This window comes from Aquamicrobium ahrensii (genome assembly GCF_040545755.1).
In the GTDB taxonomy this organism is placed as follows: domain Bacteria; phylum Pseudomonadota; class Alphaproteobacteria; order Rhizobiales; family Rhizobiaceae; genus Mesorhizobium; species Mesorhizobium ahrensii.
Genome location: NZ_JBEPMN010000008.1, coordinates 57,672 through 111,827, shown reverse-complemented (window position 1 = coordinate 111,827; position 54,156 = coordinate 57,672). Strand labels below are relative to the sequence as shown.

Annotated in this window: 61 protein-coding genes, 2 tRNA genes and 1 other annotated feature (1 of these 64 cut by a window edge); of the genes, 46 read left to right on the top strand and 17 right to left on the bottom strand. The window is 64.7% G+C overall.

All coding sequences use genetic code 11. The features are described from left to right. Positions 1–142: 142 nt before the first annotated feature. The 3 genes from ABID44_RS12000 to ABID44_RS11990 form a co-directional block, all read right to left on the bottom strand. Positions 143–1,627 carry a SulP family inorganic anion transporter gene (locus ABID44_RS12000; protein WP_354151998.1) on the bottom strand — a complete coding sequence of 495 codons (1,485 nt, stop codon included), beginning with the start codon at positions 1,625–1,627 and terminating at the stop codon, positions 143–145. Positions 1,628–1,695: 68 nt separating this feature from the next. Continuing rightward, positions 1,696–1,751, bottom strand: a sequence feature (sul1 is cis-regulatory element that is thought to sense ions involved in sulfur or methionine metabolism; They are found in Alphaproteobacteria). A 110-nt stretch (positions 1,752–1,861) separates the two neighbouring features. Next, positions 1,862–1,938, bottom strand: a tRNA-Arg gene (locus ABID44_RS11995). Between the two features lie 96 nt (positions 1,939–2,034). Next, positions 2,035–3,198 carry a M20 aminoacylase family protein gene (locus tag ABID44_RS11990; RefSeq protein WP_354151941.1) on the bottom strand — a complete coding sequence of 388 codons (1,164 nt, stop codon included), beginning with the start codon at positions 3,196–3,198 and terminating at the stop codon, positions 2,035–2,037. Positions 3,199–3,374: 176 nt separating this feature from the next. Between ABID44_RS11990 and ABID44_RS11985 the strand changes: the two genes are divergently transcribed. Both ABID44_RS11985 and ABID44_RS11980 read left to right on the top strand, forming a co-directional pair. Continuing rightward, entirely contained in the window at positions 3,375–4,490 is a 1,116-nt protein-coding gene (locus ABID44_RS11985) for a D-alanyl-D-alanine carboxypeptidase family protein (RefSeq protein WP_354151940.1), read from the top strand. Positions 4,491–4,499: 9 nt separating this feature from the next. Next, the gene (locus tag ABID44_RS11980; RefSeq protein WP_354151939.1) at positions 4,500–5,603 is read left to right on the top strand and encodes a CobW family GTP-binding protein; all 1,104 of its coding nucleotides are present in this window, start codon (positions 4,500–4,502) and stop codon (positions 5,601–5,603) included. A 51-nt stretch (positions 5,604–5,654) separates the two neighbouring features. Here the strand turns inward: ABID44_RS11980 and ABID44_RS11975 are convergent, their stop codons facing one another. From ABID44_RS11975 to ABID44_RS11955, 5 genes are all read right to left on the bottom strand, one after another. Further along, positions 5,655–5,888 (bottom strand): sulfurtransferase TusA family protein, encoded by a 234-nt coding sequence (locus tag ABID44_RS11975; protein ID WP_354151938.1) that lies wholly within the window; start codon positions 5,886–5,888, stop codon positions 5,655–5,657. 7 nt (positions 5,889–5,895) lie between these two features. Beyond that, complete coding sequence (locus ABID44_RS11970) at positions 5,896–7,176, bottom strand: L,D-transpeptidase family protein (RefSeq protein WP_354151937.1); 1,281 nt, start codon at positions 7,174–7,176, stop codon at positions 5,896–5,898. Between the two features lie 304 nt (positions 7,177–7,480). Beyond that, a complete protein-coding gene (locus ABID44_RS11965; protein WP_354151936.1) occupies positions 7,481–8,431 on the bottom strand; it encodes an acetyl-CoA carboxylase carboxyltransferase subunit alpha in 951 nt (316 codons plus the stop codon). A 106-nt stretch (positions 8,432–8,537) separates the two neighbouring features. Beyond that, complete coding sequence (locus ABID44_RS11960) at positions 8,538–9,455, bottom strand: site-specific tyrosine recombinase XerD (protein ID WP_354151935.1); 918 nt, start codon at positions 9,453–9,455, stop codon at positions 8,538–8,540. Between the two features lie 19 nt (positions 9,456–9,474). After that, positions 9,475–9,627, bottom strand: coding sequence for a histidine kinase (locus ABID44_RS11955; protein ID WP_354151934.1), 153 nt, complete (start codon positions 9,625–9,627; stop codon positions 9,475–9,477). 129 nt (positions 9,628–9,756) lie between these two features. Here ABID44_RS11955 and ABID44_RS11950 point away from each other — a divergent pair, with 129 nt between their 5' ends. From ABID44_RS11950 to ABID44_RS11935, 4 genes are all read left to right on the top strand, one after another. Further along, complete coding sequence (locus ABID44_RS11950; protein WP_354151933.1) at positions 9,757–10,353, top strand: shikimate kinase; 597 nt, start codon at positions 9,757–9,759, stop codon at positions 10,351–10,353. Then, positions 10,350–11,465 carry a 3-dehydroquinate synthase gene (gene aroB, locus ABID44_RS11945; protein WP_354151932.1) on the top strand — a complete coding sequence of 372 codons (1,116 nt, stop codon included), beginning with the start codon at positions 10,350–10,352 and terminating at the stop codon, positions 11,463–11,465. The genes ABID44_RS11950 and aroB overlap by 4 nt, the downstream gene beginning before the upstream one ends. Beyond that, a complete protein-coding gene (locus ABID44_RS11940) occupies positions 11,465–12,364 on the top strand; it encodes a transporter associated domain-containing protein (RefSeq protein ID WP_354151997.1) in 900 nt (299 codons plus the stop codon). The genes aroB and ABID44_RS11940 overlap by 1 nt, the downstream gene beginning before the upstream one ends. Before the next feature lie 91 nt (positions 12,365–12,455). Then, entirely contained in the window at positions 12,456–13,346 is an 891-nt protein-coding gene (locus ABID44_RS11935; protein ID WP_354151931.1) for a dihydrodipicolinate synthase family protein, read from the top strand. 11 nt (positions 13,347–13,357) lie between these two features. On the opposite strand, the gene ABID44_RS11930 is transcribed toward ABID44_RS11935, so the two are convergent. Next, positions 13,358–13,660, bottom strand: coding sequence for a BolA family protein (locus tag ABID44_RS11930; protein ID WP_354151930.1), 303 nt, complete (start codon positions 13,658–13,660; stop codon positions 13,358–13,360). 177 nt (positions 13,661–13,837) lie between these two features. On the opposite strand from ABID44_RS11930, the gene ABID44_RS11925 reads away from it, so the two are divergent. The 5 genes from ABID44_RS11925 to ABID44_RS11905 all read left to right on the top strand — a co-directional run bounded on the left by ABID44_RS11925 (position 13,838) and on the right by ABID44_RS11905 (position 18,986). After that, positions 13,838–14,452, top strand: coding sequence for a J domain-containing protein (locus ABID44_RS11925; protein ID WP_354151929.1), 615 nt, complete (start codon positions 13,838–13,840; stop codon positions 14,450–14,452). Positions 14,453–14,582: 130 nt separating this feature from the next. Then, positions 14,583–15,569, top strand: a complete 987-nt coding sequence (gene cobS, locus ABID44_RS11920) for a cobaltochelatase subunit CobS (protein ID WP_354151928.1) — start codon at positions 14,583–14,585, stop codon at positions 15,567–15,569. 16 nt (positions 15,570–15,585) lie between these two features. After that, positions 15,586–15,933 carry a GFA family protein gene (locus ABID44_RS11915; protein WP_354151927.1) on the top strand — a complete coding sequence of 116 codons (348 nt, stop codon included), beginning with the start codon at positions 15,586–15,588 and terminating at the stop codon, positions 15,931–15,933. Between the two features lie 15 nt (positions 15,934–15,948). Beyond that, entirely contained in the window at positions 15,949–17,844 is a 1,896-nt protein-coding gene (gene cobT / locus ABID44_RS11910; protein WP_354151926.1) for a cobaltochelatase subunit CobT, read from the top strand. A gap of 122 nt (positions 17,845–17,966) precedes the next feature. Beyond that, positions 17,967–18,986, top strand: coding sequence for an esterase-like activity of phytase family protein (locus tag ABID44_RS11905; protein ID WP_378226821.1), 1,020 nt, complete (start codon positions 17,967–17,969; stop codon positions 18,984–18,986). A gap of 13 nt (positions 18,987–18,999) precedes the next feature. Here ABID44_RS11905 and ABID44_RS11900 read toward each other — a convergent pair whose 3' ends face one another. Then, a complete protein-coding gene (locus ABID44_RS11900) occupies positions 19,000–20,169 on the bottom strand; it encodes an NAD(P)/FAD-dependent oxidoreductase (RefSeq protein ID WP_354151925.1) in 1,170 nt (389 codons plus the stop codon). Positions 20,170–20,266: 97 nt separating this feature from the next. Between ABID44_RS11900 and ABID44_RS11895 the strand changes: the two genes are divergently transcribed. Beyond that, complete coding sequence (locus ABID44_RS11895) at positions 20,267–21,145, top strand: HpcH/HpaI aldolase/citrate lyase family protein (protein ID WP_354151924.1); 879 nt, start codon at positions 20,267–20,269, stop codon at positions 21,143–21,145. Positions 21,146–21,202: 57 nt separating this feature from the next. Further along, positions 21,203–21,412, top strand: coding sequence for a DUF1737 domain-containing protein (locus tag ABID44_RS11890; protein WP_354151923.1), 210 nt, complete (start codon positions 21,203–21,205; stop codon positions 21,410–21,412). Between the two features lie 15 nt (positions 21,413–21,427). Here the strand turns inward: ABID44_RS11890 and ABID44_RS11885 are convergent, their stop codons facing one another. Next, a complete protein-coding gene (locus tag ABID44_RS11885; protein WP_354151922.1) occupies positions 21,428–21,850 on the bottom strand; it encodes a metallopeptidase family protein in 423 nt (140 codons plus the stop codon). Positions 21,851–22,020: 170 nt separating this feature from the next. Between ABID44_RS11885 and ABID44_RS11880 the strand changes: the two genes are divergently transcribed. The 3 genes from ABID44_RS11880 to ABID44_RS11870 are packed head-to-tail and all read left to right on the top strand — an operon-like array spanning position 22,021 to position 27,714. After that, entirely contained in the window at positions 22,021–22,974 is a 954-nt protein-coding gene (locus tag ABID44_RS11880) for an ImuA family protein (RefSeq protein ID WP_354151921.1), read from the top strand. Next, positions 22,940–24,376, top strand: coding sequence for a Y-family DNA polymerase (locus ABID44_RS11875; RefSeq protein ID WP_452039085.1), 1,437 nt, complete (start codon positions 22,940–22,942; stop codon positions 24,374–24,376). Before ABID44_RS11880 ends, ABID44_RS11875 begins: the two co-directional genes overlap by 35 nt. Then, positions 24,373–27,714, top strand: a complete 3,342-nt coding sequence (locus tag ABID44_RS11870; RefSeq protein ID WP_354151920.1) for an error-prone DNA polymerase — start codon at positions 24,373–24,375, stop codon at positions 27,712–27,714. The genes ABID44_RS11875 and ABID44_RS11870 overlap by 4 nt, the downstream gene beginning before the upstream one ends. 126 nt (positions 27,715–27,840) lie before the next feature. Here ABID44_RS11870 and ABID44_RS11865 read toward each other — a convergent pair whose 3' ends face one another. The 4 genes from ABID44_RS11865 to ABID44_RS11850 all read right to left on the bottom strand — a co-directional run bounded on the left by ABID44_RS11865 (position 27,841) and on the right by ABID44_RS11850 (position 30,320). Then, positions 27,841–28,047 (bottom strand): Trm112 family protein, encoded by a 207-nt coding sequence (locus tag ABID44_RS11865; RefSeq protein WP_354151919.1) that lies wholly within the window; start codon positions 28,045–28,047, stop codon positions 27,841–27,843. Positions 28,048–28,069: 22 nt separating this feature from the next. Next, positions 28,070–28,738, bottom strand: a complete 669-nt coding sequence (locus ABID44_RS11860) for an LON peptidase substrate-binding domain-containing protein (protein WP_354151918.1) — start codon at positions 28,736–28,738, stop codon at positions 28,070–28,072. Positions 28,739–28,765: 27 nt separating this feature from the next. Beyond that, a complete protein-coding gene (gene trxA / locus ABID44_RS11855; protein ID WP_354151917.1) occupies positions 28,766–29,734 on the bottom strand; it encodes a thioredoxin in 969 nt (322 codons plus the stop codon). A gap of 88 nt (positions 29,735–29,822) precedes the next feature. Continuing rightward, complete coding sequence (locus tag ABID44_RS11850) at positions 29,823–30,320, bottom strand: prolyl-tRNA synthetase associated domain-containing protein (protein WP_354151916.1); 498 nt, start codon at positions 30,318–30,320, stop codon at positions 29,823–29,825. Between the two features lie 195 nt (positions 30,321–30,515). On the opposite strand from ABID44_RS11850, the gene ABID44_RS11845 reads away from it, so the two are divergent. The 13 genes from ABID44_RS11845 (at position 30,516) to ABID44_RS11785 (ending at position 38,802) form a co-directional block, all read left to right on the top strand. Further along, on the top strand, positions 30,516–30,710 hold the full coding sequence (locus ABID44_RS11845) for a hypothetical protein (protein WP_354151915.1): 195 nt from the start codon (positions 30,516–30,518) through the stop codon (positions 30,708–30,710). Positions 30,711–30,737: 27 nt separating this feature from the next. Then, positions 30,738–30,812 (top strand) — tRNA-Gly (locus ABID44_RS11840). Between the two features lie 286 nt (positions 30,813–31,098). Further along, complete coding sequence (locus tag ABID44_RS11835) at positions 31,099–31,398, top strand: hypothetical protein (protein ID WP_354151914.1); 300 nt, start codon at positions 31,099–31,101, stop codon at positions 31,396–31,398. Next, positions 31,398–31,829: a type II toxin-antitoxin system VapC family toxin gene (locus ABID44_RS11830; protein WP_354151994.1), complete on the top strand. Its 432-nt coding sequence runs from the start codon at positions 31,398–31,400 to the stop codon at positions 31,827–31,829. Before ABID44_RS11835 ends, ABID44_RS11830 begins: the two co-directional genes overlap by 1 nt. 211 nt (positions 31,830–32,040) lie before the next feature. Then, positions 32,041–33,003 carry an ArdC family protein gene (locus ABID44_RS11825; protein ID WP_354151913.1) on the top strand — a complete coding sequence of 321 codons (963 nt, stop codon included), beginning with the start codon at positions 32,041–32,043 and terminating at the stop codon, positions 33,001–33,003. Then, positions 33,000–33,371, top strand: coding sequence for a DUF2958 domain-containing protein (locus tag ABID44_RS11820; protein ID WP_354151912.1), 372 nt, complete (start codon positions 33,000–33,002; stop codon positions 33,369–33,371). Before ABID44_RS11825 ends, ABID44_RS11820 begins: the two co-directional genes overlap by 4 nt. A 54-nt stretch (positions 33,372–33,425) precedes the next feature. Then, complete coding sequence (locus ABID44_RS11815) at positions 33,426–33,734, top strand: hypothetical protein (protein ID WP_354151993.1); 309 nt, start codon at positions 33,426–33,428, stop codon at positions 33,732–33,734. Between the two features lie 104 nt (positions 33,735–33,838). Then, positions 33,839–35,995 carry a ParB/RepB/Spo0J family partition protein gene (locus ABID44_RS11810; protein ID WP_354151911.1) on the top strand — a complete coding sequence of 719 codons (2,157 nt, stop codon included), beginning with the start codon at positions 33,839–33,841 and terminating at the stop codon, positions 35,993–35,995. A gap of 84 nt (positions 35,996–36,079) precedes the next feature. Then, complete coding sequence (locus ABID44_RS11805) at positions 36,080–36,385, top strand: hypothetical protein (RefSeq protein WP_354151910.1); 306 nt, start codon at positions 36,080–36,082, stop codon at positions 36,383–36,385. Between the two features lie 377 nt (positions 36,386–36,762). Beyond that, positions 36,763–36,927, top strand: a complete 165-nt coding sequence (locus ABID44_RS11800; RefSeq protein WP_354151909.1) for a hypothetical protein — start codon at positions 36,763–36,765, stop codon at positions 36,925–36,927. Positions 36,928–37,127: 200 nt separating this feature from the next. Further along, positions 37,128–37,685, top strand: coding sequence for a hypothetical protein (locus ABID44_RS11795; RefSeq protein WP_354151908.1), 558 nt, complete (start codon positions 37,128–37,130; stop codon positions 37,683–37,685). A gap of 63 nt (positions 37,686–37,748) precedes the next feature. Then, entirely contained in the window at positions 37,749–38,165 is a 417-nt protein-coding gene (locus tag ABID44_RS11790) for a hypothetical protein (protein ID WP_354151907.1), read from the top strand. After that, positions 38,158–38,802 (top strand): DUF8835 domain-containing pootine, encoded by a 645-nt coding sequence (locus ABID44_RS11785; RefSeq protein WP_354151906.1) that lies wholly within the window; start codon positions 38,158–38,160, stop codon positions 38,800–38,802. Before ABID44_RS11790 ends, ABID44_RS11785 begins: the two co-directional genes overlap by 8 nt. A 6-nt stretch (positions 38,803–38,808) precedes the next feature. Here ABID44_RS11785 and ABID44_RS11780 read toward each other — a convergent pair whose 3' ends face one another. Together ABID44_RS11780 and ABID44_RS11775 are read right to left on the bottom strand one after the other, a co-directional pair. Then, on the bottom strand, positions 38,809–39,198 hold the full coding sequence (locus ABID44_RS11780) for a type II toxin-antitoxin system VapC family toxin (protein WP_354151905.1): 390 nt from the start codon (positions 39,196–39,198) through the stop codon (positions 38,809–38,811). Continuing rightward, positions 39,185–39,460 (bottom strand): AbrB/MazE/SpoVT family DNA-binding domain-containing protein, encoded by a 276-nt coding sequence (locus ABID44_RS11775; protein ID WP_354151904.1) that lies wholly within the window; start codon positions 39,458–39,460, stop codon positions 39,185–39,187. Before ABID44_RS11775 ends, ABID44_RS11780 begins: the two co-directional genes overlap by 14 nt. A 187-nt stretch (positions 39,461–39,647) precedes the next feature. Here ABID44_RS11775 and ABID44_RS11770 point away from each other — a divergent pair, with 187 nt between their 5' ends. The 17 genes from ABID44_RS11770 to ABID44_RS11690 all read left to right on the top strand — a co-directional run. After that, positions 39,648–44,012 (top strand): strawberry notch-like NTP hydrolase domain-containing protein, encoded by a 4,365-nt coding sequence (locus tag ABID44_RS11770; protein ID WP_354151903.1) that lies wholly within the window; start codon positions 39,648–39,650, stop codon positions 44,010–44,012. After that, positions 44,012–45,067: a DUF7146 domain-containing protein gene (locus ABID44_RS11765; RefSeq protein ID WP_354151902.1), complete on the top strand. Its 1,056-nt coding sequence runs from the start codon at positions 44,012–44,014 to the stop codon at positions 45,065–45,067. The genes ABID44_RS11770 and ABID44_RS11765 overlap by 1 nt, the downstream gene beginning before the upstream one ends. 324 nt (positions 45,068–45,391) lie before the next feature. Then, on the top strand, positions 45,392–46,324 hold the full coding sequence (locus ABID44_RS11760; protein WP_378226829.1) for a DUF2493 domain-containing protein: 933 nt from the start codon (positions 45,392–45,394) through the stop codon (positions 46,322–46,324). Positions 46,325–46,486: 162 nt separating this feature from the next. Then, positions 46,487–46,903 carry a hypothetical protein gene (locus ABID44_RS11755; protein ID WP_354151900.1) on the top strand — a complete coding sequence of 139 codons (417 nt, stop codon included), beginning with the start codon at positions 46,487–46,489 and terminating at the stop codon, positions 46,901–46,903. Between the two features lie 700 nt (positions 46,904–47,603). Further along, a complete protein-coding gene (locus ABID44_RS11750; RefSeq protein ID WP_354151899.1) occupies positions 47,604–48,008 on the top strand; it encodes a single-stranded DNA-binding protein in 405 nt (134 codons plus the stop codon). A 250-nt stretch (positions 48,009–48,258) separates the two neighbouring features. Then, on the top strand, positions 48,259–48,504 hold the full coding sequence (locus ABID44_RS11745) for a helix-turn-helix domain-containing protein (protein ID WP_354151898.1): 246 nt from the start codon (positions 48,259–48,261) through the stop codon (positions 48,502–48,504). A gap of 128 nt (positions 48,505–48,632) precedes the next feature. After that, complete coding sequence (locus ABID44_RS11740; protein ID WP_354151897.1) at positions 48,633–48,896, top strand: DUF2285 domain-containing protein; 264 nt, start codon at positions 48,633–48,635, stop codon at positions 48,894–48,896. A gap of 125 nt (positions 48,897–49,021) precedes the next feature. Next, on the top strand, positions 49,022–49,267 hold the full coding sequence (locus tag ABID44_RS11735) for a transcriptional regulator domain-containing protein (protein ID WP_354151896.1): 246 nt from the start codon (positions 49,022–49,024) through the stop codon (positions 49,265–49,267). A 25-nt stretch (positions 49,268–49,292) separates the two neighbouring features. Further along, positions 49,293–49,793: a DUF2285 domain-containing protein gene (locus ABID44_RS11730; protein ID WP_354151992.1), complete on the top strand. Its 501-nt coding sequence runs from the start codon at positions 49,293–49,295 to the stop codon at positions 49,791–49,793. 132 nt (positions 49,794–49,925) lie between these two features. Beyond that, on the top strand, positions 49,926–50,207 hold the full coding sequence (locus ABID44_RS11725) for a helix-turn-helix transcriptional regulator (RefSeq protein WP_354151895.1): 282 nt from the start codon (positions 49,926–49,928) through the stop codon (positions 50,205–50,207). A 12-nt stretch (positions 50,208–50,219) separates the two neighbouring features. Next, on the top strand, positions 50,220–51,389 hold the full coding sequence (locus tag ABID44_RS11720; protein ID WP_354151894.1) for a replication initiator protein A: 1,170 nt from the start codon (positions 50,220–50,222) through the stop codon (positions 51,387–51,389). Continuing rightward, complete coding sequence (gene parA / locus ABID44_RS11715; protein WP_354151893.1) at positions 51,386–52,003, top strand: ParA family partition ATPase; 618 nt, start codon at positions 51,386–51,388, stop codon at positions 52,001–52,003. Before ABID44_RS11720 ends, parA begins: the two co-directional genes overlap by 4 nt. Further along, positions 52,000–52,758: a DNA-methyltransferase gene (locus ABID44_RS11710; RefSeq protein ID WP_354151892.1), complete on the top strand. Its 759-nt coding sequence runs from the start codon at positions 52,000–52,002 to the stop codon at positions 52,756–52,758. Before parA ends, ABID44_RS11710 begins: the two co-directional genes overlap by 4 nt. Next, on the top strand, positions 52,755–53,009 hold the full coding sequence (locus ABID44_RS11705) for a hypothetical protein (protein ID WP_354151891.1): 255 nt from the start codon (positions 52,755–52,757) through the stop codon (positions 53,007–53,009). Before ABID44_RS11710 ends, ABID44_RS11705 begins: the two co-directional genes overlap by 4 nt. Next, on the top strand, positions 53,006–53,524 hold the full coding sequence (locus ABID44_RS11700) for a DUF2840 domain-containing protein (RefSeq protein WP_354151890.1): 519 nt from the start codon (positions 53,006–53,008) through the stop codon (positions 53,522–53,524). Before ABID44_RS11705 ends, ABID44_RS11700 begins: the two co-directional genes overlap by 4 nt. Then, on the top strand, positions 53,521–54,081 hold the full coding sequence (locus tag ABID44_RS11695; RefSeq protein WP_354151889.1) for a S26 family signal peptidase: 561 nt from the start codon (positions 53,521–53,523) through the stop codon (positions 54,079–54,081). The genes ABID44_RS11700 and ABID44_RS11695 overlap by 4 nt, the downstream gene beginning before the upstream one ends. A 35-nt stretch (positions 54,082–54,116) precedes the next feature. Then, on the top strand, positions 54,117–54,156 hold the 5' end (the start) of the coding sequence (locus tag ABID44_RS11690; protein ID WP_354151888.1) for a DUF736 domain-containing protein. The gene runs 305 nt beyond the window's last position; the window shows 40 of its 345 coding nt (coding positions 1–40); the start codon lies at positions 54,117–54,119; its stop codon lies off the right edge, out of view.

Genomic DNA, 54,156 nt, shown 5'->3' with positions numbered 1-54,156 from the left:
TTTTTTCAATTGTGCCTCCAGATGTTGCCGAGCGCGGGTTCGCCCGAAACATACCAATGAGTGGGAAGATATTTCGTTCCATGGTTGAACTGGCTGTTCGGTCGCCGCCGTACCCGCAGCCTCGCGACTCGTTGGCGAGGCGTTAATGCCCGAGTACCTTTTCCATAGCGTCGGGGCGGTTTTGCATGGCGAGCTTGTCCATGATGGTGGCGCTGGCTTCGTTGAGGCCGACAACCTTGATGTCGACGCCGGACCTGCGGAATTTGAGAACGGCCTTGTCGATGGCGTTGACGCCGGTGAGGTCCCAGATATGGGCCCGGCTGACGTCGATGGTGACCCCATCCAGCGGTTCCGCAAAATTGAAGGCGTGGAGGAATTCGTCGGCGGACGCAAAGAATATCTGGCCTTCGATATAATAGTTCCGGTGCCTGCTGTCGTCTGAAAGCGTGGAGGTGACGCGGAAGATCTGCGCGACCTTCCAGGCGAAGAAAATCCCCGAAAGCAGGACGCCGACGCCGACGCCGAGCGCCAGATTGCGCGTGGCGACGACAGTGATCACCGTAGCCAGCATGACGAGGCTGGAGCGGCGCGGGTGGTGGCGCAGATCATTCAGGGATGACCAGTTGAAGGTTCCGACCGACACCATGATCATGATGGCGACGAGGGCGGGCATGGGGATGAGGCCGACCAGATCGCCCAGCACCACCAGCAGGAACAGCAGGAAGGCGCCGGCGGTGAAAGTCGAAAGCCTGGTGCGGCCGCCCGACTTCACGTTGATCACCGACTGACCGATCATGGCGCAGCCGCCCATGCCGCCAAAGAAGCCGCTGGCGATGTTGGCGACGCCCTGGCCGATGCTCTCGCGGTTCTTGTCGCTGTTTGTGTCTGTCATCTGATCGACGATCGACGCGGTCAGCAGGCTTTCGAGCAGGCCAACGGCGGCGACGGCGATCGAGGTGGGCAGGATGATCAGCAAGGTTTCGAGGTTGAGCGGAACATCGGGGAACATCAGGCTGGGCAGGGAAGCAGGCAACTCGCCAAGATCGGCCACGGTGCGGATGTCTATTCCGAGCGCGAGCGCGAGAGCGGTCAAGACGAGAATGCAGATCAATGGGGAAGGCACGACCCTGGTCAGCCTCGGAAACAGGTAGATAATGGCGAGGCCGGCGGCGATCAGAACATAGGTTTCCCACGTCACCCCGATCAACTCCGGCAGTTGGGTCATGAAGATGAGGATGGCGAGCGCGTTGACGAAGCCCGTCATCACCGAGCGCGAGACGAACCGCATGATGGAGCCGATGCGCAGCCAGCCGGCGACGATCTGGATGACGCCGGCGAGAATGGTGGCGGCGAGCAGATATTGAAGCCCGTGCTCGCGCACCAGCGCGCCGAACAGCACCGCTGTGGCGGCCGTAGCGGCCGAGATCATGGCGGGGCGGCCGCCGGCGAAGGAAATGACGATGGCGATGACCACCGAGGCGTAGAGCCCGACCCGCGGATCGACGCCCGCGATGATGGAAAAGCCGATGGCCTCGGGGATCAGGGCAAGGGCGACGACGACGCCGGCGAGGATATCGGCGCGAATGTTGGAGAACCAGTCACGGCGGATTTTTTCAATTGAGAACATCAATGCGCAATGTAGCTCCCGGTCGGTTCGCGGAGCGAGCCAGACGCTTGGAAAGTGAGCTTTTTCTCGAGTGTCCGGCGGATCGGCGGCCGGAAGAGCCACCCGGAATTTCACCGGGTCCAGGATGAGTGCAAGTGGTCATTGCCACAGCAATCTCTTGCTGACAAGACGAGAGCCCGGTTGTGCTCGATGTCCGCCGGAATGGTGCTTGTCGGCCTAAGCCACTGATTTTATTGGTGATCCCGGCAGGAATCGAACCTGCGACCTACAGATTAGGAATCTGCCGCTCTATCCTACTGAGCTACGGGACCACTGGAGCAGACACATAACGGTTTCGCGTCCGCTCGCCAAGGCTGGGATTGAGCAAAAATCCGCTCCGCCGCCGGAAAATCGAGCGGGAGACCGGATCAGGCAGCCAGGGCCGTTTCCGCCAGCCTGACCCAGTAGCTGACGCCGTGCGGGATCGCTTCGTCGTTGAAATCATAGGCGGGATGATGGAGGCCGGCGGTGTCGCCATTGCCGATGAAGATGAACGCGCCGGGCCGCGCTTCCAGCATGTAGGAAAAATCCTCGCCGGCCATCAGCGGCTGCATGTCCCGATCGACCTGGCTTGCGCCCGCGACCTCGGCGGCCACATCGCCGGCGAAGACGGTTTCATGCGCATGGTTGAAGGTCACCGGATAATTGGGCCGGAAATCGAGTTCGACCGCTACGCCGAAGGTGGCGGCCGTGCCGTCACACACGGCCTGCAGGCGTTGCTGGGCCAGCTTTGCCGTTTCGGTTTTCAGCGTGCGAACCGTGCCGGCGAGCAGGGCGTTTTCGGGAATGATGTTGTGGGCGTCGCCGGCATGGAATTTGGTGATCGACACCACGCCCGCTTCCAGCGGATCGACATTGCGGCCGACGATGGACTGGGTGGCGGTCACCAGATGGCTGGCGGCCACGACCGGATCCATGGAGTGATGAGGCATCGCGGCGTGCCCGCCGCGTCCGGACACCTTGATGTCGAATTCGGCGGTCGCGGCGAGGATCGGCCCCTGGCGGATCGCGAACTGGCCGACCGGCAGGCCAGGCATATTGTGCATGCCGAACACATTCTCGATGCCGAAGCGCTCCATCAACCCGTCGCTGACCATTTCGCGGCCGCCGCCACCACCTTCCTCGGCGGGCTGGAAGATCACCACGACAGCGCCGGCGAAATTGCGGGTCTCGGCCAGATAGGCGGCCGCGCCGAGCAGCATGGCGGTGTGGCCGTCATGGCCGCAGGCATGCATCTTGCCGTCATGAGTCGAGGCATAGGGCTTGCCCGTGATTTCGCCGATCGGCAGCGCATCCATGTCGGCGCGCAGGCCGACGGTGCGTCCGTCGCCCAACCTGCCGCGGATGACGCCAACCACACCCGTGCGGCCAATTCCGGTCACGATCTCGTCGCAGCCGAAGGCGCGCAGCTTGCCGGCCACGAAGGCGGCTGTCTCGATGACGTCGAAGCCGAGTTCAGGCTTGCTGTGCAGATGGCGGCGCCAGCCGGCGACTTCTTCCTGCATTTCGGCGGCGCGGTTCAGGATCGGCATTGCTTCTCTCGGCTCCGGATGGACAAATCACGATCGCGGGACGACGACCGGCCTTTGCCATGTTGATGTCATATAGGTTAAATAGCACCGGCTGAAGCGGCCGGGGAAGAGCGGGCGGCGCCATTGCTGCGCGCGCGGGGCCAGACCGACCACGGCACAGGATATTTGAGATTGTGATGACCACCACGCGTTTCGTGAAACTGGCGCTTTTCGGCGCGCTCGGACTTGGCGCTCTTTCGGCGCCTGCGTCCGCAAATCCGACGCTGCTTTTCGAACTGAACACAGGCAAGGTGCTTGCGCATGAAGATGCGTTCAAGCGCTGGTATCCGGCGTCCCTGACCAAGATGATGACCGCCTATGTCGCCTTCCGGGCCATCGAAGCGGGTGAGGTGGCGCTCGATTCGCCGATCAGAATGACCCGCACCGCCGTCAACCAGCCGCCCAGCAAAATGGGCTTCAAGGTCGGCCAGGTGATGCGGCTCGACAATGCGCTGAAGATGATGATGATCAAGTCGGCCAATGACGTGGCGATGGCGATCGGCGAGAATATCGGCGGCACGCAGGCCGATTTCGCACGGCGCATGAACGCCGAAGCCGCCCGGCTTGGCATGACCGGCTCCCATTTCGTCAATCCGAACGGCCTGTTCGCCCCGGAGCAATATACGACGGCGCGCGACATGGCGCTGCTGGTGACGGCGCTGCGCCGTGATTTTCCGCAGTATAACGCCTGGTACGGGATCGAGGGACTCGCTTTCGGTAAAACCCGAATCCCCAACTACAATCTGCTGGTTGGCCGCTATCCCGGCGCAGACGGCATGAAAACCGGCTTCGTGTGTGAATCGGGCTTCAATCTGATCGGCACGGCCACCCGCAACGGACGTACGCTGGCGGCGGTGGTGCTGGGCGAGAAGAACGGGCTTGCCCGCGCCGAGGCGGTGGCGAAGCTGCTCGACGAAGGCTTCGCCACAACCGGATCAGGCAGCGCCAGCATCGCGACGCTGGCGGCTTATGGCGATACGCAGACGCCGACGGACCTGCGTCCGGTGGTGTGCAAGCCCGCCGAAGCGGCGACCCAGTCGGAAGCCTCCACCGGCCCGAAGGAGGACAGGCCGAAGTCGATCTATCAGCAGAAGCTCACCGATCCCAAGCTGGTGGTCGTCAGCCTTGGCGGCGCCACCGGCCCAGTTCCAAAAGCCATGATCGGACGCGCCGAATATGCGGACGTGCCGGTGCCGGGCTGGCGTCCAGACCTGCCGCCGCCGGTATTCGCCACCTCGGCGCAGGGCGGTTGATTGTCATCCATGTCCGGATTTCCCATTCCCGTCACCGTACTGACCGGCTTCCTCGGCTCCGGCAAGACGACGCTGCTCAACCGCCTGCTCAAGAATCCTGAGCTCAGGGACACCGCCGTCATCATCAACGAGTTCGGTGACGTCGCCATCGACCACCTGCTGGTCGAGCAAGCGTCGGACGGCATCATCGAATTGTCGGATGGCTGCCTGTGCTGCACGGTGCGCGGCGAACTGGTCGATACGCTGGCCGAACTGGTCGACCGTGTGCAGACCGGGCGTATTCCGGCCTTGTCGCGGGTGGTCATCGAGACGACCGGCCTTGCCGATCCGGCTCCGGTGCTGCAGTCGATCATGGCGCATCCCGCGCTGGTGCAGGCCTTCCGGCTGGACGGCGTTGTGACGCTGGTCGACGCGGTCAACGGCGCAGCCACTCTGGATGCCCATATGGAGGCGGTGAAGCAGGCGGCGGTGGCCGACCGCATCGTCGTTTCAAAGCTGGACATGGCGCAGAACGAGGCCGTCCCGGCGGGGCTGATGGCGCGGCTGCGCCGGCTCAATCCGTCCGCGCCCATCCTCGATGTCCGCAATACGGCGCTTGCGGACCTGTTCGGCTGCGGGCTTTACGACCCCGAAACCAGGATCGCCGATGTGCGCCGCTGGCTGGGCGAAGCGCAACATGACCATCACGGGCATGATCACCATCATCATGATTGCGATCACGACCATGCGCATCACCACCGTCACGATTCGCGCATCCGCACCGATACGCTGATCCATGAAGGGCCGGTGCCGTTTGCGGCCATCGAGATGTTTCTCGACCTCCTGCGCTCCAACCATGGCGAGAATCTTCTGCGCATGAAGGGAATCGTGGAACTCGCCGAAGACCCGTCGCGGCCCCTGGTGCTGCACGCTGTGCAAAAGACGCTGCATCCGCCGGCGCGCCTGCCCTCGTGGCCCGATGACAAGCGCGGCGCGCGGCTGGTGCTGATCACGCTCGATATGCCGGGCGACTATGTGGCGCGGCTGTTTGCTGCGATCACCAACACGCCGCAGATCGACATGCCGGATCGCGCCGCGCTCGAAAACAATCCGCTGGCGATACCCGGTCGGTAAGCCCGGGTGTCCGGACGCCGCACGGCGCGTCGCAATCGTGCCGGATGCGCCTCATGCGCCCCGTTGGATCAGGAAACGGTGAGCGCCGTCGAGCGCCATGGTCTCGATGAGAAGATGGCCGGCTTCGGCGCAGAAGGCGGGAATGTCGAGCACGGCGAGCGGATCGGTGGTTTCCAGCCAAAGCCGTGCGCCCTGCGGCAGGCCGGCGAGGCGCTTGCGCGCCTTCAGCACCGGCAAGGGACAATTCAGGCCCCTCAGATCGTAGATGTCGATAGCATCGTGCAAGGCGATGTCAGCCGCCGAACATGCCGAGCAGCCGCTTCTTCAGCTTCGCGGCCGCGCCATCATCGGCCGGAACGCCGGACTGGGCCGCCTGCACCTGCAGCGCCTGCTGGGCCGGTGTCTGCGCTGCAACCTCCGCGGCTTTGGCGGCAGCGGCGGTTTCCACCTTCTGCGCTTCCTCAGCCGCTCTGGCGGCGGCGATGGCGGCCGCCTTTTCCTCGGCGGCTTTCTTCTTCGCCGCCTGTTCGGCGTCGATTGCCGCCATGCGGCGGCCTTCGGCCGAATCGATTCGCCCCATGCGCTCCGTATGGGTGACGGTGCCGTCGGCGTTCAGGGTCGGGGGTTCGACCGGCACGCGCTCCCCGCGCGCACGCTTGCGCGTCCACTCCGAAACGATGTTGGCTTCCTTGAGGCCGCCGATGGTCGGCTTCGGCGCTGGCGTCGAGGATTTCATCGCGCTGGCGAAAGCGGCTTCATAATTGCTCTGATAGCTGCTGTAGGCGACTTTCAGCGAATCAGGCTGCGTGGTCGCCGGGCAGATGCCGGTCGGGTTGAAAGGCTGACCATCCACCGGAAGCTGGTTGAACACGTAGCGCCGCTCGCACACGTCCACCTTCGGCGGCACCTTGGTCAGCTCGAAATGGTCGTAGCCGACTTTCAGCATCTTCCAGAAGTCGTAGTTCGGGTCGCTGCGGTAGCGCGCCATGTTGGCGGCGGTCATGCGGAAAGGAAACGCCTGCACCTGGAACTCGGTCTGGCCGCCCTGGAACGCGTCGCGACCGAAGGCGTAGATCTCCTCGATCTGCTGGTCGGTCATGGAATAGCATCCCGCCGAAGAACAGGCGCCATGCACCATCAGATTGGAGCCGGTGCGCCCGTTGGCGCGGTCATAGGCATTGGGGAAGCCGATATTGAAGGCCAGATGGTACTGCGAATTCGGCTTCATCTGCGAAGGCCGCACCGTATAGAAGCCTTCCGGGGCCTGACGGTCCCCCTCGGTGAACTTCGGGCCGAGCTTGCCCGACCATTTGCAGATGTCGTAGCTGGCGATGACGTCGTAGCGGCCGTTGGTCTTCTGTTTCCAGATTTCGAGCTTGCCTTCCTCCTTGAACACGCGCGCCAGGATCGGCGACGTCTTGTTCATGCTCTTGGCCTTCATGGCCTGCTGGATCTTGGGCGGAAGCTGCCGGTTGGCGTGCTGGGGCGCGAAATCCCCGATGGAGGAATCGGTGCAGCCGGCAAGCGCGATGGCCCCGATGAGAAGTCCGGCCCTGGCGAATCTGGTCAGCATGGACACGCTCTTCGTCTTTCCCAGTCATCTGGCCCGTCGGCCAGGCATAACGTCGCTACTGGCGGAAATGAACGTTCGCACGGTTCGTCACCGAACGGCATGCCTGTCCAATTCCGTTGGAAACGACCCTTTCGATGCGCCGATCGCGAGCCTTTTCCTGAAATTGCTATAAACTCGTTAACCTTGCAAAATCCTTACCGCAAGCCGGCCCGACACACCTCTCCGCCGGAATAGCCTTCACAGCTGCGTTATCGGCGAATGCGGCGGCATCTTTATGGCGAAAATGCGGTGGTGACCGCAACGATCAGAGGTTGCGGCCCATCGCCAGGTATTTTTCGCGGCGCTGCTCGCGAAAATCGACATTGCTTTCGCCGAATTCCTTCATGGTGCGCGCGATCAGGTCGCCGGTCGCCTTGATGACCGTTTCGGGCGCGCGGTGAGCGCCGCCCAGCGGTTCGGGAATCACCGCGTCGACAATCTTGAGGTTGAGGAGGTCCTGCGCGGTGATCTTCATGTTGGTCGCCGCGTCCTTCGAGCGGGTGGTGTCGCGCCACAGGATCGAGGCCGCGCCCTCCGGCGAGATCACCGAATAGATGGCGTGCTCCAGCATGTAAACCCGGTTGCCGATGGCGATGGCGATGGCCCCGCCCGAGCCGCCCTCGCCGATGATGATGGAGATGGAGGGCGTCTTGAGGCCAAGTCCGGCGGAGGTCGAACGCGCAATGGCCTCGGCCTGGCCGCGCTCCTCCGCGCCGACGCCGGGATAAGCGCCGGCGGTGTCGACCAGCGAGATCAGCGGAATGCCGAAGCGGTCGGCAAGCTCCATGATGCGCACCGCCTTGCGGTAGCCTTCGGGACGCACCGAGCCGAAATTATGCCTGAGGCGGCTGGTCGTGTCGGAGCCCTTTTCCTGACCCAGGATCGCCACCGGCTCGCCGCGGAAGCGGGCGAAGCCGCCGATCAGCGCCTGGTCCTCGCCGAAGGTGCGGTCGCCGGCCAGCGGCGTGAACTCGGTGAACAGGCTGCGCACATAATCGAGGCAGTGGGGGCGGTCGGGATGGCGCGCCACCTGCACCTTCTGCCAGGGCGTCAGCGCCTTGTAGAGGTCGCGCAGCGCATCGCGCGAGCGTTTTTCAAGCCGTGCGATCTCGTCGGCGACATCCACGGACCCGCCGTTTTCGGCGAGCTTCTTAAGCTCGAGGATCTTGCCTTCCAGATCGGCAACCGGTTTTTCGAAGTCGAGATAATTGTACATTCGTGAGCGGACCAGTGCGCCGGAAATGGCGTTGATTGATGCCTGCGCAACCCTGAACAGAAGGTTATCAGGCGCGAAATGTCGCCCTCACATAGCGATATGAGGCCTAGTCGGCAAGCGGATGGTGGTCATTGACGAGCCGCACCAGCCGCTCTTCCAGAACATGGGTGTAGATCTGGGTGGTGGAGATGTCGGCGTGACCCAGCAACTGCTGCACGGCGCGGAGGTCGGCCCCGTTCTGCAACAGGTGGCTGGCGAATGCATGGCGCAGCACATGCGGGGAAATCTTCGCGGAGGAAATGCCGGCCCGCGCGGCAAGCCCCTTGAGTTCGCGCGCAAAAACCTGTCGCGCCAGATAGCCGCTCGCCGAAGCCGCCGGAAAAAGGAACGGGCTCTCTGCGAAGGCCGCCACTCTCGCCCGCGCCGCCAGCCAGGCCTGCATGGCGGTGCGCGCCTTGGTGGACAGCGGCACCATGCGCTCCTTGTCGCCCTTGCCTTTCACCATGAAGAAGCGGTCGTCGCGCAGGGCGACGCCAATAGGCAGCCCGACCAGTTCAGAGACGCGCAAGCCCGTGGCGTAAAGCACCTCGACCAGCGCATGAAGACGCAGGGCTGCGATGACGTCGCCCCCCGCAAGCGCGGTGTCGGCGGCTTCCGCCGCAGCCTGGTCGAGCAGGCGTCCGGTCTCGGTTTCGCTCATCGTTTTGGGAAGCGAAAGTTTCTTCTTCGGACTGTCCAGCGTGCCGGTCGGATCGTCGCCGCGCAGTCCTTCCGCATAGAGGAAGGAGAAGAACTGGCGCAATGCGGAAAGCTTGCGAGCCTGCGAGGATGATGCGAAGCCGCGCGCTGCGATCCCGGCCAGATAGGTGCGAAGCGCGGCCGTATCGGCCGCCGCGAGTCCGCCGCCGATGGACAGACCGGCGTCTTCAAGATCGCGACGATAGGATTCCAGCGTGTTTTGCGCCGCCCCCCGCTCGGCGCTCATCATTTCGAGGAAGGCTTCGATGCGGGCTGCATCCTTCATGGGCGCCTGCCGCCGGTTGTCACGGTTTTTCCGGATTCAGTCTTTCGGCCGGAATGCGCACGCTCAGTTCCGCCTGCTTCGGTTCGACGAACATGACCAGCGCCACCATGGCGCCATAAACGATGCCGGCCAGTACGGCGAGCGTGACGACGAAACGGAACAGTGTCGGCATGAATTTTCGCTGGTTCTTTCTCGCCGGCCCGGAATTGTTCCCTTATGAGGCGACGTTGCGGCTATTTCAAGAGTATGCAGGCCGCTGCGCTGCTTGACGCAACCCGGCTTTTCATGTGGATACGCCACGATGAACGCACAGCAGGCACCCGCAAAGCAAGCCGGCCGCGCCGCCCTCCTTGAAAGGCTGGGCGGACGCTCCATCGTGTTCGTGGGCCTGATGGGGGCGGGCAAGACCTCCATTGGCCGCAAGGTGGCCGGCGCGCTCGGCCTGCCCTTCGTCGACAGCGACATCGAGATCGAGGAGGTGTCGCGCATGACCATTCCCGAACTGTTCGAAGCCTATGGCGAGCCGGAGTTCCGGGCGCTGGAGCAGCGCGTCATCGCCCGCATCCTCGAAACCGGGCCGAAGGTTCTCTCCACCGGCGGCGGAGCCTATATGAACGAGCATACGCGGGCCGCCATCGCCAGCGAGGGCGTGTCGGTGTGGCTGAAAGCCGATCTCGACCTGCTGATGGAGCGGGTGGCGAAGAAGCAGAACCGGCCGCTGCTGCGCGATCCCGATCCGCGCGGCGTTCTCAGGCGGCTGATGGACGAGCGCTATCCGGTCTATGCTCTGGCCGACATGACGGTGGTGACGCGCGACGAAACCAAGGAAGTGATCGCCGCCGAGGTGGTCGAGGCGATCAGCCGCCATATGGGGCTTTCCGACGAGGTGGACGAGTGAACGAAGACGTGAAGGTCGAGGTCGGGCTTGGCGAGCGGGCCTATGACATATTGATCGGACCGGGGCTGGTCGGGCGCGCCGGCGCGGAGATCGGCCGACGGCTGCCGGGCGTTCGCGCAGCCATCGTCACCGACGAGAATGTCGGCAAACAGCATCTTGAAGTGCTGAAGCAAGGGTTGGAAGCGGGCGGCATCGCCTCTTCTTCCATCGTTTTGCCGGCAGGTGAAAAAACCAAGAATTTTGCTGCCCTTCAGGAAGTAGTCGATGCGGTTCTGGCGGCGCGGCTGGAGCGCGGCGATGTGGTCATCGCCTTTGGCGGCGGCGTGATCGGCGACCTGTCCGGCTTTGCGGCAGGCATCGTGCGGCGCGGTATGAACTTCGTGCAGATCCCCACCTCGCTGCTGGCGCAGGTCGATTCCTCCGTCGGCGGCAAGACCGGCATCAACAGCGCGCGGGGGAAAAATCTCGTGGGCGTGTTCCACCAGCCGAAGCTGGTGCTGGCCGACACCGCCGTGCTCGACACGCTGCCGGTGCGCGAGTTTCGCGCCGGTTATGCCGAGGTCGCCAAATACGGGCTGATCGACCGGCCGGAGTTCTTCGCCTGGCTGGAGAAGAACTGGCGGGAAGTGTTTTCCGGCGGTCCGGCCCGCATCGAGGCGATCGCGCAATCCTGCCGCGCCAAGGCGGATGTGGTGGCGCGCGACGAGTTCGAGACCGGCGACCGCGCCCTGCTCAATCTCGGCCACACTTTCGGCCATGCGCTGGAGGCGGCTGTCGCCTATGACGGCGCGCGCCTCGTGCATGGCGAGGGCGTCGCCATCGGCATGGCTCTGGCGCATCGCTTTTCGGCGCGGCTCAACCTTGCCAGTCCCGACGATGCGGCGCGCGTCGAGGCGCATCTGAAGGCCGTCGGCCTGCCCTGGCGCATGGCCGACATTCCCGGCGATCTGCCGGATGCCGAAGCGCTGCTTTCCTTCATCGCGCAGGACAAGAAGGTCAGTCGCGGGGCTCTGACCTTCATTCTGACGCGCGGCATCGGCCAGTCCTTCATCGCCCGCGACGTGCCGACATCGGAGGTGCTGGCCTTTCTGAAGGAGAATCACCCGGGATGATGGAAGCCGGCTGGATCGTCGCCCTGATCCTGGCGGCCCTTGGCGCCGCCGCCTTCCTGCTGCGCCACAGGCTTTCGCAGGCCATGGGCTATGTGCGAGCCGGCCAGGATCGCGTGGAGGAAAGCCCGCGCGGCAACGGTGCGCGCTCGGACCGGCAATGGCTTGGCGAGCGCTTCGAGCTGGACGAGCTGGAAGTCTCCGACGTGATGGTTCACCGCACCAATATGCGCTCGCTCAACGCGGACAATCCGCCTGAAATCATCGTGCGCGAAATCCTGCAGAGCCATAACACCCGCATGCCGCTGTGGCGCGGCTCGCTCGACAATATCGTCGGCGTGCTGCACGCCAAGGACGTGTTGCGCGCGCTGGATGAAGCCGGCAACGACTTTTCCCGCATCGATTTGGTGAAGTTCGCGGAAAAGCCGTGGTTCGTGCCCGACACGACCACATTGCAGGAGCAGCTCAACGCTTTTCTCAGGCGCAAGGCGCATTTCGCCATTGTCGTCGACGAATATGGCGAGGTCGAAGGACTGGTGACGCTGGGCGACATCATCGAGGAGATCGTCGGAGAGATCGCCGATGAAGGCGACATCGACCTGGCCGGCGTCAAGAAGGAGGCGGACGGCTCGGTGGTGATCGACGGCACCGTGCCGATCCGTGACCTCAACCGCGCTCTCGACTGGAACCTGCCCGACGAGGAAGCGACGACGATTGCCGGCCTCGTCATCCACGAGGCGCAGTCGATCCCGGAAGAGAAGCAGGCCTTCACCTTCCACGGCAAGCGGTTCGTGGTGATGAAGCGCGACAAGAACCGCATCGCGCGGCTGAGGATCAGGCCGGCCGACGAAGTGCAGGCCGCCCCTCTCCCGACCACGCCACAGCAAAAAGCTGGCGCATAGGGCCTGCCCCAATCATTTTCCGTCGCAGGCCGACGGACAGGACCCTGTCGCGGCGTTAGTTTTGGGGCAGCGTCGAAAAGGAATGGGACTTATGGGGTTGAACCCGTTTCACGGACTTTCCGCCTTTCCTCTCACTCCCACGGATGCCGATGGGCGCGTGCAGGAAGACCTGCTCGCGGTTCTTCTGGAACGCATCCATGCATCGGGCGCGGACTCGATCGGACTGCTCGGCAGCACGGGCGGTTATGCCTATCTCACGCGCGCCGAACGGCGGCGGGCCGTTCATGTCGCTGTGGAATGTCTTGGCGGCGAACGTCCCCTCATCGTGGGCGTCGGTGCGCTCAGGACCGATGAGGCGCAGGCGTTGGCTCGCGATGCGAAGCAGGCCGGTGCGGACGGGCTGTTGCTGGCGCCGATGTCCTACACGCCGCTGACCGAGGAAGAGGTCTTCCAGCACATGGTTGCGGTGGCGGAAGCAGGCGGCCTGCCGCTGTGCATCTACAACAATCCCGGCGTCACGAAATTCACCTTCAGCGAAGGCCTGATCGCCCGCCTGTCGAAGACGCCGAATATCGTGGCGGTGAAGATGCCCTTGCCGGCCGATGGCGATTTTGAAGGCGAACTGGCCCGTCTGCGGGCAGCCGCGCAGCCCGGTTTCGCCATCGGCTACAGCGGCGACTGGGGCGCGGCGGACGCCATGACTTCGGGAAGCGATGCATGGTACAGCGTCGTGGCCGGCCTTCTCCCGGAACCGGCCCTGAAGCTGGTGCGCGCCGCCCGGGCGGGAGACGAGGCCGAGGTCAGACGCATCGACGCCAGATTCCAGCCGCTCTGGGCCTTGTTCAGGGAATTCGGCAGCTTCCGCGTCATGTATGCGATTGCGGAACTTCTCGGGTTGTTCAGCCTTGCGCCGCCACGTCCGATTCTACCCTTGTCAGGCGAGGCCCGGGAAAGAGTGGACGCGGCGCTGCAATATCTTTGATTGCAGCGCAATCACCAGCGTGTTTTCTCGCCAGGGGCCGCCGGTTCCACGGCCAGCGCATGGAGGCCGCCCGCAATCTCGTCGGCCAGCGCGTCGTTGACCGCCCGGTGGCGTTCGATGCGGTTCATGCCGGCAAAGGCGGGAGAGACGATACGCACCCTGAAATGCGTCTCGCCGGCGCCGTCGAAGGTGGCGTGATGATCGGAATCATGGTGATGGTGCCCGGCATGGAGATGGCTCTCGTTGATGACGACGAGCCGTTCCGGCGCGAAGACCCCGGTCAGCTTCTTCTCGATCCGCTCATGTCTGGACATCAATCCGGCTCCTCACCATATGGGCCCTGCTGCGGTCATATGACCCTCGATATCAAGCGTCATCGCCACAGAATGCGCAAAATCTGGCACGATCCACGTTGCCTACGGGTTAGGGACACGGAAAGCGCAAATGTCAATTCTTGTTTCGTCGCGGCGAAGGGCCCATAGAACGGTCAGATGAAACCGTACCCCAAATATTTCGAAAAGATTCGCATTCGCCGCGACAAGGACGCGGACGCGAAGACCGAGGCGCCGCTGTGCCAGTGGGATCGCTGCCGCGAGCCTGGCACCCATCGCGCGCCGGTGGGCCGCATGCGCGAGGGCGAATATTTCCGCTTCTGCTTCGACCATGTGCGCGAATATAACAAGGGTTTCAATTATTTCTCCGGCGTGTCGGATTCCGAGGTCGCCCGCTTCCAGAAGGAGGCGCTGACCGGCCACAGGCCGACATGGAAGATGGGCCTCAACAGTTCGACGCGCTCGGCGCCGGATTTCGCCCAGATGCGCTCGGGGCGCGCCGGCTACTACAACCGCATGCGCGACCCGTTCAACGTGTTCGGCGCCGATCCGGACACGCCGCCGCGCCAGCGCAAGGCGCGACCGCTGGAGACCAAGGCGCTGGAGACGCTGGGGCTGACCCCGCAGGCGACTTCCGCCGAAATCAAATCGCGCTACAAGGAACTGGTCAAGCGCCATCATCCGGATGCGAATGGCGGCGACAGGGGCTCCGAGGACCGGTTCCGCGACGTGCTGCAGGCCTATCGGGTGCTCAAGCAGGCGGGCCTGTGCTGATAAGTGACAGGGCCAGAGCGTTTTTCCAACTTTCATCCGGCTGGAAAAGGCTTTAAGACCGCCCCGGACAAACCATGATTGCCGGCGAAGACATAGTCTTTCTTTCGCCCGTGGAGACGTTGGGAACATCATGAACAAGGTCGATCGAGACATCGCCAACCTGCCGGATACGACGGTTTCGGTGAAAGATACTTTCGGATTCGAATCGAAGATGGTCGTGCCGGCCTATGCGGCGCCGAGCGAGCATGTGCCCGACATCGACCCCGATTATCTGTTCGACAGGAACACCACCCTCGCGATTCTGGCGGGCTTCGCCTACAATCGCCGGGTGATGGTGTCGGGCTATCACGGCACCGGCAAGTCGACCCATATCGAGCAGGTCGCCGCCCGCCTCAACTGGCCCTGCGTGCGCGTCAATCTCGACAGCCATGTCAGCCGTATCGACCTGGTCGGCAAGGACGCTATCGTGCTGCAGGACGGCAAGCAGGTGACGGAGTTCCGCGACGGCATCCTGCCCTGGGCCTATCAGCGCAACGTCGCGCTGTGCTTCGATGAATATGACGCCGGCCGTCCCGACGTGATGTTCGTCATCCAGCGCGTGCTGGAGGCTTCCGGCCGTCTGACCCTGCTCGACCAGAGCCGCGTCATCCGCCCGCATCCGGCCTTCCGCATCTTCGCCACGGCCAATACGGTCGGCCTCGGCGACACCACCGGCCTCTATCACGGCACTCAGCAGATCAATCAGGCGCAGATGGACCGCTGGTCGATCGTGACGACGCTGAATTACCTGCCGCACGACAACGAAGTGAACATCGTCATCGCCAAGGCCAAGCATTACCGCGACGAGAAGGGCCGCGAGATCGTCAACAAGATGGTGCGCGTCGCCGACATGACGCGCTCGGCCTTCATCAATGGCGACCTCTCCACGGTGATGAGCCCGCGCACGGTGATCACCTGGGCCGAGAACGCCGAGATTTTCGAGGATGTGGGCATGGCCTTCCGCCTGACCTTCCTCAACAAGTGCGACGAGCTTGAGCGCCCGGTTGTGGCCGAGTTCTACCAGCGCGTGTTCGGCGAGGATCTGCCGGAAAGCGCCGCCAACGTCGTGCTGGGGTGAGAAACAGGAGAACGGCGTGAGCTATCAGGGCGGATGCCATTGCGGCAAGGTGCGGTTCAGCGTCGAGGTCGACCTGTCGAGCCCCATCACCTGCAACTGTTCCTACTGCGCCAAGCGCGGCAGCATCCTGGCCTTCACGCCGGCCGAGGCTTTTTCGCTGGAAAGCGGCGAAGCCGACCTCACCGAATATCAGTTCAACTCGAAGACCATCGAGCATCTGTTCTGTAACGTCTGCGGCATGGAATCCTTTGCGCGCGGCACGATGCCGGATGGCAAGAAGATGGTGGCGGTGAACGTCCGCTGCCTTGACGGCGTCGACCTCGATGCGCTTGAGCCGCATCAGGTGGATGGCCGCTCGCGCTGACAGGCGACAGGAATCATGGCGGGCCCCGGCGACAACACGCGAAACAAACCGAAGGCGGGCGCTGAAACCGATGGTTTCAAGCGCGCCATGACGGTGGCCATACGCGCCATCTCAAATGACAAGGAGATGGAAGTCTCCTTCGCCAAGGACAAGCCGGCCATGGCCGGCAACCGGGCGCGCCTGCCCGAGCTGCCGAAGAAACCCACTCTGGCCGATATCGCGGTGACGCGCGGCATCGGCGATTCCATGGCGCTGCGCCGTGCCTGCCATGACAATCGCGTGCATGCGCGGCTGGCCCCCGAGGGCAAGCAGGCGCGCGCCGTCTACGACGCCGTCGAGCAGGCCCGCGTCGAGGCCATTGGCGCGCGCGCCATGACGGGCGTCGCCGGCAATCTCGACGCCATGCTGGAAGACAAATACGCCAAAGCCAATCTGGCCGAGGTTCGCGACCGGGACGAAGCGCCGCTCGAGGAAGCCGTCGCGCTTCTGGTGCGCGAGCGGCTGACCGGGCGCAAGGCGCCGAAGAGCGCCGAGCGGCTGGTGGACCTGTGGCGCGGCTGGATCGAGGACAAGGCCGGCCCCAACCTTGACGGACTGGGTGACAAGCTCCAGGACCAGCAGGCCTTCGGCCGCGTGGTGCGCGACATGCTCGCCTCCATGAACATGGCCGAGGAGTTCGAGGACGACGAAGAGACCGAGGAAGCCGACGACGATCAGGAAGAGGAGCCGCAGGGCGGCGACGATTCCGAAGACGGCGGTGAGGAGGATTCCGGCTCCGAGGATGCGCAGGCCGAGGATGCGGCAGCCTCCGAGGACGACCAGTCGCAGGCCGAGGCGGACGCCGACGAGGCCATGTCGGAAGACCTGTCGGATGACGACGATGCCGACGCGGAAACGCCTGGCGAGGCGCGTCGTGGCGACAATCCCTTCGCCAATCTGGCCAGGGACATGGACTACAAGATCTATACGAGCCAGTTCGACGAGACCGTCGGCGCCGAGGATCTGTGCGAGGAGGAGGAGCTCGACCGCCTGCGCGCCTTCCTCGACAAGCAGCTCGCCAATCTTCAGGGCGTGGTCGGGCGTCTGGCCAACCGTTTGCAGCGCCGCCTGATGGCGCAGCAGAACCGCTCCTGGGACTTCGATCTTGAGGAAGGCTATCTCGACCCCGCCCGTCTCGTGCGCGTGGTCATCGACCCCATGCAGCCGCTGTCCTTCAAGCAGGAGCGCGACACCAATTTCCGGGATACGGTGGTGACGCTGGTGCTGGACAATTCCGGCTCGATGCGCGGCCGCCCAATCACCGTGGCGGCCACCTGCGCCGACATTCTTGCCCGCACGCTGGAGCGCTGCGGCGTTTCGGTGGAAATCCTCGGTTTCACCACCCGCGCCTGGAAGGGCGGGCAGGCGCGCGAGAAGTGGCTGAAGGACGGCAAGCCGGCCAATCCCGGCCGCCTCAACGATCTGCGCCATATCGTCTACAAGTCGGCCGATGCGCCGTGGCGGCGTGCGCGCCGCAATCTCGGCCTGATGATGCGTGAGGGCCTTCTGAAGGAGAACATCGATGGCGAGGCGCTGTTGTGGGCGCATCACCGGCTGATGGCGCGGACCGAGCAGCGCAAGATCCTGATGATGATCTCGGATGGCGCTCCGGTCGATGATTCCACCTTGTCGGTCAATCCCGGCAATTATCTGGAACGGCATCTGCGCGGCGTCATCGAGCTGATCGAGACGCGCTCGCCGGTCGAGCTGCTGGCCATCGGCATCGGCCATGACGTGACCCGTTACTATCGCCGCGCCGTCACCATCGTCGATGCGGAGGAGCTGGCCGGCGCCATGACCGAGCAGCTCGCCTCGCTGTTCGAGGAGGAAAGCACCCACGGCCGCGGCGGCAGGATGCGACGGGCGTCCTGATGCTCGCGCTGGCCTGGAGCATCGGACCGAAAAGTGTACGCGGTTTTCGGATCGTTCCGATGCCCGGTCAAAATTTCAGAACGTCCTTTGTGCGTCCGGATGGACGCACGGCGCTCTAACCCGTGCGCCCCTGCCCGTCCACGGGCTTGCTGCGCGGGCTGCTGTTCGCGCTCGCCGTTCTCTTTTTCGCTCCCGCATTCGCCGAACCGGCGGCGGTGCGGCCCATCAGCGTATCCTCGCGGCAGATCACGAGCTTTCATATCGGTAGCGACGAGACGCGGTTCGGCCCGCTGGAGTTCGTCGGGGGGCTGGAGATGTCTGCTGCGACGCGCGCCTTCGGCGGTGTTTCCGCGATGCGCTTCCTCTCGCCCGGCGGTGATTTCCTCGCCGTAACGGATACCGGCTATTGGCTGTTCGCCAGCATCGTGCGCGATGCCAGAGGAAAACCTGCCGGGCTCGAACAGGTGCGCATGCAGCCCATGGTCGATGCGGCCGGCAATGCATATCCCGAAAAGGGAGAGATGGATGCCGAAAGCCTTGCCGTGCGCAATGGCGAGGCCATCGTCGGATTCGAGCGTCGGCATCGAATCAGCCGTTTCCGCATCGAGCCGCAGGGCATGAAAGGGCCGACAGGAGATATCGATTTCCTCGTGCCCGCCTATGAGCTTCGCCAGAATCGCGGCTTCGAGACGGTCGCCTTCGCGCCGGTCTCAGGCCCGCTCAGGGGCGCGCTGGTGGTGGTCGCCGAAAAGAGTATCGACAGCCAAGGTAACATCTTCGCCGCCGTGACCGATGGGCCGCGGAAAGGTGTCTTCACGGTCCGCCGCCATGGCGGGTTCGACATCACCGACGGCGCTTTCCTGCCGGGTGGCGACCTGCTGCTGCTGGAGCGCAGCTACACCATCATGAGCGGCGTTCGCATGCGGCTGCGGCGCATCGCCGGCGACAGCATGGCCGAGGGTGCGCTGGTCGACGGGCCGGTGCTGTTTCAGGCGGACATGGCCTATCAGATCGACAATATGGAAGCGCTTGACGTATGGCGACGCGCCGACGGCGCCACCATGGTGTCGATGATGTCGGACGACAACCAGTCGTTCCTGCAACGCAATCTCTATCTCGAATTCGTGCTGCACGAAGACTGAATGATGGCCGGGTTCAGATCACGTTGAGTTCGCGAAAAGGCCGCCCTTCCACGATACGCTGGTAGGAAAACACCGAGCAGTCGAGCATGCGATATTCGCCGTGCACGATCAGTTCGGCCAGCGCCTTGCCCACGGCGGGAGCCTGTTGCAGGCCGTGGCCGGAAAATCCGTTGGCGAAGATGAAATTCGACACCTGCGGATGCGGGCCGATCACCGCGTTCTGGTCGAGTGTATTATAGTCGTAATGGCCGACCCAGGCGCGGGTCATCTTGATCGCTTCGAAGGCCGGAATGCGGGTGGCCAGCACCGGCCAGATCTCGTTCTCGAACAGACCCCAGTCGGGTTCGAAATCGGCCGGATCGGCGGCCTGTTCGCCCTCTTCGTTCTCGGCCCCGCCGGTGATGTAGACCGAGCCTTCCGGGCGCACATAGATGCCGGATGGGTCGACCAGCAGCGGCATGTCGGCATAGCGTTCGCGCGCCTCGAACACGAAGACGTTGCGCTTGCGCGGCTCAACCGGCAGCTCGACGCCGGCAAGCGCCGCCACCTTGCCGGCGTTGGGGCCGGCGGCGTTGACCGCCAGACCGGCCTCCAGCCTGTCGCCATTGTCGAGCGTCACCGAGGCGATCCTGTCGCCCTGCCGCTCGATGGACGTGACCGAGGCGGTGACGAGATCGACATTCATGCTGCGCAGCGCCTTGCGGAACAGATGCAGATAGGCATGCGCATCGAACCAGCCCTCGCCGCTGGCGCCATAGGCTCCAGCGACGATGCCCTCGCCCGACAGCCAGGGAAAGCGCTTCATAAGGGCTTCGGCGTCCTCCAGCACGATGTCGGCGCCTTCGGTCGCCTGCACCGCATGGTTTGCCCGGAGAACCGGCAGCCCCTCCTCCGATGCGAGGATCAGGTAGCCGCCCTCGCGAAAGCCGATGTCGGCCTCGTCGCCGAACGCCTGCTTCAACTGGCGGAACAGGTCGAGCGTGAAGCGCGACAGGCGGATGTTCTCGGCGATCGAGAATTGCTGGCGGATCGAGGCCGCCGACAGCATGGTGGCGGAGTGGGTGAATTGCGGGTCCCGCTCGATCAGGGCGACAGTGCCGGAAAAGCCTTCCTTGCGCAGATAATAGGCGAGCGAAGCGCCCATGATCGCGCCGCCGATGATGACGATGTCGTATTTCGCCATGATGTGATTCCCGATTTTACCTGCGCCGATCAATGCAGCTTTCGCCATTCCGCCGCAAGCTCTTGCAAGGGCCAGAAGAGCCGGGCAAGAAGACCAGATGACCGAAATGCAAATCCGTCCCCGCCGCTCCGTTCTGTACGTGCCCGCCGTCAACGACAGGGCGCTTGCCAAAACGGGGCGGCTGACCTGCGATGTTATCATCATCGATCTGGAGGATTCGGTGGCGCCATCCGAAAAGGTGGTGGCGCGGCGGAAGCTCGCCGCGATTTTCGCGGCCCGTCCGCAGCGGGCCGAGATGGTGGTGCGTATCAATGCGCTGTCGAGCGAATGGGGGGCGGAGGATCTCGCCGCAGCGATTGCGTGCAAACCCGACGCCATATTGCTGCCCAAGGTGGATACGGCGCGCGACGTTCTGGAAGCAGGCGATTTTCTGGACGAGGCCGACGAGGACGCCGCCATCGCCCTGTGGGCGATGATCGAGACGCCCAAGGGCCTGATGAACAGCGCCACGATTGCCGAGCTTGGCCGCGATCCCGCCTCGCGGCTCGCCTGTTTCGTTGCCGGAACGAACGATCTCGCCAAGGAGACCGGCGTGGCGCTGACGCCCGACCGGCGCTATTTCCTGCCCTGGCTGATGCAGATGGTGCTGGCGGCGCGCGCCGGCGGGCTCGACCTCATCGACGGCGTCTACAATGAATTCCGCGATACGGAGGGGTTTTCGCGTGAATGCGCGGAGGCGGCGAATATGGGATTCGACGGCAAGACGCTGATCCATCCCGCGCAGATCGAGGTGGCCAATGCGGTGTTCGCGCCGTCGCAAGGCGCCGTCGCCGAGGCGCGCGCCATAGCCGCCGCCTTCGCGCTTCCGGAAAATCGGGACAAGGGCGTGATTGCTCTCAACGGGCGCATGGTCGAGCGCCTGCATCTGGCGCAGGCCGAAAAACTGCTGGCGAAAGCAGCCGTCATCGGGGCATGATCGCTGTCCCGGACCCCGGACCCATGAGCTGAAGCAGCGTCATCACAGGACGAACCCATGCGCCTCTATCGTTTCCTCACAGCCGTCGACGACGCCACATTCTGCCACAAGGTGACGGCGGCGCTGAACAAGGGCTGGCATCTCTACGGCTCGCCGACCTACGCCTATGACGGACAGGAAAAGATCATGCGTTGCGGGCAGGCGGTGGTGAAGGATGTCGAAGGCCAGGACTATGTTGCCGGCGAGACGAAGCTCGGCGACTGGTAGGACGGCTCTCCTGCTCTATTCGGCCGAGGTCTCGATACGCTCCATGTCGTCGTCGGAAAGCCCGAAATGGTGGCCGATCTCGTGGATCAGCACATGGGTGACGATGTCGCTCAGCGTCTCCTCGTTTTCAGCCCAGTAGTCGAGAATGGCGCGGCGGTAGAGGGTGACGCGGTTCGGCCCCTCGCCGGTGGCCGGGTTCCATCGTTCGGCGATACCGCGGCCTTCGAACAGGCCGAGCAGGTCGAACGGCGTTTCCAGCGCCAGATCGTCCATGATCTCGTCGGTGGGAAATTCGGTCACCTGAATGACGATTTCGCCGGTCAGCGTGCGGAACTCATCCGGCAGATGCGCGTAGGCTTCCAGAGCCAGCATCTCCATTTCCTCCAGCGAGGGTGAGAGCTCTCCGTGCCAGGTGCGGGTCTTGTAGATGCGGGCCATGCTTCGTCCTTCTTTCCCGCGGCATATAGGCTTTTGCGCCGGGCTCGGCAAACCCTGATGCATGCGCGGAACCTCAAGAGGAATAAATTCTTCTCAAAGCTGCTTGACTCTCGCCTGCGGCTCTGGAATCCATAAGAACATAACAGGAACAAATAAGAGAGTTTGACGTCATGGCGAACCGCGCCGTGGCGCGGGACGCCGTTTTCGCCCTGCGCCGGGAAATCGCAAGGATCGAAGGCACGCTGCCGCAGCGGCTGGAGACGCCGGCGGAGGCGGGCGACGCCGCGCGTCTTGGCATCGGCGTCGCAGGCTTCGACAAGCTGCTCGGCGGCGGGCTGGCGATGGCGGCCCTGACCGAGATCCATGGTCATGAAACGCGCGATTCCGGTGCGGTTTCCGGCTTCGCGCTGGCGCTGGCCGGTTTGTTGCTTAGCCAGGCAAAAGAACCGGGACCGGTGCTGTGGGTCGGCATGTCCGAGGTGTTCCGCGAGGCCGGCTTTCCGCATGCGGCGGGCGCACAGGTCCTGTCGGGCCTTTCCCCGGAACGCCTTCTGTTCGCCGAAGCCCCGAAGCTTGCCGATGCGCTGTGGGTGGCGGAGGAGGCGATTCCGCTGCAAAGGCTGGCGGCCGTGGTGGTGGAGGTTCGCGGCAATCCCGAAAAACTCGACCTTACGGCGACGCGCCGCCTGCATCGCCGGGCGCAGGCGGCGGGACGGCCGGTGTTGCTGCTGCGTCAGGCCGCGCAGGCCGAGACGACCGCTGCGCCGGTGCGTCTGGTCGTATCGCCGGCCCCCTCCGGGTCGCGCCGCACCCTTGCCGGCCCGCTCGAAGACTCGATCGGCCGGCCAGCCTTCACCGTCTCGGTCGACAAATGTCCCGCCGCCTTGCCCGGCCTGTTCACACTGGAGTGGAATTGCGATGAGCGCCTGTTCACCGAAAGAGCAAACCCGCAAATCGGGGCAGCGAATCCTGTCGCTGTGGTTTCCCTATCTGGCTGCGGAAAGGGTTCTGCGCCGGCGGCTGGGCAGGTCGTGGCGTTCCGCAAAAAAGACGCATCCGCCGCTGGCGCTCAGCCTGCACCGGAACAACGTGACGCAGATCGGGGCCCTCGACGCACGGGCTGAGGCGCTTGGCCTGAAGCGCAACATGGGCCTTGCCGATGCGCGCGCCATGCACCCGTCCCTCGACGTGGTCGAGGCCGACCCGGCAGGTGAACGCCGCCTGCTGGGTCAGCTTGCCGACTGGTGCGACCGCTATACGCCGCTGGTGGCGCTGGACGGGGAGGACGGGCTGCTCCTTGACGTGACCGGCTGCACCTCACTGTTCGGCGGCGAAAAACCGATGCTGGACACTATGCTGGCCCAGCTTTTCGAACAGGGCTTCGAGGCGCGCGCCGGCCTTGCCTCGGCCGCCGGGGCGGCATGGGCGGCGGCGCGTTTCCATGGCAAGCGGATCGTTGCGCCGGGAGGCGAGGTGGAGCTTCTCGCGCCGTTGCCGCCGCAGGCGTTGCGCCTTGAAAAGCCGGTCTGCACGGGGCTGGACAGCGTGGGCCTGCGCAGCGTTCGCGAAATCATGGCTGCGCCCCGCGCGCCCCTTGCCCGCCGCTTCGGCCGGGAGTTTCTGATGCGCCTCGATCAGGCGCTTGGCCGCATCGACGAGGCGATGTCGCCGCGCCTGCCCGTACCGGAACTGTCGGTGGAGCGGCGACTGGCCGAGCCGGTCGTGCTCACCGAGGACATCGAACGGCTGATCCACATGCTGGCGGCGGCGCTGAAAAGCGATCTGGAACGGCGGGGCGAGGGCGCAAGGCGGCTCAGCCTTTCCCTGTTCCGGGTCGATGGCGCCGTCAGCCGCATCGCCGTTTCCACCTCCCTGGCCCTGCGCGATCCGGTCAAGGTCCGCAATCTGTTCCGTGAAAAGCTTGCCGCCATCGCCTGCGATTTCGACGCCGGCTATGGCTTCGACCTTGCCCGTCTCGCCGCCTTTTCAACCGCGCCCTTCGACATGCGTCAAACCGATCTCGCCGGCGAGACCGACGTGGCGGAGGACGATCTTGCCCTGTTCGCGGATCGCGTACGGGCAAGGCTGGGGCCCAGCGCGGTGATGCGACCGGATCGGATCGAAAGCCATATTCCGGAACGGGCGGTCGCCTTGCGGCCATTTGCGGGAAAGGTGGTGGAGGGCGGCAGGCCGCGCGCGCCTCATCCATTGCCGCCCGAGCGCCCCCAACCCGAACGCCCCGTACGCCTGTTCGACCGGCCGGAACCGGTCGAGGTGCCGGTGACTGAAATACCGGAAGGACCGCCGATGCGGTTTCGCTGGCGGCGCGCCCTGCACAAGGTGGTGCGCGCCGAGGGGCCGGAACGCATCGCGCCCGAATGGTGGCGCAGCGCGGAAGATATGCCGGAGCGTGATTATTACCGCGTCGAGGACAGCGAAGGCCGCCGTTACTGGCTCTACCGGCTCGGCCAGCATGAGGCCGGCAAGCCGCCGCCGCGCTGGTTCATGCATGGGCTCTTCGCATGAGCGCTTCCGCTGCGGCGAATGGGTCTCCCGCCTATATCGAGTTCGGCGTTCATTCGAACTTTTCGCTGCTGCGCGGGGCTTCGCGGCCGGAAGAGCTTATCGTGGCGGCCTGCGCGCTTGGGTATGCCGGCATGGGGCTGGCCGATCGCAACACCGTATCGGGCGTGGTGCGGGCCTGGAGCCAGTCGAAGGCGATCCGCTTTTCGGAAGAGGGCGAATCGCCTGTCCTGCCCTTTCACCCGGGTTGCCGGCTGGCCTTCGCCGATGGCACGCCGGACGTGCTCGCCTACCCGCAGGACCGCGAGGGCTGGGGTCATCTGTGTCGGCTGCTGACGACAGGAAATCTGCGGGAGGAAAGCGAAAAGGGCGCGCCGCTTCTTTATCTGCGCGACCTGATGGAATGGGGTGACGACATCTCGCTCGCCATCCTGCCCGACCCGCTTGGTCCCGCAACCGAAACCCTTGCCCTGCTCGCCCGGCTGAAGGACCGGTTCGGCCAGAACCTGTGGCTGGCCGTCGCGCCCGATTATCGCGGCAATGACCGCTTCCGGCTGGCGCAGGCCGGGGCCCTTGCGGGTGCCGCCGGCCTCCCGCTGATGGCGACCAACGACGTGCTCTATCACGCGGCCGGGCGTCGCCCCTTGCAGGACGTGCTCACCGCCATCCGCCTCAAGACCACCGTGGCCGAGGCGGGGTTCGAGCTCGCCGCCAATGCCGAGCGCCACCTGAAACCGCCGGCCGAGATGGCGCGGCTGTTCAAGCGCTGTCCGCAGGCGCTGGCCGAGACGCTGCGCTTCGCCGCAACGCTGTCGTTTTCCCTTTCCGAATTGCAGCACAACTATCCCGACGAGCCGACGCGCGACGGCGCGACCCCGCAGCAGGAACTGGAGCGGCTGACATGGGAGGGGGCGGCCCGTTTCTATCCCGAAGGCGTGTCCACAAAGCTGGCGGAGCGTATCGACAAGGAACTGGCGCTGATCGGCAAGATGAACTATGCGCGCTACTTCCTCACCGTGCATGACATCGTCCAGTTCGCGCGCAGCAAGGAGATATTGTGCCAGGGGCGCGGTTCGGCCGCCAATTCGGTGGTCTGCTTTCTGCTGGGCGTCACCGCCGTCGCGCCGGAGCAGATCGATTCGCTGTTCGAGCGCTTCATTTCCGAGAACCGCAACGAACCGCCCGACATCGACGTCGATTTCGAGCACCAGCGGCGCGACGAGGTCATTGCCTATATCTACGATAAATATAAGGCGAAACATACGGCGCTGGCCTGCGCCGTGATCAGCTACCGGGGCCGTTCGGCCCTGCGCGAGGTGGCCAAGGCCATGGGCCTGTCGCAGGACGTGCAGGGCGCCTTGTCCGCCTCGATCTGGGGGTGGTGGACCTCCGGCATCGGCTCCGAACAGGCGAAGGCTGGCGGCCTCGACAAGGCGGATCCGGTGACGCGCCATGTTCTGGCCCGCGCCAACGAACTGGTGGCCACGGAATGTCCGCGACATTTGTCGCAGCATGTCGGCGGCTTCGTTATCACCCGAGACCGGCTCGACGAGATCGTGCCCGTCGTCAAGACGGCGATGGACGAGCGCAAGATGGTGGAATGGAACAAGGACGATCTCGACGCAGTCGGCATCCTGAAGGTGGATGTGCTGGCGCTCGGCATGCTGAGTTGTATGAAGCGGGCCTTCAACCTGCTGGAAGATCATTACCGGGTGCGCGACGGGCATGGCAGGCCGATAACGCTGGCCACCATGCGCAAGGAAGATCCGCTCGTCTACGACATGATCTGCCGGGCCGATACGCTGGGCGTATTCCAGGTCGAATCGCGCGCCCAGATGTCGATGCTGCCGCGCCTCAAGCCGCGCTGCTTCTACGATCTCGTCATCGAGGTGGCGATCGTGCGCCCGGGCCCCATACAGGGCGACATGGTGCACCCGTATCTGCGCCGGCGCGAAGGCAGGGAGCGGGTCGACTACCCCAAACCCGAACTGGAAGGGATTCTCGGCAAGACGCTGGGCGTGCCGCTGTTTCAGGAACAGGCGATGAAGATCGCCATCGTCGCCGGCGGCTTTACCCCGGACGAGGCGGACCTGCTGCGCCGCGCCATGGCGACCTTCAGGCGGACAGGCAAGGTGAGCCTCTACCAGGAGCGCATGGTCAGCGGCATGGTCAAAAAGGGCTATCCGGAAGCGTTTGCAGAGCGCTGCTTCAAGCAGATCGAGGGCTTTGGAGAATATGGCTTTCCCGAAAGCCATGCCGCTTCCTTCGCCTTGCTGGTCTATGCCTCCTGCTGGTTCAAGGCCTTCTACCCGGACGTCTTCTGCGCGGCGATCCTCAACTCCCAGCCCATGGGCTTCTACAAGCCGGCCCAGCTCATACGCGATGCGGCCGAGCATGGCGTGGAAATCCGCCCGCTCGACATCAACGCGTCCGGTTGGGAGTGCGCGCTGGAAAAGGCCGGGTTCGATCCGTCGCGTGTTTCGGAACGCCATGTCGACATGCGCCGGACCATCCGCACCATGCATGCGCTGCGCATGGGCTTCAACCAGATCAGGGGTCTCGGGAAGGAGCGCATGGAAGCCTTCGTCGCCCGCCGTGGCGACGGCTATGTTTCGGTGCGCGATGTGTGGCTGCGCTCCGGGCTGAGCAGGGGCGAGATCGGCAAGCTTGCCGAAGCCGATGCTTTCCGCTCGGTCGGGCTCGACCGGCGCGGCGCTCTGTGGGCGGTGCGCGCGCTCGACGCCAAAAGCGCGCTCGAGGCCCTGCCGCTGTTCGACCGGCCGGGTCTCGATACGCCCGAGCGCGAACCCGTTACGCGCCTTCCGGCGATGCGGCCCGGCGAACAGGTTGTGCATGATTATCGCAGCCTCGGCCTGTCGCTGAGGGCGCATCCGGTCAGTTTTCTGCGTGCGCGGCTCGATCGCGCCGGCGTGACCCCGAACGTTCGGCTGGGGTCGCTGTCGGATGGTGCGCGCGTCACCGTATCGGGCCTGGTGCTGGTGCGGCAGCGACCCGGCAAGGGCAACGCCATCTTTCTCACGCTTGAGGACGAGGGCGCGATCGCCAATATAATCGTCTGGCCGCGTATATTCGAGCGCTATCGGGCGGCGGTCATGGGCGGACGCTTCGTGCGCGTCACCGGCAAGCTGCAATCCGAAGCGAACGTCATCCACATCGTCGCCGCACGGGTCGAGGATTTTTCCCCATGGCTGGGGGCTTTGCTGGATGAGGACTCCAGGCCGGATCGGGGCGGCACAGGAGTCATCTCTGTGGAAAGAAGCCAGCATATGCTGGCCCGCAATGCGCAATCCGTCATGCCCAAGGGCCGGAACTTTCATTGAAATGATGCCGGTGCATAATGGGCAGCGGCGTTCTGGCGAAGGCGACCTGCTGGTCCAGCCTGCGCTCTTTGGCTACATTTGCGCCACGCAGGCGATTCCGCTGGCAACGGAATGCTGTTGCAGACGTCAGCTTTCCTCTGTCAACGTGCGCGCTTCCGAAGGCAGCATGATGGGAATTCCGCCCCTGACGGGATAAGCGAGCCTCGCCAGCCTCGAAACCAGTTCGCTGCGCTCGGGATCCCATGTCAGCGGGCCTTTGGTGAGCGGGCAGGCCAGCAGCTCCAGCAGTTTTACATCCACCTCGGGTCCGTTTTTTCCACGCTCATCCGCCATGTGGCCACCCCATGTTCTGAACCTATTGAAGGCTCGAACCGAAATCGTCATTGTCGCGCGCCAGCGCCATTTCGGTGATGGCGATCAGCGTCTCGGCGCGGGTGCGCAGGTCGGGAGCCTCCAGCAGCGCCTGTTTTTCAGCCGGTCCATAGGGAGCCATCATCGACAGGGCGTTGACCAGCATGGTGTCGTCGGCGCGATTCACACCTTCCCAGTCCGCCTGCAGATCATTGGCCTGCAGATAGGCGCGGAACACTTTCAGGAGAGCGGGACGGTCGATGCTGCCGGCGTCGTCATCCTCAAGATCGGCGAGGAACGGGGTGACCCTAGCCTGACGGAAGGGGGTTTTGACCGCAAGCTCTCCGGCAAGCCGGAAGCGGCACACGCCCTGCAGCGCGATCAGATAGCGGCCGTCGCCGGTCTCGGTCATCGAGGTGATGCGCCCAAAACAGCCGACCTCGCAAAGCTCCGGCTGCCCGTCGTCGCGCAGCGCCCCGTCGAGGCCTGGCTGGATGAGGCCGATCAGCCGGTGCGCGGCGATGGCGTGATCCACCATCTGCAGATAACGCGGCTCGAAGATGTTGAGCGGCAGGCGGCTGGACGGCAACAGCAAGGCGCCTTCCAGCGGAAACAAGGGAACGCTGTGCGGAAGGTCCGATTCGCGTCTGTAATGTGCGTTTCCTGCCTGCATACCTTATCCGTCAATGCGTATCCGCTTTCAGGAGAACAGTAGCGACGACAGCTTGCGCCGCGCGGCGAGCGTGGCCTCGTCTGTCATGCCCCATGCCTCGAAGAATTGCAGCAACTGCGAACGCGCACCGTCATCGTTCCAGTTCCGGTCGGCCCTGAGGATGGCGAGCAGATTGTCCGCCGCCTCCATGCGCTCACCCGCAGCGTTCTGGATCATGGCGAGATCGAAGCGGGCCTGATGGTCAGCCGGATTTTGCCGGAGGCGGTTTTCCAGCTCGGCCGCATCGCCCAGTCCCGCCGCCTGCGCGGCCAGCGACAATCTGGTGCGGACGGCGGCGACTTCCGGCGCATCGCGCTTGTCTTCCGGCACCCCCTCCAGAATGGCTTGCGCGCCCTCGATGTCTCCGGCCTCGAACAGAATGTCGGCAAGCCCCGCTGCGGCCGCGACCGAATCGGGAGCCTGTTGCAGGATCGCGCCATAGATGTCGGCAGCCTTTTGCGCATCGCCTTGCGTTCGCGCCTCGGCGGCGGCGGCGAGCGCCTCTTCCAGCGCGGCCTCGCCGGCATCCTTGCCGCCCAGCCGGTCAATGAATTCATTGATCTGGCTCTCGGGCACCGCGCCCATGAAGCCATCGACCGGTTGACCGTCCTTGAAGGCGATAACGGCCGGAATGGACTGGATGCCGAGCTGGCCGGCGATTGCCGGATGCTCATCGATGTTCATCTTGACCATTCTGACCCGACCGCCGGCCGCCTGAACCGCCTTTTCCAATACGGGGCCGAGCTGTCGGCAAGGTCCGCACCACGGGGCCCAGAAATCGACCAGCACGGGCTGATTGCGCGATTCCTGGATTACGTCGGCGGTGAAGCTCGCCGTCGTGGTGTCCTTGACAAGGTCGGCGGGGGCCATAGCGTTGACGCCGGTGTCGGAGCCGTTTCCGAACTGGACCGTGGTTGCGTACTGGCTGCCCGAGCCGAACGGATTGCTGTCGCTCATAAGTCTCATCCCAGAATGTGTTGCCGGGGCCAAAGCGGATTTCGACCCCTGATTGCGTGCTGGAGCCGCATGGCCCTCAATGTGGCGATCAGGCCGCGACTTTCAAGATAACAGGATCGTGCCCGGTTGCCTCGATGAATCTGACCAGGTCGGCGGGCCGGATCGAGCTGGTCGCCTCATTGGTGAGGGGGTGGGCATTGATGATGTCGCTTTCCATCAACCCCGTATCGAGGATCACCTTCACCCTGCCCTGCGTATCGTTGATCAGGCCGAACACGGTCACCGCGCCCGGAATGACGCCGAGCAGTTCCATCAGCATTTCGGGTTTGCCGAACGACACGCGACCGGCCGCCCCGATGAGATGATGAATCTGCTTCAGGTCGACCTCGGCCTCTTCATCCACCGTGACGAGGAAGAAATTGTCCTTCTTGTCCTTGAGGAACAGGTTCTTGGTGTGCGCCCCGGCGATGGCCCCGCGCAGCGCCTGCGAATCGGCCACCGTGAACAGTGGCGGGTGACGTGTGGTCGAGACCTCGATGCCGAGGTCAGCCAGAAATGCAAGCAGCTCATCTTCCGTTTTCGGCAAAGGCCTTCCTCCCTGTTCGAGCCACACCGTCTAGAGCATTTTGTCATCGAGTGGAATCCGGCTGCCGTCGCATAAGGGCAGTGATCCGGCCGAATGGGCCATCAGGTTTTCAGGAGGCGCCCCGCTTCGGGGCCGATCTCCGGCTGAGGGAGCTTTTTGCGCGAAGCAGCTCCGGAGCGGAGAAGCCGTGGATCGTTGAAAAAGCAGGTGAAGCTCGCCGGGCTGGTTGAGCTGGAACATGATATCCCGCGAGCGCTCCTCCGGCGGCCAGCTTTTCGCCTGTCGCAAGATAGCTTTGAGCGGCTGATCGTTCTTATTTTGGGCGAAGTGCAGAAAGCAAAAAAAGACGCGATTTCCCTGTTGCAATCGCCCCGGTCTTCGGCCATATAAGCCCGGCTTGCGGCGAGAGCCGCGCGAGCGGGTGTAGCTCAGGGGTAGAGCACAACCTTGCCAAGGTTGGGGTCGAGCGTTCGAATCGCTTCACCCGCTCCAAAAATCAGCAATGATTTCAAGCATTTAAGAAGCGCCCTACGGGGCGCTTTTTGCTTCCCCGGCCCAACTTCACAAAGCGGGGAAGCAGGGGGGAAGCACGAGGAAGCAAATTCCAGCGTGCCGCAGCGCACAATCGGCGACCCGCCAAGACCCTGCCGTTCCGCTCTCTTCCGCAAATCGACCATCGATTCGTCTCCTTGCGTTCCGCCGACTTCGCGCGGCAATGCGACGTTGCGCGCTTCGATTTCTCTGGTTATATTACTGGAAATATCTCTGGAGATCAACCTTGGGAAGCTCGCAGCGCCGTGCAATTCAAAACTATCGCTCTCGCCTCAGTGAGAAGGGCCTTGTGCGCTTCGAGGTGCTCGGCCGTGACTCCGATCGCGACCTTATCCGCTCACTCGCCAAACGTCTTACCGAGGACACGCCCGAAGCCTCGCGGCTCCGTACTGCCGTCAGCAAAAGCATGGCCGGTGACGAATCAAGGAAAGGCGGCATCCTCGCCGCGCTGCGCCGGTCCCCGCTCGTCGGGGCCGACCTCGATCTCACGCGCTCCCATGAGGCCGGGCGGGATACCGACATTTGATGCGATATCTGCTCGACACCAACGTCATCAGCAACGTCACCAAGCCGTCACCATCGGAATCGCTCCTCGCATGGATGGCCGATCAGAATGACGACGACCTCTACATCGCGTCGCTGACGGTCGCGGAAATCCGGCGCGGCATCCTCGAAAAGCCGGCAGGCAAGAGACGCAACGATCTGGAAGACTGGTTCGGCGGCCCCGAGGGTCCGCAGATGCTGTTCGCCGGCCGCGTTCTGTCCTTCGACGAGCCCGCCGCCCTGATCTGGGCGCGCTTGATGAACGACGGGAAAGCTGGCGGCCGGCCGAGAAGTGCGCTCGACACCATCATCGCTGCCATTGCCGAAGCCAATGGATGCGTCGTCGTCACCGACAATGAAAAGGACTTCACCGACGTCGAGAGCATCAATCCGATGCGCGGCCCAACGATCTGAAGAAACGCGGGCGGGTCTTGGTCACCTGCGGTTCTCACCTGATGTGATAGTGCGATAGGCTGCGAGTTTGCTGGTGCTCACGCTCAACATTGTGAGCGGACGCTGCCCGTCACCAGGCCAATCGCCGATAGAGTTGAGAGTGCGGACGGGTTTGTCGTGACGGGTTGAAGGCTGGGAGAGAGGCTTCCGGCGCCCGTCGCGGAGAACCGCAATGTCCAGAAATGATCGCGGCGTTCGCACCGGCTCGGATCGGGCGAACCTTTATGACGAGATCACCACCAAAATCATCGCCGAACTGGAGGCCGGTCGCGTGCCGTGGGTGCAGCCTTGGGGTACGTCGGCCGCCAAGGCACCGCTCGGCCTGCCAAAAAACGCCATGACCTCCCGCACCTACAGCGGCATCAACGTGCTCATCCTTTGGGGCGCCGTCATTGAGCACGGCTTTCCCTGCCAGGGCTGGCTCACATTTCGTCAGGCCCTCTCGCTTGGGGGCAATGTCCGCAAAGGCGAGCGCGGCACCACAGTCGTCTATGCCGACCGCTTCACCCCGGAAGACGAGAAGCGTCGTGCCCGCGAGACCGGCGACGAGGCCCATGCCATCCCGTTTCTGAAGCGGTACACGGTATTCAACGTGGCGCAGTGCGACGGGCTACCCGACGACATCGCGACGGTCGCACCGCCGCCACCGCCCGGCCTGATCGAGCCGCGGGTCGAGGCGCTGATAAGGGCGACGGGCGTCGACTTCCGCATCGGCGGCAACCGGGCCTTCTACGTCCCGTCCCAGGACTATGTGATGGTCCCGCCGCCCCAGGCGTATTTCGAGCCGATCAACTGGCACCGCACGGCGCTCCACGAGTTAGGTCACGCCAGTGGCCATCACAGCCGGCTGAACCGTGACTTGTCCGGCTCGTTCGGGACCAAGCTCTATTCGGTCGAAGAAATCACAGCCGAACTGATCGCGGCCTACAGTTGCGCTGCGCTCGGTATTGTGCCGACCGTGCGCCACGCGGATTATATCGGGGCGTGGCTTGAAGTGCTTCGCGAAGATTCCCGCGCCATCGTACGTGCCGCTTCGCAGGCGAGCAAGGCGGCCGACTGGCTGCTGTCCTTCCTGCCGGACGACAAGCAGCAGCCAGCCGCGCCCGAGACCGCTATCAACACGAGGGCAGCATGATCCTCCTGACGGACGAGCTGCGCGCGCAGCTTCTCGCCAATGGCCGCCAGCGCGACACAGATCATGTGCCGGTCGTCAAATTCTTCAACCCGCTTGGCGCCGGTGTCTGGTTGGCGACTGAACTCGATCCCGACGGCGACATCCTCTTTGGCCTGGCCGATCTCGGCGAGCCGGAGCTTGGCTATTTCTCGCTCGAGGAGATGGCCTCGGTGCGCCTGCCTTTCGGACTCGGTATCGAGCGCGATATTCTCTTTTCCGGCGACTTTCCGATTTCGGTCTGGGCCGAGGCTGCGCGGGAAGCCGGCAGCATCCGGAGTGCCGAACGGATCATCTATGCCGCGGCGCGTGCGCGGCGGGAGGGCACCTGATGCGCTTCCGCCGCTGGCATAGACCCACCTCACCTGACGACGGAGGACAGCGTGATGATGCCTCCTGATCGTTTGCGCTTGCTGCTGGCGCGCATGGAGGACGCACTTGCGGATGCGCGGCGCAATCTCGCGCTTGCCGAGCGCGCACTGAGCACTCGCGCCGAGGGCGAGACGATTCGTCTGCGCCCGAAATCCCGGCACTACCACCGGCGCATGAGTCGCTGGACAGGCGCTGACGAAGCGGAATATCGGCGGGTGCTTGATCGGCTCCGGCGCAAGATCGACCGGCAGGAGGCGGCGATCCTCACGCTGCGCCGGAAATACCGGGTGAATGCGGAGCGCCCGCAGCGCTTCGACTGGTAGCGTCGCACCTGCGGCTCGGTCGAGAGTGAGAGAGGGGCCGGGGATTTCGTGACGGGTTGGAAGGTCGAGAGAGGGTCTCGGCCGCCCGTCACGGAGAAACCACCATGGCCAACGCTGCCAGGAAGTCGAAGAAGCCTGCCGTCGCGATGATCGTCTTCTCGCGTTCGCGCGACATTCCCTTCAATCGCATCCGCCTCTCGGACAGCAATGTCCGCGAAACCGACGTCGAGGCCGGTCTCGACGATCTCACCCACGACATCGACCGTCGCGAGGACATCGTGCAGGGCATCAATGTCCGCGCCATCCTCGATGCCGACGGCAACGAGACCGGCGATTTCGAGACCCCGGCCGGCGGCCGCCGCTTCCGGGCAATCGCGCGGCTGGTCGAGGCCGGGCGCTTTCCCGCTGATGGCCTCGTTCCCTGCCTCGTCAAGAAGGCAGACGCCAAGACCTCGGCCGTCGACGACTCGCTCGCGGAAAATATGCTTCGGCTCGGCCTGCATCCGCTCGACCAGTTCCGGGCGTTCAAGCGCATGTTCGACAACGGCATGACGAAGGAGGAGATCGCCGACGCCTATCGCACGACGCCGCGCTACATCACCCAGCGTATGCGCTTGGCTTCGGTCTCGCCGGCTCTTCTGGAAGTCTATGCCCGCAACGGAATGCCGCTGGCGATGCTGGAGGCGTTTACCGTCAATCCCGATCATGCCCGACAGGAACAGGTCTGGGAGGCTGTCCAGCGTTCCTACAATGTCCAGCCCTGGCAGGTCCGCCAGCTCCTGACCGAGACCACCGTTCCAACCGACGACAAGCGCGTGCGCTTCGTCGGCGTGGACGCCTATGAGCAGGCCGGCGGCGCGATGCTGCGCGATCTCTTTTCCGAGGACGACGGCGGCTGGCTCGAAGACGTGGCGCTTCTCGACCGTCTGGTCTCGGAAAAGTTGAAGGCGGTTGCCGATGACGTGGCGGCTGAAGGCTGGAAGTGGATCGCTGTCGATACCAGCCATCCCTATGGTTACGACAACGGCCTTCGCGAGATCACCGGCAGCGTCGTCGATCTCACCGACGAGGAGCGCGCTGCCCGTGAGGCGTTGCGCAACGAATACGACGATCTGGAATCGGAATATTCCGAGCATGACGAACTGCCGGAGGAGATAGATCGGCGGCTGGGCGAGATCGAGGCCGCTCTGGACGCCTTCGAAAAGCGCCCCATCGTCTATGATCCTGCCGAGATTGCCCGCGCCGGCGTCTTCGTCAGCATCGACCGCGCCGGCGAGCCTGTCATCGAGCGTGGCTATGTCCGGCCCGAGGATGAGCCGGCGACTGACGCCGGGGACGGCGAGAACGAAAACACCGTCGTCGCCGGAAATGACGGTGAAGTACAGCGCGCCGTCGTCACCATCGGCGGCCAGCCGGTGGAAGCCGAAGAGGACGATGATGACGACGGGATCAAGCCGCTGCCGGAACGGCTGGTCGCCGAACTGACGGCCTATCGCACCGTCGCGCTTCAGGAGGCCCTCGCCAACAATCCGCACGTTGCGATGACGGCGCTGCTCCACCGCATGGTGATAGAGCGCTATCACTACTCCGCCCCGACCGGATGCCTTGAGGTGTCCGTGCGCCAACGCTACTTCCCCTCGCAGGGCGCGGATCTCAGCGACAGCCCGACGGTGAAGGCGATCGGCGAGCGCTTCGACGCCTGGAAGACCGATCTGCCTTCCGACGAAGCGGCGCTCTGGGACTGGATCGCCGCGCTTGACGAGGCGAGTCGCATGGCGCTTCTCGCCCATTGCGTCAGCTATGGCGTCAATGCGCTTTACGAGCGTCCGAACATCCACAGCGCCTCCGGCATCTCGCAACACGGCCTCGACCGACGCCTTGCCGGGGCCGACCGGATTGCCCGCGCCACCGGCTTCGACATGGTGGTCGATGCAGGATGGCGGCCCACGGTCGAAAACTATCTCGGTCGCGTGACCAAGCCCCATATTCTCGCGGCGGTTCGTGAGGGCGCAGGCGAACGGGCGGCCCAACTCATCGACCATCTGAAAAAGGCAGACATGGCCAAGGAGGCCGAGCGCCTCTTGGCCGACACCGGCTGGCTGCCCGAACCGCTGCGCCTGGTCGATCTCGATGGTGATGCGTCCGCCGACACCGATGGCGAGGTCGAGGCTTTGCCCGCCTTCCTCGCCGGTGACGGTGACGATGAGGAAGCGGCCGCTGAAGACGAAGAAGCCCGGCAGCAGCTCGTCGCTGCGGAATGACCTTATGTGAGGCGGCGTGGACCGCCCCGCATCGTTTTTCAACTCGCCCGGCCATCGCGCCGGGCATTTTTTATGGAGACCGTCATGGCTGACCACATCGACATCGACTTCATCTTTCAGACTGACCGCGAAAATCCCCCGGCGGAGCGGTCGCTGCCCTGGGAGGAGACGCGCGACGGCATCACCGTCGTCGTCGAGCCCAAGCCGCATTGGGCCGAGGATTTGCGGGCCTTCCGGTTCGATGTCCGCGAATATTGCCATTATGCCGACTGGATCCGGCATGGCGGGCGCGCTCGGTTTTACGGCCATATCGATACCTGTGGCGATGGCCTGCTGCTGAAGGCTCGCGCCCTGATCGTCCGCGAGATCGCAGAGGGGCTTTGGAGCTGACCATCATCCCCGGCTGAGTTTCAGTCTTACCAGCATCCGCCGTCCTAGCGATACCGTCTGGAGTTGGTTTCCCCGGCCAGAAACACCAGTCCGGTTGAGACCGACACGGAGGAAAGGCTGGCGTGGCAGAGCATCTGCGACGGGTATCCGGCAATTGTCAGATGCGATGAACCACCCCCGCTTCCATTCGCTGACCTTGGTCCGATCCGTCTCCTTGTCAATCAACCCGTGGAGGGTCGGCTTACGCGAGCGTGCCGCCCTCGCGGATTCGGGACATACCCGAACGCGCGAGGGTGATTGCAGATCCGGTCAGACACTTCGGGCGCCTGTCGCGCGGGGGATGGTCCCCCGCCTCCCAAAGACAGGAGCCGGAACCCATGTCCTATGCAGATGCCACCGCCTTCGCTGCCAGCCTCGCCACCACGCTAATGGTCCCGATTGTCGTGTTCCAGGCCGGAGATGGAACCCACGGCGCCATGCCCGCCAACGAATACGACGGCGACGACGAGATGGTGGAACTGGAACTCGACCCATGGAGCTGAGGCGCGAAAGCGCCTCATTCCCTACGGCTCGGATCGCACAAGATGCATTCGGGCATTCCACTACGCGGTGGTCGGCCCATCGCCGGAAGCGGCGCCGAAGCGGACGCCTTCGGCAGGTGAGAGGAAGAGGTCGGGCCTTTGGCCGTGACGGGTTGGATGCGGAGAGAAAGGCTCTCGGCACCCGTCGCGGAGCGATCCAGATGAACCATACCAGCCAATCCACCTTCGCCCCGATCGGGCGGATTCTTGCAGATCGGGTGCTGCCCGAATGTCAGCGGGCGCAGAAGTTGCCATTGCGCATTTCCTGCCTTGGCGCGGTCAGCTATGCCGGAGCCACGGATGCCGATTATCGCGACCGCAGCGTCTTGCTCGGCGAGGCTGCATCGCCGGAAGGTGCCATCGCTCTTGCCGGGCTCTGCGTTTCGCGCGGTGATATCGGCCTTGGCGACGACACTGGGTTGTGCTTCGAGCCGCACCTGATTGTCATTCAGGACAGCGCGCTCGGCCTGGTCCTCGCCGGTGAAATCCGTGCCAGGATCATTCTTTGGGAGCAGCCGGTTGCCAGCGACGGCGAGGCACGACGCATCGTCATCGACGCCAGCCGGCAGCGCGGCTTGGCCTTCGCCGCCTCCGGCCGGGGCGATCATGCGTCGGCTCACGCCATGCGATTTGGGGCAGCGTTGCTGGAAGCGCGGCTGGTCGATCCGGTTTGGCGCGAGACTGCCGCTGAGCTGCTCTGGCTTCCGCAAGCAGCCTGATCCCTTTTTCTTTCTTCAATCAGCCCGGCCTCGCGCCGGGCTTTGTCGTTTCAGGAGTCTGTCATGGCCGACTATTTCACCCATTTCTCCTGCCTGCTCGATGTTGGCACGCCCGGCAACGCCGCTCATGCCCTTGATCTCTACAACCAGCTTTCCGAAGAAGGCGCTTCGGAAGAGCCGCCTTCGGACAGCTTCCTCCTCTCGATCCAGCCCGAACATGGCGGCACACAGCTCTGGATGCGCGATGACATTACCGGAGATCCCGAGCACGTCGTCCAATTCGTCAAACGCTGCGCCGCAGCATTCGGCCTGACCGGCCGCTGGGGGTTTCAATATGCCAACATCTGCTCGAAGCCGCGCGTCGACGGCTTCGGCGGCGGCGCGCATGTTCTTGATCTGGCCACCGGGGAAACCGTTGCCTGGACCTATACCGACGGCTGGCTCGCCCAGGTTCTCGATGGAGGTGATCCCGATGCCTGAGATCATCGAAACCACGGTCTATCGGCTCGATGAGCTTTCCGATGCCGCAAAGGACAAAGCCCGCGCCTGGTATCGTGAGGGCGGTTTCGACTACGACTGGTATGATTCAGTCTATGAGGATTTCCAGCGCATCGCGGACATTCTCGGCATCCGCTTCAAGACCAGTGCCGTGCGGCTTATGGGCGGCGGATCGCGGCAGGAGCCGCGCATCTGGTTTCGGGGCTTCTGGTCGCAAGGTGATGGAGCTTCTTGGGAGGGCTTCTACTCCTACCGGAAAAACGCCTCCGCCGAGATCCGATCCTATGCGCCGCAGGACGTAAAGCTGCATGAGATCGCCGATGCGTTGCTGGCGATCCAACGCCGCAATTTCTACCAGCTTCGCGCCGAGGCCAGCCATCGCGGCCACTACTACCACGAATATTGCATGTCGATCTTGGTCGAGCGCGACAGTCCGACATATCAGGACATGACTGTCGATGCCGAGGAGATCGTAATCGAGGCGCTACGTGATCTGGCGCGCTGGCTTTATCGGCAGTTGGAGCGTGAATACGAATATCTGTCCTCCGACGAGGCGGTGGACGCGACCATCACCGCCAACGAATACACCTTCACGGCGGTGGGCTGCCGTTTCGGTTGATCGCGATCAGGGTTCGCCAATGCTCGCATATCCGGCGGCCTTCGCCGCCTTGATCAGCTTGCGGTCGAAGCTCGCGAAACCCTCGCAATGCGCCGCGCGGCCGAGATGCAGCGCATCCGTGAAATCCATTCCCGTCTCGGCAAGGTCGAGGGCGGCGGCGACGATCGCACCGTCCTCGACCGTCACGGTCGGCAGGCCGGCGAAAACCCGTAGCGCGTGGGCGATTTCCGCCGGGCGATATTCATAGGTGCTGCGCAGCACCCATTCGGTTTCGAGGATCACCGTGACGCCGGCAAAGATCGGCTGCCTGTCGATCAGGCCGCGGGCGCGCGGCGATTGTTTCGGATGGTCGCCGGTCAGATAGCGGACGATCAGATTGGTATCAATCGCGAGCATGGCGGCGCTTCGCCTCGGCCAGCACGCCGGCATCCATCTCCTCAAGCGTCTTCGGCTTGCCCTTCCAGGCCAGCACGCCGAAAACGTCTTCCGGCCGCGTCTCGGTGAAGGCTGGGACTGGCTTCAGCAGTACGCCCTCCGGTGTCTCCTCGACCACGAGCCGCGTTCCTGCTCCCCATTCCCGCCGCTGGCGGATGGCGCTGGGAAGGATGACCTGCCCCTTGGTGGAAACAGTGATGGTGAGCTTATCCGCGCTGGCCATCGACTCTAACCTTTCATGACGTAAGACAAGCGTAAGATAGTCGCTTGCGCGCCATCATTCAAGCAGCGACCGACGGCGGCCATGCGTCCGGGTAGAGGGAGAGGAAAGCCGGGACGGGTTCGAGCCTGTGCGATCGAGAGAGCGCTGCGCGGGCTCGATCCTGTCCCGCTCTCCCGAGTTTTTTCCCATGAACATGATTTCCGTATCCGCGGCGGCATCCGCCACCGTGCCGCTTCCGCTCGCCCCCGATGCCGATATCTCTGCGGCGGTCTTCGCCGCGGCGCAGTTCCTCCTCCCTCATCTCGAACGTGGCCAGCGCATTGACGCCGCCACGCTGCGCGGCGCGATGATGTCTGCCTTCGGCGCCTCCGACGCGGCCGGCGCCTGGGATTGGAAGACGGCCTACGATGCCTGCGAAGCCGCCACCGTCCTCTTCCTGCGCAAATACGGCAAGGTACTTTTCCGTAAATCCGCTTCTCCGGCGACCGCGTTGCCGCAATTCGCCAAGATCGCCGGTCTCCTGCCGACGCATACGCGCCGCTCTCAAGAGGCGAAGTCCTTCCAGCAATTCTCGACCCCGATTCCGTTCGGCCTGGCGGCCGTGACGGCGGCGGCGATCACGCCGGCAGACCGCGTGCTGGAGCCATCGGCGGGGACCGGGCTCCTCGCTGTCCTGGCCGAAATCGGCGGCGGCTCGCTCGTCCTCAACGAACTCGCCGAGACTCGCGCCGGTCTCCTGTCTCTCCTCTTTCCGGCCCTGTCCGTCTCTCGCTTCGACGCGGCGCAGATCGATGATCATCTCGACGCCGGCCTTCTGCCGTCCGTGGTGCTGATGAACCCACCGTTCTCGGTCATGGCCAATGTTGAGGGCCGTGTGGCCGACGCCGCCTTCCGCCATATCGCCTCGGCGCTGGCGCGTCTTGCGCCTGGCGGTCGCCTCGTCGCGATCACCGGCGCGAACTTCGCGCCCGATGCGCCGGCCTGGTCCTCGGCCTATGCGCGCCTTCAGGAGCGCGGCCGCGTCGTCTTCTCCGCCGCGATCGACGGCTCGGTCTATGCCAAGCATGGCACGACCTATCCGACGCGCCTCACCGTCATCGACAAGCTGCCCGCGGACCATCCTTCGATATTCCCCACCGCTCCCGGTGTCGCGCCCGATGTCGCCACGCTGCTTGGATGGCTCGCCGAGCATCTGCCCGCCCGGCTCCCCGTCGATCCGGCCGTCGCCGTGCCCACCGCTGCGCCAGCCGCCGCCCGCAGCGTGCGGGGCTATCTCGCCCGCGCCGCCAGGGCCGCTCCCGCCCCAGCAATGGCCGAACCGGAAGGCGCACCCCTCGACTACGAGACCGTCGATTGGTCGCCCGCAGAGGAAGGCCGTCTCTCCGAGGCCATCTACGAGGAATACGGATTGCAGGCGATCCGTATTCCCGGCTCTCAGGCGCACCCCACCATGCTGGTGCAGTCAGCGGCGATGGCCTCCATCGCGCCGCCGAAGCCGGCCTATCGCCCGCATCTTCCGGGCGCGATCCATGGCCTCCTGTCGGACGCGCAGTTGGAGACCGTGATCTATGCCGGCGAGGCCCATGCCGATTATCTCGCCGGTTCGTGGACGGTAGACGAGACCTTCGACCTCGTCTCCGCCGCGCGCGAAGATGTAAAGAATGCCGTCCGTTTCCGGCGCGGCTTCTTCATCGGCGACGGAACCGGCGTCGGCAAGGGCAGACAATCGGCCGCGATCATTCTCGACAACTGGCTCCAGGGCCGCCGCAAGGCGATCTGGATCTCCAAGTCCGACAAGCTCCTGGAGGACGCCCAACGCGACTGGTCGGCGCTCGGGATGGAGCGCCTGCTGGTCACGCCGCTGTCGCGGTTCCCGCAGGGCAAGCCGGTCACGCTGCCGGAAGGCGTCCTGTTTACCACCTATGCCACGCTACGCTCCGACGACCGTGGAGAAAGGGTTTCCAGGGTCAAGCAGATCGTCCAATGGTTGGGCTCCGACTTCGATGGAGTGATCATTTTCGACGAGGCGCACGCCATGCAGAACGCCGCAGGCGGCAAGGGTGAACGGGGGGACGGCGCTGTGTCCCAGCAGGGTCGCGCTGGCCTGCGCCTTCAGCACGCCCTGCCGAATGCCCGCGTCGTCTATGTCTCCGCGACCGGCGCCACCACCGTTCATAACCTTGCCTATGCGCAGCGGCTCGGCCTTTGGGGCGGCGAGGATTTTCCGTTTTCGACGCGGGCCGAGTTCGTGGAGGCGATCGAGGCCGGCGGCGTCGCGGCGATGGAGGTTCTGGCCCGCGACCTTCGCGCGCTCGGTCTCTATACCGCCCGCTCGCTCTCCTTCGACGGGGTGGAATACGAGCTGGTCGAGCACGCGCTGACGCCTGAGCAGACCCGCATCTACGACGCCTATGCCGGAGCATTCGCCGTCATTCACAACAATCTCGATGCGGCGATGGAAGCGACCAACATCACTGGTGCGACCAGTGCGACCGGCAGCGCCGGCACGCTGAACAAACAGGCCAAGTCCGCCGCGCGCTCGGCCTTCGAGTCCGCCAAGCAGCGCTTCTTCGGTCATCTGCTCACCAGCATGAAGACCCCGACGCTGATCCGCTCGATCAGCCAGGATCTGGAGGCAGGCCATGCCGCCGTCATCCAGATCGTCTCGACTGGCGAGGCGCTGATGGAGCGCCGCCTGGCCGACCTGCCGACCGAGGAATGGAACGACGTGCGCATGGACATTACTCCGCGTGAGTACGTTCTGTCGTATCTGGAAACCAGCTTCCCGGTGCAGCTCTACGAGCCCTTCACCGACTCAGAGGGTAATCTCTCCTCGCGTCCGGTGTTCCGCGACGGCCAGCCCGTCGAAAGCCGCGAGGCGGTCGCCCGCCGCACGGCGTTGATCGAGAAGCTGGCGAGCCTCCCCCCGGTTCCGGGCGCGCTCGACCAGATCGTCCAGCATTTCGGGTGCGATCTCGTCGCCGAGGTCACGGGCCGCTCGCGTCGCATCATCCGCAAGCCCGGCGCCGGCGGCATGGGCGACCGGCTCGTGGTCGAAAACCGCGCCGCCGCAGCCAATCTTGCCGAGACGCAGGCGTTCATGGACGACCAGAAGCGCATCCTGATCTTCTCGGATGCCGGCGGAACCGGCCGCAGCTACCACGCCGAGCTGTCGGCGCGGAACACAAGGCTGCGCGTGCATTATCTGCTCGAGCCCGGGTGGAAGGCCGACGCCGCCATTCAGGGACTCGGCCGCACGCATCGCACCAACCAGGCGCAGCCGCCGCTCTTCCGGCCCATCGCGACCGACGTCAAGGCCGAGAAGCGCTTTCTTTCCACCATCGCCCGGCGCCTCGATACGCTCGGCGCGATCACACGCGGTCAGCGTCAGACCGGCGGACAGGGCCTCTTCCGGCCCGAGGACAATCTGGAAAGCCCCTATGCCCGCGACGCGCTGCGCCAGCTCTATCTTCTTCTGGTCCGCGGCAAGGTAGAGGGTTGTTCGCTCGACCGGTTCGAGTCCGCCACCGGCCTGAAGCTGATGGATTCGACCGGCATCAAGGACGAACTGCCACCCATCACCACCTTCCTGAACCGGCTGCTGGCACTGACCATCGAGCTTCAGGGCATCCTGTTCACCGCCTTCGAGCAATTGCTGAACGCCAGGATCGAGGGCGCGATCGCCAGCGGCAGCTACGATGTCGGGCTGGAGACGCTGACGGCGGAACGCTTCACCGTCACCGATCGCCAGACCATCTATACCCATCCGGGCACCGGCGCGGAAACCCGGTTGCTGACGATCACGCAGCGCGAGCGCAATCGTCCGGTTACGCTGGACGACGCGCTCGGCCATCTCGACGATTCGCGCGCCAAGCTCCTCATCAACGAGCGTTCGGGCCGCGCCGCCGTCCAGATCCCGACCACCAGCATCATGCTGGACGATGGCGAGATCGAGCGGCGCGTGCGGCTGATCCGGCCGATGGACTGCCATAACATCCCGCTCAGGATGATGGGCGAGACCCATTGGGTCGAGGCCGAGCATGATGCCTTCGCAACGGCTTGGTCTGCCGAGATCGCGGAAGTGCCGGAGTTTTCCGACAGCACCATCCATATCGTCGCCGGCCTGCTGCTGCCGATCTGGAAGCGGCTTCCGCACGAATCCTCGCGCGTCTATCGCCTCCAGACCGACGAGGGCGAGCGCGTCATCGGCCGCAGGGTCTCGCCGGCCTGGGCAGCGAATGCGGTGACGACCGGCACGGCGGCGCTGACGCCGGATGCAGCCTTCACCGCGCTGATGGACGGCCGCACCATTCTCGATCTTGCCGAGGGCCTTCAGCTCCGCCGCTCCCGCGTCATGGGCGTCAACCGCATCGAGCTGTCCGGCTTCGATGACACCATGCGCGAGCGGCTGACCGCCTATGGCCTGTTCCACGAGATCATCTCGTGGAAACTCAGGTTCTTCGTGCCCGTCGACGACAACGGGACGATCGTGCTCGGCAAGCTGCTGGACCGCTGGCCGGTCGAGCGCGTCGGCGAGCGGGAGGCCGCGTAATGTCCCGGCTCGACGCCTCCGAACTGGCAATCTGCCTCGGCCGCAATGCCGAGGCGGTTTGCCGGCACTATCTGTCGTCCGGCCACCGTGCCGGACGATACTGGATGGTGGGCGATGTTCAGAATACCCCCGGCCGCTCGATGTTCGTGCGCCTGACCGGCCCTGAATCCGGCAAGGGCGCTGCGGGCAAATGGACCGATTCCGCAACCGGAGAGCATGGCGATCTTCTCGACGTCATCCGCGAGACGCTCGGCCTGACCGACTTCAAGGACGTGGCCGAGGAAGCGCGCCGCTTCCTCTCGCTCCCGCATCCCGAACCGGAAAAGCCGGGAACACCGGCCGGCAGGGCGTCGAGCAGAGCGTCGGGATCGCCTGAAGCGGCGCGGCGGCTCTTTGCCATGTCGCAGCCGATCGGGGGCACACTCGCAGAAGCGTATTTCTGCAATCGCGGCATTACGGCTTTGCACGGAACCACCTGCCTGCGCTTTCATCCCCGGTGCTATTACAGACCTGATGATCATGCGCCCCGGCAGATGCTGCCCGCGATCGTTGCCGCCGTGACCGATCTGGCAGGGCGACAGACCGGAGCGCACCGCACATATCTCGATCCTGGGCTCGCCCCGGACGGCCCAACGAAAGCGGATGTCGAAACCCCGCGGCGGGCAATGGGCGATCTTCTCGGCCACGGCGTCCGCTTCGGTGTTACCGGTGATGTGCTCGCAGCGGGCGAAGGCATCGAGACCGTGCTGTCGCCGCGTCAGGTTCTGCCCCACATGCCGATGCTCGCTGCGCTCTCCGCCGCGCACCTCGCCGCCATCCTGTTCCCGTCGGAGCTGCGCAGGCTCTATGTCCTCAGGGATCGCGATCCGGCCGGGGACAATGCGCGAGACAGCCTGATCGCCAGAGCCACGAGTGCCGGGATCGAGGCGGTGGGATTGTCGCCGGTGTGTGGGGACTTCAACGAGGATCTCCGCGAAGCCGGCGCCGATGCGTTGCGGGTGGCGCTTGCCGGTCAGCTTCATCCTGAAGACATGGCGCGATTTCTGGAGGGGTGAGGGAGCTGTGGGGGAAGAGGCGCGTCCGGTCCGCCTTCACCCGTCGTCCCCATGCATCACCCTGCGCTGTCTGTCGGAGAGGCCACGCCCACGACCTTCCCAGAGGGCGATCGGCCCACAAACGATCCGGGCAGGCAATGGCCGCGTTCGGGTTATTTTCCGCCGGCGGCTGCGCCGCCTTTGCATCGCGAAAGTCAAAATAACCCGAACCCGGCCATCGAGCCCTCGCCGGAGCGCGAGGGTGCCAGCCCGTCCCGCCCGTGGGCTTTCGACGCCTGCGAAGGCCGCGATGGGCGCGGCTCCAGACGAAGGAAGCTCCCGATGATGCACGAAGACGACGATACGGGTTTCGAGCCGGTTCACACTTCTTCCCCCACCGATCACGTCCTCACCGAACTCCAGCTTTACGGCTGGCGCCCGTTTCAGGATGAAGCGGACCCGAGGCCGCTTCCCGAAGGCAACGCCGTCGCCGGCGCCGTCACAGACATCTTCGACGCCCTTGTGGCGACGCTCAGTGACACCCGTCTCGAACCCGATCTCGAAGAGCTGCTCTGGGGGGCTGCCAATCTCTTCCACCGCGCCACCAGCCGGGTGGAGCGTGAGCTGGACGACAACGAGCTGGCGCAGCGCCGCCTTCAGCGGGAACAGGACGGCAGCGAGGTTAAGTCCGTCGAGCTGGAGCGCCTGACGGCAGAGGGGCAGACCCTTATCGAACGGCGCAACAGCATGGAACTCTTCCGCGACGTCGCCGCCGAACAGTTTGAGCGCCACACGGGCGCCGCCTGGCGTCCCCGCACCGGCTCGATGGTCAACCATCGCAATCTCACCGCCGCGATGATCGACAGCCGCGACTTCCTGGCCGCGAAACGCCGGGCCGAGACCGAGGTAATGCTGCCCCCCGGTCCCAAAGTCGCCCTGACCGGCGGTCTCGACTACAATGACCACGGCCTCATCTGGGCGAAGCTCGATCAGGTACGCGCAAAACACACCGACATGGTGCTGCTGCATGGCGGTTCGCCCAAGGGCGCCGAACTGATCGCCGCCAAATGGGCGGACAATCGCGGTGTGCGCCAAGTCGCCTTCAAGCCCGACTGGACGAAGCACGGCAAGTCCGCACCCTTCAAGCGCAACGACGCTCTGCTCGACGTCCTGCCGGTCGGTGTTCTCGTCTTCCCCGGCAGCGGGATTCAAGAGAACCTGGCGGACAAGGCCCGTAAGCTCGGCATCCCGGTCATGAAGTTCGACGGTGGCGCGTAAGCGCCGCCGCCTAGCGGCTGTTCCAGCCGCCAATACTTGACTACTGGAGAGGTCAATGGCTCATATGAACCATCCTTGCAGAACCGGAACAGTAGCATAGTCGCAGGCGGAGCGTATCCATAGGCAGCCTGCCGTGATCCTCAACCGTTTCTGGAGGTTTCCATGACGCTGATCCTGCTTGCTATCTCGCTGACGATCATGCTTTGCATCATTGCCTACAATCTCGCGATTTACGCGCTGCCCGTCATGGTTGCGATCTCGGCCGCGCAGTATGCCTGGGCCGGCGGCGCCGGAATATTCATGAGCGGCTTTGCGGGCGCGGGAGCCGCTTTGCTGTCGATCGCGCTGGTGATCGGCATTCTCGGCTTCGCGAAGAACCCGGCCTTGCGTGTGATTGCGCTCGCGATGTTCGCGATCCCTGCCGCCATTGCCGGCTACGCCCTCGTGCATGGCGTCACGAAGAACACAATCGACTCGACGATAGTACTCAATCTGCTCGGCGGAGCAGGCGGCCTGTTCATCGGGATCGCCGCCATGGTCAATCTGAACGCGCTTGGTGTCTCTGTCTTCTCTCGTTGATGCGGCGACTGCGGTCCGTCATTCCCACGATGAAAGTACGGCGGCTTGTCCCGCCGGGTTCCGTCTTTCCTGCCAAAAATAGGCATGTGACGTCAGTTCTGCTGCCATGCCGTCGCTTCCAGCCTGCTTCATCTGACCGTGGAGGCTCGGATATGGGACGCCTCTCGCACCCGTAGCGGTCGTTGCCTAGGTGCCGATCCACATAGCGATGAATGCGGCCCACGATCACCTTCATCACCTTTCCCAACTCTGCCTGACCGATCCCTCCGCTATTTAAGCGAATGCGGTGCGATTCCGCGCCTCATAGCCCGATAAGCTTGTCTGGTTTCTTCCCAGCCAGCGTCCCCTAGCACAGACGCGGGTGGCTTGAAGAGGAGAGCGGCAGGTGCCGCCCATCCGTGGGTGGTGAGCGGACCCGACCGTTTGCTGTTGACGGCAAGGATGGTTCTGCTCTGCGCCTCGGTTCGTATTCGTCTCAGCGGCGCCATCCCTCCGACTGACTGATCCCCTAAGTCCGTGCGGTTTCCGGCCGCAACCCACGCGGCTCCGGACCGTGTTGCCGCGCAAGCGCGGCTGCCCGCTCCACTCCGGGCCTTATGGGCGAGCTGCCAGCGAGCAGGCAGTTGCAGGCGTCTCCCGCCGGCCTTGGCCGGGTCTCGTCGGAGGGATGGTCCCTCCGAGAAGCAACGGAGACTTGAAAATGCAGAACATCATCATTCTCGCCGGCAACATCGGCCAGGACCCTGAAACTCGCACCACCCAGGGCGGCACCAGCATCACCCACTTCACCCTGGCCACTTCTCGCCCCCGCTACTCGGAAGGCAAAGTCGTCCGGGACGAGAACGGCTACCGGGTTCAGGATACCGAATGGCACCGGATCACCTGCTTCAACGGCCTCGGCAAGACGGTCCAGCAATACTGCGAGAAAGGCATGAAGGTTCTGGTTCGCGGGCGCATCCACTACACGAAGTGGAAGGACCAGCAGGGCAACGACCGCTACGGGTGCGAGATCATCGCTGAGACGGTCGATTTCCTGAGCCGGGCGAAGCAGACTGAAAACAACAACGGCAGCCAGCCCGACTACGACGACGAAATACCGTTCTAGGCCGGAAGAGATGGAAATCCGGTGGCACAAGCCGCCGGATTTCCATCGTCGATGACCTGGACCCGTACGCCTCGTAAGGAGCGATGCCGGGCGACCATCGGCCCGGCGCTCGGCCAGCCGAATCACTCAATGTCTCTTACGCTCGCATGACTGCCTCAACGAGCGATTCTGGCTCGATTCTTTCGTAAACTACGACTATTATAGCCGTAGTTCTGGCGCGAGACTCAGTGCCGGTGGGAGGTGATCTTGTATGATCACCGCCCATCAAACTCGGGCCGCGCGCGCATTGCTGGGTTGGACACAGGAGACGCTCGCAGACAGGGCCGCCGTTTCGCTGACCGCGCTCAAGCGCATGGAGTCGGTCAATGGTGAGCGCGTCTTCGAGAGTACTGCCGATAGGGTTCGCAGGGCGTTGGAAGCGGCAGGCATTGTCTTCATCAATTCCGACCGGCATATCGGAGTGATGTTGGATGTCCCGAACACTGTTCGTCGCTGACGCCATTTCCCCAAACCGGACGCGATGCCGCATGCACGTGCGTTATGGTGAATCGTCGTTTAACAATCACGTCATTGTGATAATGTGCGCGCCATCGCACCAGACGTCGCAATTGGGGAAAGGGCGCAATGGCGACGCTATCCTTTCGTGATGAAGCGCCCGACGGCGATTTTCTCACCGACTACGACCGCACGCATGTGAAGCTCTATTGTCGCCTGCTCGATGCCGAGGCGGATGGCGCCGACTGGCAGGAAGCCGTCGAAATCCTGTTCGGCATCGACCCCGGCACCGAGCCCGAGCGCGCCCGCCGGATACACGATACGCACCTCGCCCGCGCCCACTGGATGAGCGAACACGGCTACAAGATCCTGCGCCTCGGCCGCCTGAACTGAAGTTTCGTAGCCCATCGCATTGCTGACAAGGCAAGGCGGTTTGCGGCTTCAGGCACTTGCGCGGCGCGCAACCCGGCCGGATCATCTTCCCGTTTGACCTGCGTTCGTAGCCTGGGAGGAATATCATGAGACCCGACACGTCACGCTGGCGGGCAGAGTCCGCTTATGGGTTTATGGACGAGGCAGGCGTCGATCATCTCGCCTGGGAGTGTCTGCGCCGGAACGGCGACTATCAGCAAGACTATCGTGACCTGCGGCGCGCAGACCGCCTCGGCAAGCCGCTCCCCGAACCGATGGAGAGCCGCTGGGGGCTGCGATTTCGCGGCCCGGCCACGTCTGACGGCAGGCGACCAACCGATCTTCTGGAGTGAGACCGCCGACACCGCTATTTTGCGGGTGGCGGGCAACCCGGCGCCCGCGCGGGAGGGAGCCATCACCCTGCGCGCCTTCCTTTCTGGTGAGAAGAGGGTCGCGCCAGACGAACTCCATCTCCTCCTGCGCGAGATCGGCCCTGGCCTGCATCTGGTCGCCGATCCTGCGATTCGGCCCGACGATCCGATATCGGTTGCTATCGCGCTCGACCGCGACGGTCTCGATCGCGTCGCCGCGCTCGATCGCCTGCTGCGCCACCTGGCCGGCTACCGCATTCCGCCCGATCAGCGCATGACCGCGCAACAGCGACGACGCCTCAAGGTGATGTTGCGCGCCGTCGACGCCCGCCAGCATCGCACCAGCCAGCGCGAGATCGCACAGGTGCTGTTCGGCGTCGAACGCATCGCCGAGGAGCACTGGCAATCCTCGCCACTCCGCGACACGGTGCGCGATCTCATTCGTGACGGCACCGCCATGATCGCCGGCGGTTATATCAAGCTTCTACGCTTCCGCCGCCGACCCTGACCACTCCCGGTCAGGGTGGGGATATTTGACACCCCCTGAAATTCCCCACTCCCTGCGCCCCGCTTCTTCGCCACCGTGACCCCTGACCGCCGCTCGCCCCGAGCGACATCCCCCAGAGCCACGGAGGCATCCATGCACCCCAATCCCGCTCTCCTGCCGCCGCGCTTTCTGCGCACGAGGGAAGCCGCAGACTTTCTCGGTCTCTCGCCCCGCACACTGGAAAAGCACCGGACCTATGGCACCGGGCCGTTGTTCCGCAAGCTCGGCGGCCGCGTCGTCTATGCGATCGACGAACTCGAAGCCTGGGCCGAGCGCGGCACGGTCGCCTCGACCTCCGATCCGCGCGGCAGCGTGCTGCCCGCCCTGCCGGGCAACAGGCAGCACTATCCCGCGCCCGGCCGCCCGGCGCGCTGAGGGCCATCACGCATGTCCCGACGCCTTCCCAGCTCCGAGCGCACGCGCCTCGATCCTTTCGTCATCGCGACGGGCGACGCCAGCCCGCGCGACCAGCGCGACCTGATGGAGCGCCCGTTCTTCTCGCTGGCGAAATCACGGCGCACCGTGCCGATCCTCTACGAGGCCGGCGAGGTCCGCGTCGAGGTTTTCGCCGTCCCGGAACATGGCATGGCCACGATCTGGGACGCCGACGTTCTGATCTGGGCCGCCAGCCAGATCGTCGATGCGCAGAACCATGGCCTGACCACATCGCGTTTTCTGCGCTTCACGCCGTACCAGTTGCTGACGGCCACGAAACGCGGCATCGGGATCCGCGCCTACGATCTTCTCAAGCGCGCGCTCGACCGGCTGCAATCCACCTCGATCCGCACTACCATCCGCCAAAGCGAGCACTGGCGGCGGCACCAGTTCTCCTGGATCAACGAATGGGAAGTGCTGACCCGCCGCGATGGACAGGCCGAGGGCATGGAGTTCGTGCTCCCCGACTGGTTCTATCGCGGCGTCATCGATCGCACGCTCGTGCTGGCGATTGATCCCGCCTATTTCCGGCTGACAGGCGGGCTGGAGCGCTGGCTTTACCGCATCGCCCGCAAGCACGCCGGACATCAGCCGCACGGCTGGCGCTTCGATTTCGCGCATCTGCATGAAAAGTCCGGCAGCCTCGTGCGCGCCTCCGATTTTGCGCTGCATCTGCGCCGCCTGATCCTGCGCCAGCCGCTGCCGGGCTACCAGCTTTTCCGCGAGGTCGAAGACCGTCGCGAACTGCTCCACATCCGGCCCGCGAATGCCGTAGCCCGCGCTTGTGGAAAAGATGTGGAAGGCATCTGTACTCCACACGCACCCGCTATCTGTACTTCGCACGCAGGGGGTTCTGTACTCCGCACGCAACGACCGCAGCTAAGCTTCTGGCCCGAAACGACGATTCCGGGCCTTAACTTAGAGTCTAACAATAAGAATAACTTTGAAGGGCGCGCGCGCGATGTGGAAAACCTCATCCACGACACCGCCCGAAGCCTCAGCGTAGCCGCGAAGAAAAGCGTGCCGTTCGCGCCGCAGCGTGCCGCAGCGAGCGACGATGCCGATACCTCTGCGACCGACACGCCCCGGCTTCCTCTCGATCCGCCGGGAGGCTGCCGATGATCGTCGCGTTGCTCAATCAAAAGGGCGGCGTCGGCAAGACGACGCTCGCCCTACATCTCGCCGGCGAGCTGGCCATGCGCGGAAGCCGCGTCACCCTCGTCGACGCCGACCCGCAGGGCTCGGCCCTCGACTGGTCGCAGCAACGCTCGCGCGAGGGCTTGGCCCGCGCGTTCGGCGTCGTCGGCCTGGCGCGCGACACGCTGCACCGCGAAGCCCCCGAGCTTGCCCGCGCCGTCGATCACGTCGTCATAGACGGCCCGCCGCGCGTCGCCGGGCTGATGCGTTCCGCGCTACTCGCCGCCGATCTCGTCCTGATCCCGGTGCAGCCGTCGCCGCTCGCCGAGGCCCGCATCTACCGGCCGCAGCTCGTCGCCCGTTTCGTGCTCAATCGCTGCGGAGCGCGTACCGTCATCGCTCGTGAGACGGCCGAGACGCTGGTCGACCATGATCCGCCCTTGCTCGCTGCCACAGTCGGCCAGCGTGTCGTCTTCGCCGACGCCGCGCAGACCGGGCGACTCGCTTCGGACATCGACCGCCAGTCGCCCGCCGCGCGCGAAATCGCGGCGCTGGCGGGCGAGGTCGCGCGTCTCGGCATCGGGAGGACCGCGCCATGATGGTGCTTCCCGAAATCATACTGTCCGGCGACTGCCGCGATCGCATGCCGGCCCACGGCCCCTACAACATGATCCTCGCCGATCCCCCTTACGGCGACACGTCGCTCGCCTGGGATCGGCGCGTCGAGGGCTGGCTGGCGCTCGCGCGCGCCGCGCTTGCGCCGACCGGCTCGATGTGGGTCTTCGGCTCGTTGCGCAGCTTCATGGCCACCGCCGACCGCTTCGCCGACGCGGGCTTGCGGCTCGCCCAGGAGATCGTCTGGGAGAAGCAGAACGGCACGAGCTTTCATGCAGACCGCTTCAAACGGGTCCACGAGCTGGCCGTCCAGTTCTATCGCGCCGAGACGCCCTGGCGCGACATCTACAACGATCCGCAGACCACGCCCAATGCGACGGCCCGGACGGTGCGGCGCAAGCAGCGTCCGCCCCATACCGGCCAGATCGACGCCGGCCACTATGTCAGCCAGGACGGTGGGCCGCGCCTGATGCGCTCGGTCATCTACCTGCGCAACTGCCACGGCCGCGCCATCCACCCGACCGAGAAGCCATCCGCCCTTCTCGAAATCCTCATCCGCACGAGCTGCCCGGAAGGCGGCCTGGTCGGCGATTGGTTCGCCGGCTCGGGTTCCGGCGGCGAAGCCTGCCGCCTCTCCGGCCGGCGCTATATCGGCTGCGAGATCGACCCGACGATGGCCGACCGCGCCCGCGACCGCATCGCCAGCGTGCTGCCGTTCCATGACGGAGGCCCGTCATGACGGCCGGCACGGACAGGCGCGGCTTCGCCACCCACCCGGCCGATCCCGATAGCTGGATCAAGGCCGGCGATGCACCGCCGCCGCGCACGGATGCCGCCGACGCCTATTCGGCGCGGCTGACCGTGTCCATCACGCCGGCGCTGCGCGGCCGCATCAAGATCGCTGCCTTCCAGCGCGGCGTCACGGTCGCCGACATGCTCCGCGACCTGTTCGTGCGGGAGTTCCCACCGACCGAGGGAGGAACGCCATGAGCGGCTTCCAGCCCGGCCGCATGGGCGGCCACGCGCTGCCCGACGACGCGCCTGCCTTCACCACGCTGGTTCACCTCACCTGGGAAGAAGGCAGGATCGAGCACCGCATCCGCTTCGGTCGGACGATCTACCAGCGGACGATCGACCGGCGCAGCCGCGTCGTCGGCTTCGCGCCGAACAGCGTCTTCGCCTTCATCCGCTGGGCCTCGAACGACTACGGGACCGTCGTGTCGCGCATCGACATCCTGCGCGCCATCGGACGCGGCGAGCCGTTCCAGACGCTCCCCTTCGTGCGCCCCGGCGGCGACCTTCTCCTCAAGCTCCACGGCTGGCCGACGGTCGAGCGCGTGCTCCAGCTCGTCGACGCGATCGAGGCGCTCGGCATCGACGCGGCAGACGCCGCGCCGGCGTATTGGCGGCACGTCCACAACCGGCTGACCGCCGGTGTGGAGCCGCGCCTCTATACGCGCGAGCAGCACGACGCCTGGCGCGCGCGCCGGAGCATCCTGCCATGAGCCCGCGCCGCGTCACGCTGATCGCCATGCTCGCCGGTGCGGCTCTGGTCGCCGCGCCCGTCGTCACCGGTCAGGCGCCGCGCTTCATCTGGAACGCATCTCCGAGTGTGCCGATCGGGCTCTACGGAATCGCCCCGGCCGGCGCGATCGAGGTCGGCGATCTGGTCGCGGTGCTGCCGCCCGACCACCTCGCCGCCTTCCTCGCCGCGCGCGGCTACCTGCCGCGCGGCGTGCCGCTCCTCAAGCGCGTCCTGGCGCTGCCGGGCGCCGAGGTCTGCCGCCACGGCGCGACCGTGATCGCCTACGATCACGCCTATGGCGAGGCGCAGGCCCGCGACCGCTTCGGCCGCGACCTGCCGCAATGGCAGGGCTGCCGCGTCATCGCCGAGGGCGAGGTGTTCCTGATGAATTGGCACGCCGCCGACAGCCTCGACGGCCGCTATTTCGGCGCGCTTCCCACCTCGGCCGTGATCGGCCGCGCGCTCCCTCTCTACACCGATGAATACGGCGACGGACGCTTTCGCTGGCGCTTCACCGATCCGGCCAAGCAGCCGTGAGCCTTCCGCAACCATCAACCACAGGAGACAATAGCATGGCTGACCTCGGCAGTTTCACCCGCACGGAAACCGGCT

What these genes read in the sequence shown, in the direction of transcription:
- ABID44_RS11980 (WP_354151939.1), top strand. Translation starts at nt 4,500, where the DNA reads ATGTCCGGATTTCCCATTCCCGTCACCGTACTGACCGGCTTCCTCGGC.
- ABID44_RS11795 (WP_354151908.1), top strand. Translation starts at nt 37,128, where the DNA reads ATGAACCATACCAGCCAATCCACCTTCGCCCCGATCGGGCGGATTCTT.
- ABID44_RS11710 (WP_354151892.1), top strand. Translation starts at nt 52,000, where the DNA reads ATGATGGTGCTTCCCGAAATCATACTGTCCGGCGACTGCCGCGATCGC.
- ABID44_RS11870 (WP_354151920.1), top strand. Translation starts at nt 24,373, where the DNA reads ATGAGCGCTTCCGCTGCGGCGAATGGGTCTCCCGCCTATATCGAGTTC.
- ABID44_RS11790 (WP_354151907.1), top strand. Translation starts at nt 37,749, where the DNA reads ATGGCCGACTATTTCACCCATTTCTCCTGCCTGCTCGATGTTGGCACG.
- ABID44_RS11800 (WP_354151909.1), top strand. Translation starts at nt 36,763, where the DNA reads ATGTCCTATGCAGATGCCACCGCCTTCGCTGCCAGCCTCGCCACCACG.
- ABID44_RS11815 (WP_354151993.1), top strand. Translation starts at nt 33,426, where the DNA reads ATGATGCCTCCTGATCGTTTGCGCTTGCTGCTGGCGCGCATGGAGGAC.
- ABID44_RS11770 (WP_354151903.1), top strand. Translation starts at nt 39,648, where the DNA reads ATGAACATGATTTCCGTATCCGCGGCGGCATCCGCCACCGTGCCGCTT.
- ABID44_RS11880 (WP_354151921.1), top strand. Translation starts at nt 22,021, where the DNA reads ATGGCGAACCGCGCCGTGGCGCGGGACGCCGTTTTCGCCCTGCGCCGG.
- ABID44_RS11865 (WP_354151919.1), bottom strand. Translation starts at nt 28,047, where the DNA reads ATGGCGGATGAGCGTGGAAAAAACGGACCCGAGGTGGATGTAAAACTG.
- ABID44_RS11695 (WP_354151889.1), top strand. Translation starts at nt 53,521, where the DNA reads ATGAGCCCGCGCCGCGTCACGCTGATCGCCATGCTCGCCGGTGCGGCT.
- ABID44_RS11930 (WP_354151930.1), bottom strand. Translation starts at nt 13,660, where the DNA reads ATGTCCAGACATGAGCGGATCGAGAAGAAGCTGACCGGGGTCTTCGCG.
- cobS (WP_354151928.1), top strand. Translation starts at nt 14,583, where the DNA reads ATGAACAAGGTCGATCGAGACATCGCCAACCTGCCGGATACGACGGTT.
- ABID44_RS11925 (WP_354151929.1), top strand. Translation starts at nt 13,838, where the DNA reads ATGAAACCGTACCCCAAATATTTCGAAAAGATTCGCATTCGCCGCGAC.
- ABID44_RS11705 (WP_354151891.1), top strand. Translation starts at nt 52,755, where the DNA reads ATGACGGCCGGCACGGACAGGCGCGGCTTCGCCACCCACCCGGCCGAT.
- parA (WP_354151893.1), top strand. Translation starts at nt 51,386, where the DNA reads ATGATCGTCGCGTTGCTCAATCAAAAGGGCGGCGTCGGCAAGACGACG.
- ABID44_RS11775 (WP_354151904.1), bottom strand. Translation starts at nt 39,460, where the DNA reads ATGGCCAGCGCGGATAAGCTCACCATCACTGTTTCCACCAAGGGGCAG.
- ABID44_RS11860 (WP_354151918.1), bottom strand. Translation starts at nt 28,738, where the DNA reads ATGCAGGCAGGAAACGCACATTACAGACGCGAATCGGACCTTCCGCAC.
- ABID44_RS12000 (WP_354151998.1), bottom strand. Translation starts at nt 1,627, where the DNA reads ATGTTCTCAATTGAAAAAATCCGCCGTGACTGGTTCTCCAACATTCGC.
- ABID44_RS11700 (WP_354151890.1), top strand. Translation starts at nt 53,006, where the DNA reads ATGAGCGGCTTCCAGCCCGGCCGCATGGGCGGCCACGCGCTGCCCGAC.
- ABID44_RS11890 (WP_354151923.1), top strand. Translation starts at nt 21,203, where the DNA reads ATGCGCCTCTATCGTTTCCTCACAGCCGTCGACGACGCCACATTCTGC.
- trxA (WP_354151917.1), bottom strand. Translation starts at nt 29,734, where the DNA reads ATGAGCGACAGCAATCCGTTCGGCTCGGGCAGCCAGTACGCAACCACG.
- ABID44_RS11940 (WP_354151997.1), top strand. Translation starts at nt 11,465, where the DNA reads ATGGAAGCCGGCTGGATCGTCGCCCTGATCCTGGCGGCCCTTGGCGCC.
- ABID44_RS11780 (WP_354151905.1), bottom strand. Translation starts at nt 39,198, where the DNA reads ATGCTCGCGATTGATACCAATCTGATCGTCCGCTATCTGACCGGCGAC.
- ABID44_RS11820 (WP_354151912.1), top strand. Translation starts at nt 33,000, where the DNA reads ATGATCCTCCTGACGGACGAGCTGCGCGCGCAGCTTCTCGCCAATGGC.
- ABID44_RS11810 (WP_354151911.1), top strand. Translation starts at nt 33,839, where the DNA reads ATGGCCAACGCTGCCAGGAAGTCGAAGAAGCCTGCCGTCGCGATGATC.
- ABID44_RS11900 (WP_354151925.1), bottom strand. Translation starts at nt 20,169, where the DNA reads ATGGCGAAATACGACATCGTCATCATCGGCGGCGCGATCATGGGCGCT.
- ABID44_RS11965 (WP_354151936.1), bottom strand. Translation starts at nt 8,431, where the DNA reads ATGTACAATTATCTCGACTTCGAAAAACCGGTTGCCGATCTGGAAGGC.
- ABID44_RS11745 (WP_354151898.1), top strand. Translation starts at nt 48,259, where the DNA reads ATGATCACCGCCCATCAAACTCGGGCCGCGCGCGCATTGCTGGGTTGG.
- ABID44_RS11990 (WP_354151941.1), bottom strand. Translation starts at nt 3,198, where the DNA reads ATGCCGATCCTGAACCGCGCCGCCGAAATGCAGGAAGAAGTCGCCGGC.
- ABID44_RS11720 (WP_354151894.1), top strand. Translation starts at nt 50,220, where the DNA reads ATGTCCCGACGCCTTCCCAGCTCCGAGCGCACGCGCCTCGATCCTTTC.
- ABID44_RS11785 (WP_354151906.1), top strand. Translation starts at nt 38,158, where the DNA reads ATGCCTGAGATCATCGAAACCACGGTCTATCGGCTCGATGAGCTTTCC.
- ABID44_RS11830 (WP_354151994.1), top strand. Translation starts at nt 31,398, where the DNA reads ATGCGATATCTGCTCGACACCAACGTCATCAGCAACGTCACCAAGCCG.
- ABID44_RS11825 (WP_354151913.1), top strand. Translation starts at nt 32,041, where the DNA reads ATGTCCAGAAATGATCGCGGCGTTCGCACCGGCTCGGATCGGGCGAAC.
- cobT (WP_354151926.1), top strand. Translation starts at nt 15,949, where the DNA reads ATGGCGGGCCCCGGCGACAACACGCGAAACAAACCGAAGGCGGGCGCT.
- ABID44_RS11950 (WP_354151933.1), top strand. Translation starts at nt 9,757, where the DNA reads ATGAACGCACAGCAGGCACCCGCAAAGCAAGCCGGCCGCGCCGCCCTC.
- ABID44_RS11935 (WP_354151931.1), top strand. Translation starts at nt 12,456, where the DNA reads ATGGGGTTGAACCCGTTTCACGGACTTTCCGCCTTTCCTCTCACTCCC.
- ABID44_RS11885 (WP_354151922.1), bottom strand. Translation starts at nt 21,850, where the DNA reads ATGGCCCGCATCTACAAGACCCGCACCTGGCACGGAGAGCTCTCACCC.
- ABID44_RS11895 (WP_354151924.1), top strand. Translation starts at nt 20,267, where the DNA reads ATGACCGAAATGCAAATCCGTCCCCGCCGCTCCGTTCTGTACGTGCCC.
- ABID44_RS11970 (WP_354151937.1), bottom strand. Translation starts at nt 7,176, where the DNA reads ATGCTGACCAGATTCGCCAGGGCCGGACTTCTCATCGGGGCCATCGCG.
- ABID44_RS11750 (WP_354151899.1), top strand. Translation starts at nt 47,604, where the DNA reads ATGCAGAACATCATCATTCTCGCCGGCAACATCGGCCAGGACCCTGAA.
- ABID44_RS11765 (WP_354151902.1), top strand. Translation starts at nt 44,012, where the DNA reads ATGTCCCGGCTCGACGCCTCCGAACTGGCAATCTGCCTCGGCCGCAAT.
- ABID44_RS11755 (WP_354151900.1), top strand. Translation starts at nt 46,487, where the DNA reads ATGACGCTGATCCTGCTTGCTATCTCGCTGACGATCATGCTTTGCATC.
- ABID44_RS11740 (WP_354151897.1), top strand. Translation starts at nt 48,633, where the DNA reads ATGGCGACGCTATCCTTTCGTGATGAAGCGCCCGACGGCGATTTTCTC.
- ABID44_RS11955 (WP_354151934.1), bottom strand. Translation starts at nt 9,627, where the DNA reads ATGCCGACACTGTTCCGTTTCGTCGTCACGCTCGCCGTACTGGCCGGC.
- ABID44_RS11985 (WP_354151940.1), top strand. Translation starts at nt 3,375, where the DNA reads ATGACCACCACGCGTTTCGTGAAACTGGCGCTTTTCGGCGCGCTCGGA.
- ABID44_RS11725 (WP_354151895.1), top strand. Translation starts at nt 49,926, where the DNA reads ATGCACCCCAATCCCGCTCTCCTGCCGCCGCGCTTTCTGCGCACGAGG.
- ABID44_RS11735 (WP_354151896.1), top strand. Translation starts at nt 49,022, where the DNA reads ATGAGACCCGACACGTCACGCTGGCGGGCAGAGTCCGCTTATGGGTTT.
- ABID44_RS11960 (WP_354151935.1), bottom strand. Translation starts at nt 9,455, where the DNA reads ATGAAGGATGCAGCCCGCATCGAAGCCTTCCTCGAAATGATGAGCGCC.
- ABID44_RS11805 (WP_354151910.1), top strand. Translation starts at nt 36,080, where the DNA reads ATGGCTGACCACATCGACATCGACTTCATCTTTCAGACTGACCGCGAA.
- ABID44_RS11760 (WP_378226829.1), top strand. Translation starts at nt 45,392, where the DNA reads ATGCACGAAGACGACGATACGGGTTTCGAGCCGGTTCACACTTCTTCC.